The following is a 57,671-nucleotide window of genomic DNA, read 5'->3' as shown; positions in this document are numbered from 1 at the left end:
TTCGCTTGATAAGTCATTCAGCACTTGAGCTTCTTCGGAAACTCTCTGCACAGTGTTAAGTTGCGATGCAGACGTTTCGGCTACTGCTCTCGTATTATCTCTCGAAGTTACCGAGAAATCTTCCATATCCTTAACAGCCGAAGTTACTTCTTCCATACCCGCTGCCATTTCTTCAATCGTTGCAGATAGTTCTTGAATTTGCCCAGTAACATGATGAATGGAAGTTAAAATTTGACTAAACGATTGTTCAGAATCATTAATCATCATTAAACCATTGTCCACTTCTTCCACAGCTAGTCTCATAACATTTACAGATTCATTTGTATCGTGTTGGATATGGGAGATAAGCGTGGAAATTTCACGAGCTGACGCCTCTGATTGCTCAGCAAGCTTGCGAACTTCATCTGCTACAACAGCGAAGCCACTTCCAGCTTCTCCAGCACGAGCAGCTTCTATTGCTGCATTCAATGCTAGTAAATTCGTTTGGGAAGCGATACCTGTAATAATACCGACGATTTCTTCAATTTTACCTGAATGCTCACCAAGCATTTTTACAGATGCTGCTGATTGATTGACAGCTTTACTAATGACATTCATTTGGGCAACAGATTTATTAGTAGATTCATTGCCTTTTTCAGCTTCTTCTGAAGTAAGGATAGAGGACTCTGAAATTTGATTTGATGTCATGGCAAGTCGTTGAATACCAATGCTCATTTCTTCAATTGTAATGGCGCTTTCTTTTGCCTTTTGTACTTGTAAATCAGCGCCCCCAGCGATCTCTTGCATGGATGAAGCTATACTATTGTAAGAATCTGTTGCTTCCAGCATATTGGTCGATAAAACATTGGCAGAATTTGAAACGTGTGTAGAGACATTTGTGGCACTTTTATTAACGGTTTTTAAATTCTCAATCATGGAATTAAAGTTTTTCGTTAGGAGGCCAATTTCATCTGTTGATGATACAGGTAAAGGCTCAAGCTCTAAATTACCTTCTGCTACCTTTTTAGATTGTAGAGAAAGTTGTTGGATAGGTGTTAATTTTCTTGTTACAAGCGAGAAAACTGCAATGGAAGAACCAATTAAGAAAATAACTGTAACTACAAGAGTCCATAATACTTCTGACATTGCCTTAGCAGTTACCTTTGATACATCGTAGTCCATTGCATAAGCAGCCAAGATAGATCCATCTTCATCTAAAATGGGTGTAAGTCCTGTTTTATAGCTACCATACTCATCGCTATATATTTCAGTAGCTGTAGTTTCCTTTGTTTCAAAAACCTCTTTAATCTTTGCAAGGAAATCTGAAGATAGACCCATTTCTATCATATCCTGATTATATTCAGCTCCTTCATTAAGTACACTAGATGAAAGAACCGGTGCATTTATTTTTTCTCCATCTACTGTAATGAGAAAAAGATTCGTAATAAGATCTGATTGATTGTTTACAGCATCCATTTCTTTTGTCAAACGAAGGACATCTGGGTTACTAGCATTGGGTTCCTGCAATACAGATTGCAATGTTTTTAAATCTATAGTCTTTGATAGAATCATTCCTTGATCATGAAGGGCTAGGTCCATATTTTTTAAATTGCTGCCTTTCACTATATAATAGGAAAGACCTAAAGTAACTAATCCATATAGTAATAAGATATTTAACGTTATAGCCGTTAATTTCTTACTGATGGACATATGCTTTTGCTTGCTTGTCTTCATGCTCTTCCTCCTAAAATTATATACAAAACATATTTTAGATAAAAAAAGGGACAATCGTTGATGTGATAGTCGAATGTAACGAGAAGAGCTCGCGACAATTGACAGTTCAGATGTAATTAATCATGAAAATTTATGTTCCTTTTTACTCAAAAAATTATGAATGTAAATTAATCCATTTATACCCTGACAATAAACAACTATACTGCCAAAAAATATAGTTCACAACCCAAAGAACTTACTATTCCAACTGTGAATCTTCGAAATTAAAATTAAAAATTAGGTTTTTAGTCTGTAAGAATCTTTTTAGTGTGGATAATTTTACTAAAAAATAACTTTTTATTAATATAAAATGACTTGAGAGTCGTTATCTAAGTTGATTTTAAATGATTAAAATATAGGTAGAAAATTTCAAGGCTTTATTTTATGGGGGAAGGGGAAATCCTTTCGTGTAATAGATAAAAAGGCTATCCACTAGTTCGTATTTGAACGTATGGATAGCCTTTTTTGTTATAGTTATTTACCTTGGATTACCAAAGATGCCAGGTAACATATCTTGCATTCCTGGTAAGTTTAACCCTGGGAAACTAGGATATTGCCCGCCTGGATATGGCATCGGAGGGCGCGGAGGGTATGGCTGCGGTGGATATGGCATCGGAGGGCGCGAAGGATATGGTTGCGATGGATATGGCATAGAAGGTTGCGAAGGATATGGTTGTGATGGATATGGCATCGGGGGGCGCGAAGGATATGGTTGTGATGGATATGGCATCGGAGGGCGCGAAGGATATGGTTGTGATGGATATGGCATAGAAGGATGTGAAGGATATGGTTGTGATGGATATGGCATTGAAGGACGCGAAGGATATGGTTGTGATGGATATGGCATCGAAGGACGCGAAGGATATGGTTGTGATGGATATGGCATCGAAGGACGCGATGGGTATGGTTGAGACGGATATGAAGGTGGATAGGAGCTACCAGGAAGCATGCTAGGGTGATACGGAATGTTAACATCAAAATTTTCATCTTCGGGAGTTAATCTAGGATTGAACAATGAAACACACCTTTCTTCATTTTTTCTTTTCTAACATATGCTCACTATTATGATTGTCATAGGCTTTAAACTAGGCGTGAATAATCGCTAATGATATCAGTCTTTAAAATAGAAGTTGTTATAAAATATATCGATTTTAATTATAATAGAAGAAAATATCATTAAAGGATGTTTAGTGAGATGACAATTATAAAAATCAAAAAAATAAAGATACAAAATTTACGAAATGTACGACATGGTGAAATTATTTTAGCGGTAAATTTCGAGACGTTTTTTAAACCCAATGTTGTAGGTTTATATGGACAAAACGGTTCTGGGAAAACAACTATTGTTGATGCATTTGGCTTGTTAAAGGCACTGATCTCCGGCTGGATTGCTGAAATTAAATTACCATCTCAGGAAAAGAAATTAATTATGGCAGGGGAAGATATGGCAAGTATTGAGTTCGAGTTTCTAGTAGAAAATCAATTTGGCACATTTTTTCTCAATTATTATGTAGAGTTACAAGAAGATCAAAACAGACTGTACACAACGGTTGAACGTTTAGCTTACAGAGAAAACGAGAAAGGGAAGCGTTCAAAGATTCTAATTAATGTTACAGAGGAAGACATACAACTACGTAAAGCAAATCTTTCTGATATGAATGAAAAAACGCGTATCCAATTACTAGTCACTCATCAATTAGCTAAAAAACAATATATGTCCTTTATCTTTCACAAAGATTTAAAGCCATTATTACAGGACAGGTTGTCAGAGCTAGAAATGCAATTGATTCATAATTTAGCAATAGATTTTAATCGGGATTTACATGTCGTTAATAATCAAAATATCGCACCGTTATATGAAGAGCGCAGTATGCCCTTTAGTATTCATCTTGAAAAAACTCGTGGTTCTATCCCTTATAATTTGAAGGGGCCAGCGTTATTGCCTGAGGATGCATTTTACGTGTTATGTGAAGTAATAGAGCAAAGTAATCAAGTATTATCAGCGATTATTCCTGGTCTGTCTATAAAGATTAATGTGCTTACAAAACAAACTATGGATAACGGGGAAAAAGGAATCCGTTTTGAATTTTTATCGCAGCGAGGGGAACGCGAATTACCACTACGGACAGAGTCAGAGGGAATTTTGAAAATTATTTCTGTACTCAGTGTACTCATTGCCGTTTATAACAACCCAAATGCTTGTGTAGTAATTGATGAATTAGATTCTGGTGTTTTTGAATATTTGTTAGGCGAGTTGTTAACAGTGATTGATGAGGACGGAAAAGGACAGCTTATTTTTACGTCTCATAATTTACGTGTGTTAGAGGTGCTTGCTATTAAAAACTTATGGTTTACGACAACGAATGAGGATCGTCGTTATGTGCAGCTAAAAGGTATCAAAGAGGTCAATAATGCTCGAGATGTTTATTTACGTGCAATTCAGTTGGGCGGACAGGATGAGGAGATTTATAAGGAAACGAAGATATTTAAAATCAAGCGTGCTTTTCGAAAAGCAGGTGTCCAGCATGACTAAAAAGGTTCTATTAATAATTGTAGAAGGGCAGACGGAGCAAATTGTTTTGGAGGATTTTCTGGATGAACATTTTGCAAATTCCACGATTCGTTTCGATGTACAACGGGAGGATATTTTAACGAAGTGGGATACTCATAAACGAATACCTAATATTAAAAATAGTGTTGCACGAGTGATTCAGAACTATTTGGAAAAGTATAAGTTTTTAGCGAAAGATTTAACCGCTGTCGTTCATATTACAGATGCAGATGGTTGCTTTATCGCCCCTGAATTTGTCAAGGTGAAGGAAGATATTGAGGGGAAGTTACATTACACAGAAGATGCAATATTGGTGAAATCTGAGAAGCGTAAGGAGCAAATCGAGCAACGTAATGAAATGAAGGCGAATAATGCCAAAATCCTTGTAGCGAATGATCATTTTAGCATTCAACGATTAAAAATACCGTATCAGCTATTTTATTTTTCTACAAACTTGGAGCATGTACTATGGGATGAGCGCAATGAAGTAGCAACGGAAAAGGTGCAAAAAGCTGATGAATTTATGGAAAGTTTATCGAGTTCCATAGAAGAATATTTAACAGAATTTCTTCCAGTTAACGCAGAGCTTCCGTATAAAGAAAAAATGAAAATGAGCTGGTCTTTTTTAATGGAGGGCTGTAATTCATTACAACGCGGAACGAATGTGCCGTTATTATTTGAAATGATTAAATCAGATGTACAATGAAAAACAAAATGGCTAAGGTAATCTATGTGAATGATGATTTCCGTTCCAGGCTACTCGCTTTCCTGTGGGCGAGCGTCGAGCCGCTTCCTCCGCTTAAGGAACGAAGGCTAAGTGCGTCACGTCCTGTGACAATGCCTTCGTGACCAACATCGTGTTGGCCTCAGGGTCTCGCCTGTCTCGCTTTCCCACGGGAGTCGAGTAGCCTTCCACTACAATCAGCAATAGTGTAGAACTTTTATAAAATCTATGCATTTCAAAAGTGAACAAATGGTTGCTCTTCATAATAGACTTATAACAGTTAGGGCGATTGTATATCTGTTTTTGCTGCGCTTCGTTTTGCCGAAGAGCTATACTATGACACCTTAATAAATCACCTTTATGTTAAAGAACCACAACATTCACAAAGATCTTCCTGACCAGTTTGTTTTCAACACTATAAATGCCCTCCAATATTTAAATGGAGGGCATTGCAATTTTAACAACAGGTGACGAAAATCATCTAGCGACCGTTTCCTGTTTTTGTGCACATGAGGCTTTAGCGCATTTGCTCGTAGCTACGAATATGTCCTAAAATAGCTGGATCTTTAATTTTTGTATCCTCACTTAACAGTAAAAGCTTTGACATAATCTCGGCTGTACGCGGATCGTCATCCACCATTGGTAAGAAAATTCGTCCGCGGTGCTGAGATGGTACGGCGATTATTGGAATCATTGAACCGCCCACTTGATGGACAACGCCACTGCCTAAGTGCAATGAATAGCTAGCAAGTTTGCCTTCAATAAGTGCATGCTGCTTTTTCACTTCGACATTTGTTAGCTTTAATAGCTTCGCTAATTCTTCTACAATGACACTACGCATATCAATTGTAGAATGGCTCGCTTCAGGATCCACACCACCGACATGTGCAACACTTACAACGAGGTCAATATCTCGCATTACTTCTGAGAATATCGTTGCAGGAATGTCATCTAATACTAGGTCTTTACCAGTTAAACGATTGTAGAAATAGACACCTTCAATAGCCGGTGCTTCGATTTCTGCTGGTGTAAACCAATCTGCCTGCGCATACAAGGAGGCAACGATGTTTTCTTTGTAATACACTTTTCGTGGTCCTTCATCATAACTAATTTGCCAGCCTCGTGTTTTTAGGAGTGCAACCGTTTGAGAAGGATTTACTTGATGTCCCGCATAACGCAATGATCTTTTTTGTCCTTTTTCATCTGCATTTATTACATACAGCTCACGGAATATTTGCTTAAATGGCTGTTTTATTTCGTGTTCGAACATTTTAGCTTGCCATTGTCGCCATTGTCCGCTTTGCAGTAGGTGATACGGATGGGCGATTGTTAATATAGCTGTAGGAGCAAGCGATACTATGTCGTCTGTTAGTAGCTTTAGACCATCCTTAGTTAGCCATCCTACATGCTCTTCTTTTTTAAAGATGAGCTTTTGTAGAAGTGGAGCTAAAATCGGGTGCTCTAATAAATTGATCAGCTCTTCGGCAAAGAATTTAGTTTCAAGCTCCATTGCCTGTTCGAGTGATGGGCGTGCTCGTTTATATTGCTCCTGTAATTCTTTTCTTGCCTCCTGCAATTCTACAACTTGCGCATGTTTTTTCAGTGCAGCAGGAATGTTTTTTAGTTGCTTCCCATCCTTTTCAACGATCATCGTAACATTTGCATCCTCATCAATTTGTAGCTGTGCAGTAATATGTTCGATTTGTTGTGCATCGAATAAATGCTTGATATCGGTATAGGCTGCTAGCTCCATGCGCCATGTGAAGCGTGTTGTTTCGCCGTCTCCTGCATTTCGTGCTAAATTTTCGAGCGCAATGCTGGCTGCACGCGCTTCACTAGCACGACGCTGTGCACCAAATTGTTTGCTTTCCTTTAAAAACTGTTGGATGAATTGATAGCGTGTTAGCGCATCCTGTTGATCCGATTTTTTTAGTGGAATAAGTCCGAGTGCACGTAGTTTATCTTTATTGCGTTTATCGCGAATTTCTTCCATTAACGGTTCTGGACTAAGCTTGCCTATTGCTGTATCAGCATAAAGCTGTGCTCGACGGTGGTTAGCTCCCTCCGATGCATATTTTGCTGCATCATATACAATCTTGAAATTTTTGGCGCCTATTGTTTGATACGCACTTTGGAACCAAGCTAAATCAAATGCACCGTCACGGAAGTCATCAGCAGTAATGCTTGAGAAAAGAGCAATCTGATCTTTAGCAAAGTCCGATAAATGGTCGGTTGTATGGGCGATAAAGTACCATGCTGATTCTTTTAATCCTTCCCAATCAATCAATTCACTAACAAGGTCGACCCAATGTTGGTTATACATCATCGCTTCAATTAAGCGTTCTTTTGAAATATCTGTTTTTTCCCACGCATCTTTTAATTGCTGCGCAGTTTCTTCCTTTTTAGGATAGCAGCTTGCAAGTAGGCGAGAAAAAACATCCTTTTTCGTTTCCGCTTGCCAAATATAGCCACGAGCAAGCTTTTCACCATCTAATGCTTGTAAAATCTTTAAGAAATAATCAATACCCTCTATATAAGAAATTCTACTAGCGAGTTGCGTTACTGCTGTAGGAATATCACCACGCATAAGCTCGATCTCTAAAATGCGATCAATGGCCTGCTCACGAACAGCAAAGAGATTCGATAAGTCTTCAAATGACTGATGATAACGCTCCGTTAATTTACTTGGTGCACCAAGTATTTCGGAGGCTAATGTATCTGTGAAGATGGTTTCAAATAAATGATCCGTAGTGAACAAGCCTGCTTTACAAGCATCTAAATATTGGAATAGGTTTAGATTGTATATAGTTGGGCTATATTGCTCTATCTGCTTCCTCTTTGTTAACTCTTCGTTAATGGCAAGCATTTTGACATATTCACCGTAAGTCGTATAGTCAGAGAAGCAACGATGAACAAAAGTACCAATAACATCTAAAGCTACTATAGTTGAAGTAGAGCTATAATAATAGTCCCTCTCTCGTACCTCAAGCTTCCACTGCTCGGCCGATATTTGTGTTAAAAGCTGAAGCATAATACCGATTGCTTGTTCAAAAGCATTAAACTCAGGTGCATGCTGTGTTAGTAATGCGACAGCCTCTTTATGAAGCGCCTGCTCTCCAGAGACATTATCTAAATCTTGGGAAAGTACAGTGAAAATTCGTTCCACTGTTCGCTGATATTTGAAGTTGTTAAACTTAGCAACAAATTCTTTTATTTCTGCATAATTAAAGAATGGAGCGATTAAGGTTTGTGCTGCTTCACTCAGTTCATGTACCGCAGGATGTTCAGATAGATTGTTATAAAAGTTAAAATAAGCTAAATCCTCTGTACTGAATTTGGACGTCTTTATCCACTGGAGAATTTCATCTGGTATCGGATATACATCGAGACTTGCGTTTCGATTGTTTTTTGTTTTCGCAGCAACGATGTTAAATGTTTGCCCTAATGTTGTTGTAATCGGCGTATCATTCCATTGATATGTCTCGTACTCATAGTGGGCATTAGCATCTAATAGTTGAATAAGTTGTTCAAGCTTTAACAACAGCTTCTCTATATCATAATTAAAGAATTTTTCCAGCGGCATTGATTCCTGCATATATAAAGGAACAAGCTGCTTCCATGCTTCCACACCGTTCATCTTTATATCAATATTAGTGATGTTGTCGTATTGAATAGGAGGGTGTGGCGTATATAAACCAAAGCCATTGTCCTCATTATATTCTGGAACATCACTTGTTAACAATTGATCTAACATCACTTGTTCTGTCTTCGTTACTTTCGGAAGCAGGTCACAGAATGCGGCTATTTGCTCACTAGCTAAGTGATATTCTTTAGAAGCTTCCAACAACAACTCAAGCCCACCAAGTCGCTTCAACTGCTTCTTGTCCTGTATGAGTCGTTCGGCACTTTGCAATATTTTCTCCTGCGACTGAAGCTTTAAGAGTGAAATGGCTTCTTTACGAAGTGAGCCTGATTTATTCGCTAAAAGGTCCTCAATTTTTAAAACTTCATCGTCTGTAGGTGTTAGTGATTGTATTTTGTTCAACGCAAGGGAACGATTGATGGAGCTGCGATCTCGTAAAGTGCTAAATAGAAAATCACGCTTTCCTTGCGTAGTATCGTCAAGACAATAAATATTCAGAAGGCCGATTCTACTTGTAGGAGAGTAAGAATCTGCATCCGCAATAATACGTTGAAATAGCTCTTCATCTTGTAAATGGTGGGCTAAGATGATTTGTGTTGAAATTAAATCTTCTAACGACAAGTGTGCATAGACGAATGCTAAAGGTTTTCCTGTAATTGTTATACCATCTTTCGTGACTTCGCTCTTTGCCCATTCAAGCTGTTCAAATAGAGAGTATTCAATACCTTGTAGCTGAGTATTGTCTTGCATGAACTTTTGTAAATCTTTAACCCAATCGTTATCTCTAGCATATTCACTATTAATATAGTTATTTGCATATAGGAAATTGCCCCAAGCAAATGTAAATAGCTCAATATCCGTCGTTGTTAAAATAAGATCCTTGACATACTGTGCAGTGAAGGAAGTTTTCCCTAGATTTTTTAAAAATGCAAGTGTTGTCAGCTGGATATGCTTTTCGCGGTTTAACAACTCTGGCAAAATAGTATCGAGTTTCGTGTAATCCTTTGTAGAAATTGTCCAAAGTGCCACGTAAATATCGATCGTTCGCTCGCTTCTTAGTAGCTCAACGGCGAACTGGTCGTCTTCAATTGCTTGAATCGCTAACGATAATACTTCCTCTGTTACTTTTTGATTTTCGAAGCTAGTATAGCCAAGTCCCATCCATGTATCGACAGCGCGAATCACGGAGGAGAAGCGAGTGAGCTGATGCTCCTGAATAAGCTTCATAATTGTCAGCTGCGCATCGAGAGTACCATGATCAATATTTTCTACAATGGCTTGACGTAGTCCCTCTTGCCGTGCAGCAGCAACTAATAGTTTACCAAGTGCCTCATGCATACGAGTATTGGTTGATTTGAAAATACCTCTTATCAGTGGGTATCCAAAAAAGGTACCCTGATGTTCGTCAAATAATATATTTTCAACCGCTTCTTCAATAACAGAGTTTTCTAAGGACAGTTCTTCAGCAAGCATTTGTTCAAAAACATTAAAGGGCATTACCTTTGTATTCTCATTTTTAATGACAAAGGAGCTATAGTTAGGGTAAGAACCATGTTCAAATTGATTGTGATTTATCAGTAATTCCTGCAGATTCATTTCTTCAAATGTCAGCATTTCTTCAATTAATTGTAAGCATTGAGAAAGGTGGTCCTGTACGGGTTGTGCAGAACGAAATGATCTACGCATAATGCCGGTCTGAAACATTGCTGTATCGTAACGTAATGCCAGTTTCTTAATAGTTTGTGCACGCTCTTGTGAAGAAAAGAGTGTAAGAACATCGAATAGTGGCCCAGCAAATAGCTCCTCAAGTGTTGTGACATTTAATTCAGCAACTTGTCGCTCAATACCATGATCACGAGTATCCATATAGTTAAGCAACGCCGTGGCTAGTGGCTGAATAGCTATTGGTGCAGTATCTATTTTGTTTTGCAATTGTACATTTTGTTCATGTGTAAGTGTCATGAAAATCGCTCCTTACCAAATGCGTCCTGCTAGCATTGTTAGTTTAATAAATGTAAAAGCATCGTCTTCTTGTATTGTTAATGGTGTAGTAAGTGAATTCAATTGTTCCTCATTATGGAGTACTAAGAAAAGCTCATCTTCAAAGGCTTGAAGCACTGTCGATATAGCTTGGTCTATAGACTGTACAGAGGCATTTTTTTTCTCACCAAAATGTACTTTGCCATGCTGTACTGCCTCCTCTAGCTGCTGATCAGTAATATAAATATGGAGCGGAGTATCCAGTGCTTTTTCGTTATAATTCTGAACTTCTTGTGTTACAAGTTGCGTAAGTAAATCTTTCAAAGTATAGACAGGCCCTTCAATAGTAAATGGGATTTTTTGAAGTTTACGTGATTTTTTGCCGATTGTTTTTTGTTGGTAAAATAAACGCAATCTAACACCTCCTTACAGTAACTTCATTATACAAGAGAATAAATGGCGAAAAGAATGAGGCATTTTACGTTAGTTGTATAAAAAAATTTGGGAAAAGTGTAACAAATAAATTGTTGCGACGACATATTTGTGAGTGTAGAAAGTGGGGTGAAGTTTTGCATAAGGATATACCAAAAATAGAACATTTGTACGATTATTATTATCGTGATGTGTATCATTTTGCGCTTTATTATACAAATAGCAAGCAAGAGGCAGAGGATATTACGCAAGAAACGTTTTTTTAAGTGATGAAGCAGTTAGATCATTTAAAGGATCAAGATAAAGTAAAAACTTGGATCATATCAATAGCACGAAATACAGCAGTAGACATACATCGAAGGCAGAAAATAAAACGTCTATTAATAGAAAAACTTAGCTGGCAGCCTGTTTTAAAGGAAGTTCCTGAGCCTCTAGAAATGGTAGAACTACATGAACAATGGAAAACAGTACAAGAGGCACTAATGACGTTAAAATCACATGATCGAACAATCATTATTTGCCGAATGTTAAAAGACTACACTATTCAGGAAACAGCAGCAATTTTGGGTATCTCGGAAGTCAAAGTGCGCGTTGATTTTCACCGAGCCCTGGCAAGACTTCGAAAAAAGGTAGGGAGGGATGATTGATGGACGAACGTGATTACGAGTTATTTGACGCATTAAAAAAACGCCCTGATAAAGATCCGGATGTAGATTTCTCCAATCAATTGCGTAGAGAGCTACAAAAGAGTCATATAAAGAAAACAAAACGATTACCTGTTGCAACGATCCTAACCGTTCCTGTAACATTAGCCGTTCTTCTATTTGTCTTCATGATTGGTGCAGGGCAATCGTTCGAACTGAAAAATGCAGCACAGTTAACCATCAATCAGGAGAAAAACTTTACACATCTAGTAGTCATTTTTCTATTGCTTGCGCTCTCGTTGTTTATTTTGTTCGTTTATTATAAAGGACTTACGAGGGGAAAACTTGTCTACATGACGTTCGCATTGTCTTTCTTGGCATGGATTGGGAACCTAGTATATGCAGAGAAACAAAACATAGATGAACCTATTGTGCAACCAAGTTATAGTGAGTCCTATGATAGTAAGCAAGATCATATAGATGAAATTCAACAGGATAACTATTGGATGAAAACAACAGAGGGAGGCATAAAATAATGAAAAAGCCTTACGAACATTTATTTAACGGTGTGTGCTGTGTTTTTATAGATTTAAGTTTTTTTGGCTTACCAGATATCTATCCAGATTTTATTGGCTATCTATTTTTTGCATATGGTATCCACTTACTGCCATCACTTCATAATTTAAAGCGTTGGTCGAAAAACTTCGCCATTATTTTAGCCGTATTATCATTTTTTGTGGAGCTAGATCAATGGTTAGGTTATAAGATGCTAGGGGAAATTGGGGTACAGTTTATACAATTTTTATTCATCGTCTTTATGTTCGTTGTTTTCCAATTATTATTGCACATTCATAAAAATAAACCTTTAGAAGCTAAAACATTTAAAACATATCAAAAGTTTATAGCATTTATGCTCTGTGGCTTTGTCATACAGTCATTTTCAATAAATATTGATGCAAGTATGCGAGAAAATGTTCATTTTATAGGTTATGTACCACAGTTACTTGCTTATTTCTTTTTTCTATTCTATTTTCGAGCGTGTCATAAATACTATAAAGAAATCAATGAAAACAAGGTCCCTTCGCTGAAATAAGCGAAATCTAAGCATTCGATGCGTCTATATGCAACGAATGCTTTTTTGTTTCTCAATTTTATTAGGGGCAAATAACCGAATAAAGCTATTTCCGTTGTCATAAGATTAATTGGTATTGTCTGGTTCATTGCAAAAGATGTTTATTTTCTAAATACTCGGGTAAATGTAATTTAAGTATGACTGTAATGAATCGGCAGTTTAATCATTTCAAAAGGAGGCACTGACATTCAAATACATGTTGTACGAGCAGGGGATTCTGTCTGGGGGATTGCACAGGCTTATGGGACAACAGTTCAGAAAATTGTAGATGCCAATCAAATTCCTGAACCCAATCGATTAGTTGTAGGGCAAGCTCTTGTGATTCCAATTGTCGGGAGCTTTTATTATGTGCAGCCAGGGGATAGTCTTTGGACCATCGGCCAACGCTTTGGCATCAATTATTTAACCCTTGCACAAGTAAACGGTATTAATCCGAATCAACCTTTATCAGTGGGTATGAGACTCTATATTCCACCCCAACCAAAAACAAGAGCTGAAACATTGGCGTATTTAGAGCCGAGAGGGACATCTGTTAGTGAACCATTATTGAATCAGGCAAGAGAAGCGGGTCCATTTTTAACTTATCTTGCTTTGTTTAGCTATGAGGCAAGACGAGATGGGACGCTTAAGAGACCGCCAAGTCAAGGTGTACCGCAAATTGCTAATGATACAGGAGCTTCTCTAGCAATGGTTGTCTCAAATTTGGAGGATTTTACTTTTAGCGGTGAGTTAGCAAGAGATATTTTTCAAAGTACAGCAGTACAGGATTTGCTCTTTGATAATATTCTTGAAGAGGCAAAGCGATTAGGAAACGTTAAAGATATTCATTTCGATTTTGAGCATTTGCCGGGTGATCAACGCGAGGCGTATAACAATTTTTTAAGGAGAGCTGTGAACCGATTCCATCCACAGGGCTATACAGTATCGACAGCGCTCGCTCCAAAAACAAGTGCTAGTGAGCGAGGTCCGTGGACTGAGGCACATGATTATAAGGCACATGGCGAAATAGTCGATTTTGTTATGCTAATGACTTATGAATGGGGGTATTCTGCCGGGCCTCCTATGGCAGTGTCACCACTTCCAGAAGTTGAGGAAGTTGTAAAATATGCAGTAAGTGAAATACCTCCGAACAAAATATTACTTGGACAGAATTTATATGGCTATGACTGGACACTACCTTTTGTACAGGGGGGGCCATATGCGGAAGCAGTTAGTCCGCAAAGAGCAATCGAGATTGCTAAGAAATATAATGCCGCTATTCAGTATGATTTGAGATCTCAGGCACCTTTCTTTGAATACTATGATGAGCAAGGTAAAGCACATATCGTGTGGTTCGAGGATGCAAGATCCATTCAGGCAAAGTTCAATTTAATCAAACAGTACAAACTTCGAGGAGTAGGCTATTGGAAGTTGGGTCTACCATTCCCGCAAAATTGGTTATTAATTGGATCGAATTTTGATGTGGTGAAGAAATGAGAAGCTTTAGGAGATATAGAAATCGCGAGTTGCCCAATCTATTTTCTTCAAAGTGGAAAAAATCTGTAAATATCATTTCTATTTTTGGTAATGTATAGTATAATTATGGTAAATAGTATTTTAGGAGGGATATTTTGGGTAAGTTTAAAAAATTAGGTATTATACTAACGTCTACAGCATTTTCCGTCGGTGTACTTTCACCAATGGCACAGGCTTCTGCTAATGTAAAGGAATCTCCAGAAAGAGTTGCAATTCAGGTAGATTCAAAAGAAACTAAAGTAACAAAAAGTATGCTTGTTAAGCAAGTGCAGACACTGTTTGGAGATAAATTTAATTTTGTCACAGAGAATGATTTCAATATGGGACAAGGGCATTACTATAATGATGATAAAACGGTACGCTATGAATTATTCTTCCATAAAACAATCGACGGCAAAGATATTTACGGTGGTTTTACGTTTAAAGGCGACGATTTAGAATTAGAAAACTTCCACTATCAGCCTGCCAATGTAGCGGATGCAATTTATCCTGCTAAATATTCAAAGGCTGAGGCAAAAAAAGTTGCTGAAGACTTCCTGAAAAAAATGCCTAATACTGCCAATTACAAGCTTCGTGAAGATTTAATGTATGATGATTTTGGTTTCAGTAGACCGATTTCTGAACCAATTTCGTATTCATTCACTTATTCGCCAACTCACAATGGTGTACCATTTAGTGATGAGAGTATGCATATTGAAGTTCTAGCAAATGGTGAAATTGTGGGTATGTATCGTAATACTGAGTCAACTAGTAAAGCAACATTTGACAGCTTAGAACAGAAAAAGAGTGAGGCAGACATACTTGCACAGATTCGCGAAAACTTATCAGTAGAGTTACGTTATTATATTGACTATAGCTACGGAACAGATGAAGCAATCGCTAAGCTTGTGTACGTGCCAACTAACTTCATGGGTGTAAATGCATTAAATGGGCAGTGGCAAACGATGAATGGTTTCACTTCACAGGTGCCAAAGACAAAAGGTGTGGAAAAACTTTCAGCACAACCACTTGAGCCTAGAAAGAAAAATATAACATTAGCTGAAGTTGAAGAGTTAGCACAGTCTCTCTTAAAAGTTGATTCGGACAAAGTAAAGCTGCGAATTGAATCGATTGATGAAATAGAAAATGAAAATGGCGAGACAATTTATTCAGTAAATTACTCGTACGATTATGGGAATCGTGGCGTAGGCGCATCATTCGAAGTGAACAAAGCAACAGGTGAACTTATAAACTTCTGGAATATAAGTGATGAAGCCTTAGAGAAGGATGATAAAGTAGAGCCAATCTCAAAAGATGCTGCGTTAGAAAAGGCATTAGGCTACGTAAAAGAGTGGGCTCCTTCATATATTCATAATTATTCAAAACCAATTGAAGAGCCAATATATGATAAGAATAGTAAGCAATATTACTTCTCGTTCCCACGTATTGTCAATGGCATTGCTGTAGTAGGGGATGAAATTTCTGTTAATATCGGTGCAGATGGGAAACTACAAGGTTTAAATGTTAGTAATCACAAGGTTGATAATTGGCCGTCTGTAAACAAGGCTGTTTCTGCTGATAAAGTAAAAGCAATGTATAGTGATGATGCAAAATTGAATCTACAGTATGCAAAACAGGATGGAGAGGGTAATAGCCACTATAATTTAGTATACTCTCCAGTTTATAATGGAAGCTTGTTCAATGTTGTTGATGCAACAACTGGTGAATGGCTTCATAAAATTGACGATTCTAAAGAACTACCTGCCATTTCACATCCAACAGCAGGAGGAGAATTAACTTATTTACTACGTCAAAATGTGTTAGACGTTAAAGACCCAGCAAACTTTAATGCTGATACAGCTGTAACAAAGGGAGAAGCTTTGAAAATTTTAGTTAAATCATTATCATGGGGACATGATTATGGTAGAGGAAACGATAAGCAATCCTTCAAAAATATTGACAAAAAGCATCCTTTATATGGAACTGTTGAACAAGCTGTAAGCATGGGCATGTTACAACCGGCGGATCAATTTGCAGAAGATGCAACATTGACTCGTCAAGAGCTTGCAGAATGGTTAGTACGTGTACTAGATTTAGAAAAAGTAGCTAAACATAGTGACATTTATAAGTTAAACTTCACTGATGCAGGCTCGATTGATCCAGCGTATGCAGGCTACGTTGCTTTAGTAAGCGCAATGGGATTGATGGATGCACAGCAAAATAAATTTAATGCTACTGAGAAAGTGACATATGCAGATTTAGCTGTCTCAACAGTTCGATTAGCAAAAGCTGTTAATGAAAATAACAGCAGTCGTAATTACTGGTAATCAAAAATCAAAAGGGTATCTCCCATTAGTTGGGGATACTCTTTTTTGTTTGTTTGTAGGCGATTATGGAAATAATATTTGAAGAAAGGAGTGTCAAGATGAGAATAAAATTAGCATTAGTTGTTTCGTTAATGACAGTCATACTTTATGGTTGTACCAAGGAAAAAGTTCAAGACGTCCCTGCCAATGCTCCAACTAAACAAAATGCAGGACAGCAGGTGAGCGATACTGCTACTGAACAAATAACGTTTAATTTTTTGGAACTTTCATTGGATGTTGATTATTCTGCAACGGAGTCTTATGAGGTGGAATATGAAAATAAAAAATCCGGTATAGAGGCGAGATTAAAGGATGAACGTAAGAATGAAAAGCTTCAAGGTGATGCTGCTTATACGAAATTAGAGCCATTGTTCAAGCAACTGACATTTGATTCTACTACACCTAATGATGAGGTAATAGACCAAGTAATCTCAGTATTTCATATTGCTGAAGACTTCCAATCGATTGAGGTTGAAGTGGAGTTTGCTGATGGTAATGAAAAGGAATTTAAACGAATTAAATAACAAAACTTCGTTGCATTTACAATATGAAGAGCTAGTTAACACTATAATTACTGGCTCTTTTAATTTCGCTTGGATTATCGTCTCCCATGTAAGGGCACGAATAAATGAGCCAACATTGTACACTAGGAGATTACAGCAATACAAAAGAATTGCTGTTAAGAAGTCTATATGATATTATTATCTCGAATTAAAGATAATTGATTTGATAAGCTCGAACAAAAAGGCTTTGTGTCTCGACATGCTTACCCGAAAGATCGTCGTGTCACATATGATTTATTAACATATGAAGGAAATACATTAACGAGATTTTTAAAGTATTAGATCAACCAGAGATGGAAACAATGATTCTGTCTTTGAAAAAGGTTGGCTTTGCAATTAAATAATAAAAAATTTTTACGTAAATATCTCGAATTCGAGATAAATAGGAGGAATATAGAATGAACCATTTAAAAGGAATTCATCACGTTACTGCTATTACAAGTAGTGCAGAAGAGAATTATAAATTTTTTACTCATGTATTAGGAATGCGATTAGTGAAAAAAACGGTTAATCAGGATGATATCCAAACATATCATTTATTCTTTGCAGATGATAAAGGAAGTGCTGGCACAGATATGACTTTCTTTGACTTCCCGAACATTCAAAAAGGTGTACATGGAACAAACGAAATTTCAAAAACATCATTCCGAGTTCCAACAGATGTTGCATTGGACTATTGGTTAAAACGATTTGATCGATTAAATATTAAACATACAGGTATTAAAGAACAGTTTGGTAAGAAAACTTTATCTTTCGTCGATTTTGACGATCAGCAATATCAACTGATCTCTGATGAAAATAATACAGGTGTTGCGTCAGGTACACCATGGCAAGATGGGCCGATACCACTTGAATATGCGATTACAGGCTTAGGTCCGGTTTTTGTTAGAGTGGCTAACTTTAAACATTTCAAAGAGGTACTAGAGAAGGTAATGCTCTTTACAGAAATTGCGGAGGAAGGAGATTTCCATCTATTTGAGGTTGGTGAAGGCGGAAATGGCGCACAAATGGTTGTAGAATTTAACGCAGTTTTACCAGTAGCTCGACAAGGCTTCGGTACAGTGCACCATGCAGCATTCCGCGTAGAGAATCGGGCTGTATTAGATGAATGGACTGAACGATTTGAAAGCTTTGGCTTCCATACTTCTGGTTATGTAAATCGACACTTCTTTGAATCACTTTATGCACGAGTAGCACCACAAATTTTATTCGAGTTAGCTACTGATGGCCCAGGATTTATGGGAGATGAGCCGTATGAAACTTTAGGTGAAAAATTATCGTTACCACCATTTTTAGAGCCAAAGCGTGCGCAAATCGAAGAGCTTGTTCGCCCTATTGACACTGTAAGAAGTGCTATTACGTTCGATAAAGAATATGAGTAATACTTTTAATCCCATTCAGTAGAGAAACATAAGTCTCTACTGAATGAAAATTACATACTCTTAGGAGGTCAGCTGGATGGAATTTGCAAAGCTAATAGATAAGCGCCGATCAGCAAATAATTTTATAGAGGGCATCAAGATGAGTGAAGAAGATATACGTCCCATTTTGGAGGATGTAAAGCTTGCTCCATCCGCCTTTAATTTACAACATGCCAATTATATCGTTGTACTAGATGAAGAAAAAAAAGAAAAAGTACGAGAAGCAGCATACGGGCAATATAAAGTGCATTCAGCCTCAGCAGTTATACTTGTATTAGGAGATAAAGAAGCCTATAAAAATACGGCTAACCTTAATCAAGGAATGGTTGACTTAGGCATTATTAATGCTTGTGAATTAGAAAATATCGTTAATGAAAACGCTAAATTTTATGAAGAACGTGGCGAGGAATTTATGAAGGAGGAAGCCATTCGTAACGCTTCACTTTCAGCTATGTTATTTATGCTAGCAGCCAAAAATCGCGGATGGGATACATGTCCAATGATCGGCTTTGATCAGCAACAAATGAGAGCTCTTTTTAATGTCCCAGAAACACATGAAATTGCACTAATGATGACAATAGGTAAGGAAAAGGAAAGCAGTCGCCGCCTACGTGGTTATCGAAAACCGGTTGAGGAATTTGCAACCTATTATTAGGTCGGTATACAATGAAATTGATTTACAAATAAAGAATTTTTTTCACATTGGGGAGGAAACGTCTTGAAAGTAGTTGCAATCGTAGGCAGTATCCGTAAAGAATCTTATAATATGCAATTAGCAAAATTTATTGAAAAGCGTTATGCAGAGAAATTTGATCTTGAAGTATTAAGCTTGAAGGATTTACCTATGTATAACCAAGATATCGAAAATGAGGCACCACAAACAGTACTTGATTTTAAAGCACGAGTAAAAACGGCTGATGCAGTTCTTTGGGTGACACCAGAATATAATGGAACTGTGCCGGGTGTAATGGTTAACGCAATCGATTGGCTATCCCGTGTGGACAGAGTAATGATTGGCAAGCCATCATTCATGATGGGGGCATCAATGGGTAACTTAGGTACTGTTAAAGCACAATTACATTTACGAGATATTTTATTCTCACCTGGTGTTAATTCACCATTACTTAGCGGTAATGATGTTTATATTGGTGCAGTACACACTAAATTTGATGGAGAAGGTAATTTAACAGATGAGGGTACTGTCAAATTCCTTGATGTAGTTATGGATAACTTCTTAAACTGGATGAAAAATTACATTTAAAGAAAAGAAGAGGCTAGGACATAACTGGTCAAAACCTTAAAAAGCGTGAGAAATCAATTTTAGAAAAGTTGATTTCTCGCGCTTTTCTGATGAGAAGGTTTTTAATTTTGTTTTGAAAATATACTTATGTCCCCTGCCTCATAGAAATGGTCAAGGTAATTTTTGTGAATGTTGTGGCGCTTTACATGAGGGTGATTTCCGTTCTAAGCTACTCGTTTTCCTGTAGGTGAGCGTCGGGCTGCTTCTTCCGCTTATGTTGTTGCTGACATTATGCTTTCGCACAGATACACATTTTGCTGAAGTTTGGTTTTATCACTATGAATTAGAGTGATATGCCAGAAGATGCATGCTGTGTGAAGCGGTTGATTGGAGTGGAGGCTGGGCGACTCCTTGGGGATTAGCGAAAGAGGAACGAAGGCTAAGAGCATCACGTCCTGTGATAACGCCTTCGTGACCTACATCGTGTAGGCCCGAGACCCTGGAGGGAGCAACGCGAGTGAAGCGGTTCATCGGACGCCCCCAGGAAGCTCTGCTCTGCGCGAAAGCGAAGCGTCAGCGGCAAAGCGCCCAGCCGGAACGGAAATCAACCTCTCGTTTTATAAGATTTATTTCTGCATGAAATCTTCACACTTTAACGTTATACTTTTATGAAATCCTAAATTGGTGGTTAGAGGATGAAAAAACTTTCACTTAAGCTAGGAATAATCTTTTTTATCACATTATTTTGTATTGAAACATTTATGATGTTATTTTTACATGCTTCTTTAACCAATTCTAGAGTTGAAGAGGAATTAACGAGCTTGCAGGCAAGGGGAAATTCGCATCGAACAATATTAGAGAAAAATTTCGATGAGGAAACATTAGCTCACGTAGTATTAATGGAATCAAAAGAAAATACGGATGTTGTTATTACAGATAAGACTGGGAAAATATTAGCTGCTTCACATCCACATCCTGAAATACAAGCTTATATTAAAAATTCCGAAGATAATGTTCCTTATAATGGTAAGGTTTTGCAGGGTAATTGGCAGGAGGAAAACTATATTGCCACAATTAGCCCAATCCAAAAACAGCAAACGACAATTGGATATGTTTTTATGTTTCAAAATACAGATTCCATCCATGCATTAATGGAACGATTAAATAGACATTTTCTAATTGTTGGTATTATTTCAGGAGTGGTGACCATTGCAGTCATTATTGTTCTGTCTAGAAAGCTTGCCTTTCCATTAGTTCAGATGAAAGAAGCGACTTTGAAAATGAGTAAAGGGGATTTTACAGTGGCCCTTTCTACGAATGGTAAAGATGAACTAAGTGATCTTTCTAATGCAATACAGCTTTTATCAGATGATTTACATCATTTAAGAGAGGAAAGAAAGGAATTTTTATCAAGTATTGCCCATGAGCTTAGAACACCATTAACATTTATAAAAGGCTATACAGATATTCTCTATAAACGTGATTTAACGGAGCGGGATCGCCAAAAGTATTTAGGTATTATTATAGAAGAAACCAATCGACTTTCGCGTTTAATAAAAGACTTATTTGATCTAGCAAAAATGGATGAAAACTCTTTTGTTATTGACAAAGAAAGTCTTCATTTGGATAAGTTTTTAGCCAATATTGAGACAAAGCTGAGCCCTGCTTTTCAGGAAAAACAAATACACTTTTTTGTTCAATGTGAAGAGGGATTAACATTAATGGCTGATTCGGCAAGACTTGAACAAATTATTTTAAATCTTTTAAATAACGCATTAACTTATTGTTCCTCAGGAGATTCAACTTCCATAATTGTAAAAAGACACAGTCGCTTTTTACAAATTAGCATAAAGGATACTGGAAAAGGGATTCCGAAGAAGGATTTACCTTATATTTTTGAACGCTTTTATAGGGTAGAAAAATCTCGTACGCGTGCTCTTGGAGGTTCAGGTTTAGGCCTCGCTATTGTTAAAGAGCTTGTACATGCCCATGGAGGAGAAGTAACCGTTTTTAGTGAGGAAAATAAAGGGACTACTTTTGAATTATTGTTTAAGGAGTAGGAACGAATGAAAACAATATTATTAATTGACGATGAACCTAGGATGTTAGATTTACTAATTCTTTACTTAGAGTCTGCGTTTCATTGTAAAGCAATGTCATCAGCTAAAGATGCTCTAGTTTATTTAGAGGAAAATCATGTAGACTTAGTGCTGTTAGATATCATGATGCCAGAGATGGATGGCTGGCAAGCTTGTCAGGAAATAAGGAAGTTTTGGGATGTACCAGTGATAATGCTAACAGCAAAAGGGGAGCAGGCTGATATTATAAATGGGTTAAATATTGGGGCAGACGACTATATTTTAAAGCCCTTCGATGAGGAAGAGTTACTGGCCCGTATAAATGCGGTATTAAGAAGAACGAAAGTTGAAGAAAAAGTTATTTTCTTTGAAGGGCTACGTTTAAATAAAGAATCCTTTGAATTATATTTTCAACAAGAGGCTATTTCTTTAACGCCGAAAGAATTTGCGATGTTAGCGTTATTTCTTGATTATCAAAATAAAGTATTTTCAAGGGAGCATCTCATCAGTATGGTTTGGGGTTATCATGTTTCAATCGAAGATAGAACAATCGACTCACACGTCCGTAATTTACGAGAAAAATTAAGGAAAAGTGGTTTCCCTGCGGATGAATATTTACAGACTGTTTGGGGGATCGGATACAAATGGCACAGGTCAGTTAATAGAAAATAGAAGCTAGAAAAAACCAATCTCTGACGATTCCCGCAAAGGTTGGTTTTTTGTTATGAAGGAAACTATAGATTTTTTTTACCTGTTTAGAGCATAGTCGTCTAGGCTAAAGCGCTACATCCTTGAGGTTGCTTCAATCCCACGGACAAAAGTGGTGGAGCGTTTACTTTTGCTTCGGGCTCTCCAGCGTATTAGTTCTTATTTTGCTTCTAGCTCTTCTTCCGTAACCCATTTATGATTTTTTACGGCCTCGCCATTTGTTGTAGACGTATAATCAATCATATAAACTGTCGTTTGTATTGCCTCATCGATATGGACAGTCGCATTTTCCATGCCTTTCATATGAGATGCATCGGTTTTGACTACCGTACCCGGAGCTAATGGAGCCTCACCTTGATTTATCAATTCCTCATGAATAACCCACTTATGATTTTCTACGCGATTTTCACCTGTAGTTGGCTCATAGGAGATAATGTATGCTGTCGTATCATAAGCGCCAACAATCGTTGCTTCTGCGCCTTTCATACCTGCCATGTGTCCATCCGTGATAATGGCGGTGCTTCCAACTGGAAACTTTGGCTTTTCAGCATTTTTCAAAGTTGTTGGTACTGCGCCAGAGCTTGAATGGTTCATCGTGGAATGATCCATCTCTGTGCTATGTTCAGTTTCGATGTTATTTTTTGAATCGGCTTCTGACTTAGTTGTATCGGCAGAGCAAGCCGATAATGTTAGTAAAGCTACTGCTGCCATTAAGCCAATTGACCACTTTCTTTTGAATAACATATTATATTCCTCCTCACTATTTGCTCTTAATGTAGCAAATAAATGTGCAGAAATTGTGGACAGCAATCATATAGGAGTCCCAAAATAAAAAGCCCTCTTTAGCATCAAACTAAAGAAGGGCTTACGTTATTTAACAGGAAGTATTTTTACTATTTTTTGTAGACGGTATGCAAAAATACCGGCAAATATAGCTAAAATAATATCCTTTGGTAATGGAGGCATCATCCAAAGCCATGCCATCTTATAAGAAAAAGCTTCTGGAGCACTAGCCCATAACTTGTAGGCGAAGTACATCCAATTTGTCCCAAGTAAATAATTAATGGCTGTTGCAATTAAAGCAGCAATTACATAGCTTTTTTTCGTTCCACTGCGCTCTACAATACGCCCTGCAACATATGCAGCTAATATAAAAGTAACAATAAAACCGAATGTAGGACTTAAAATTTGTCCAAAGCCCCCACTGAAACGTGCAAATACAGGTGCGCCTGCTAAACCTATACACATATAAACAGTACAAGCGAGTGCACCTTTTCTACTGCCAAGAATAAGTCCTGCTAATATAGCAAAAAATGTTTGTAGCGTGATGGGTACGCCACCAACAACCATAAAAGGTACAAAGGAAGTAATATTAGCGCCAATCATCATCAATGTTGAAAATAGTCCAATATAAGCAATATCTACTGTTCTTAATTTGTGATGCGAGTGTTCCGCTACTGTTGTCATTATTTCACCCCTAATAAGTAATGTTGATAATAATAGTGTAAAAAAATAAAGTTTTTGTGTCAACCTAATATTTTATATAGGTTAACACAAAATATTTATCCTTCTTAATTTGATAAATAATTACTAGTAATAGACTAACTATTAAAATATATGATAGAATCGTCATAATTTTAAAATATCAGATGCAAATGGTGTGACATCTTGTAAATGTGTCACTTAAAAGGGAAGTCGGTGCAAATCCGACGCTGTCCCGCAACTGTAACGAGGAGTTCTATGATGATTTAGCCACTGTTCTAGAATGGGAAGGCAATCATAGGTACATTGATTCGAAGCCAGGAGACCTGCCAATTAGCGAAAATCTGTAATGCCCACGAGGATGAAAGCGATTACGGACAATAGTAGAAGGAAATCTTTCTGACTTTGTTTAATCTAGGGTATTTCTATGCGTATTTTGCATGGAATACCCTTTTTTTATCTTCATTAAGTCTATTATTAATGATTAGGAGTTAATAAACAGATGAATAAAAAAATTATGCTACTATCAATGACTCTTCTTTTAGTACTAATCATTTCAATGACAATTGCCATAATGGTTGGATCGGTTTCTGTTACGCCAATTCACGTATGGAAGGTTATCCTTTCCAAAATACCAATTGTACAAAACTCAATCGAGCAAGATTGGAGTCGTTCACAGGAAATTATTATTTGGCAAATACGAGTTCCGCGTGTATTGCTCGCTGCTATTGTTGGAGCAGGGTTGGCAATTGCAGGAGCAGCCATTCAGGCTCTTGTCCGTAATTCAATTGCCGAACCATATATTTTAGGGATTTCTTCTGGTGCAACGGTTGGGGCCACAGCTGTCATCATTTTAGGTGCTTTTTCATTTCTTGGCGTTTATGCTCTTTCCGTATCTGCATTTATAGGCTCTCTGACAGCAATGGCGTTAGTTTTCTTTTTAGCACGTGTTGGCGGTAGAGTTTCTGTCTTTAGACTTTTACTTTCAGGGATGGCGGTGTCGTTTATTTTATCTGCTATTTCAAATTTTATATTAATGACGTCGAAGCAAGAGGGCGGAATGAAGGCAGTCATGTATTGGATGCTAGGTAGCTTAGCTGGTGCGAAGTGGAGTAATCTTTTAATTCCTACAGTTATTTTTATCGTGGTATTTGCCTTGTTATGGCTCCACTATCGAAGCTTAAATTTATTACTTCTTGGGGAAGAAGCAGCGGTTACATTAGGGGTTAACTTACAACAATTTCGAATACAGCTTATCTTATTAGTATCGTTATTAACGGGTGTGCTTGTCGCAGTAAGTGGTTCAATCGGATTTGTTGGCTTAATCATTCCGCATATTGTACGGCTGATTGTAGGTTCAAACCATAAATATGTCATACCGATTAGTGCTTTGTTTGGGGCAATTTTCTTAGTTTGGGCAGATGCACTTGCTCGAATTATAATTGCCCCTGAAGAAATGCCAATTGGAATTATCACAGCTTTTTGTGGAGGGCCATTTTTCATTTGGCTACTACGTCGTAACAATTATTCTTTCGGTGAAGGGGATTAAAGCATATGACATTAGAGACGAAACAAGTATCTTTCTCCATTTCTGATGAACGCATATTACATGAAGTAAGTGTACAAATAAAGGAAAAACAATTTGTTGGGTTAATCGGTCCTAATGGTAGTGGGAAGTCAACGCTATTAAAGAATATGTATCGTTTATTAAAACCAGAAAGTGGAACAGTTTTATTAAATGAACAGGATATTTTAAAGCAATCGAGTAAAAGTATTGCGAAAAATTTAGCAGTAGTGAGTCAAGAAACGCCGGTCGTATTCGATTTTACCGTACATGATTTAGTCAGTATGGGGAGAACACCTCATAAAAAACTATTCGAGCTTGATCAGGAACGAGATTTCCAAATAGTGAAAAATGCACTAGATCAAACAGGAATTGCTCATTTAGAGAAACGTAGCTTTAGTTCTCTTTCGGGCGGAGAAAAAAAGCGTGTGATGGTTGCCCGTGCGCTCGCTCAGCAAGCACAGATGCTTATTTTAGATGAGCCAACGAATCATCTAGATATTCAGCATCAATTGCAGCTAATGGATCTAATTCAAACCCTACATTTAACAGTTGTTGCGGCAATACATGATTTAAACATTGCAGCTATGTATTGTGATCAAATTTATGTTTTACAGCAAGGGCGAATTGTCAATTTTGGAACACCAGAAGAAGTACTTACACCAACATTATTACAAGATGTTTTTGGTGTTTACGCTGATATTCAAACACATCCACTTACAGGGAAGCCTTATTTAACGTATGTCTCAGAGCAATTTACGAAGAAAGCTTTAAAAACTACATAAATAAAGTATGGCTCTTCGGCAAAACGAGGGGTGATTTCCGTTCCGACTGAGCACAGATGTTTTTTGTGCGTAAGCGAAGCGGCAGCAACAGATGTTTTTGTGCGAAAGCGAAGCGTCAGCAACAGATGTTTTTTGTGCGTAAGCGAAGCGGCAGCAACAGATGTTTTTGTGCGAAAGCGAAGCGTCAGCAACAGATGTTTTTTGTGCGAAAGCGAATAGTTTGGAACAGAAATCACCCTTATTTAAAGCGCCACAACATTCACAAAGATTTTCTTGCCCATTTTGTATTTCAACACTAAGGGGTGTGTCTGTAATAACAGATACGCCTATTATTTATGGATAGGACCATTGTTAATAGAAGATAAGGCTTCATTAACTTCAAAAATTTTACCCCGAATATTTGTTATCCCAAAGCTTGTTAATCGAGCAGAGTGCATGGCTAAATATTTTTTAGCACTTTCCTTCGTCTCGAATAAATAAACACCACCAGCTTCTTTAGCTACCGCATCCTCAGTCCAAATTTTCCACATGATTCCTTCTTCGTCATTAATGCTATGAGCTAAATCTTTAAATCCTTCAGACATTTCATCACCAAAAGGACCGTCCATTGTAAAATCAACTTGTAATAAATAAACCATTCAGCAAAACTCCTTTTCTCTTCATTTATAAGTAATTATAAAATATAGTTTCAACGAAAAGTAAATTTCAAAATTGGTCCACAACACAAGAACAGGAGCCAAATAAATTAAGATACTGCTTTCAATCCTGCCACACCAATGATAATAGCAATGATACTAATAATCCTATTCATATTTTTAGACTCCCCGAAGAATATAATATTTACGAAAACAGCACCAACTGTACCAATTCCAACCCAGACTACATAGGCAATGCTTAACTGTAAATAGTTAAAGGATGTATACAAAAGCACAAAGGACATTCCAAAGCCGCCCGCATATATTAATAAATTACGTATAGTTTTTTCCTGACTATAAAAGCGTAAACCTACAACACCGATAATTTCTGAAATTGCAGCTAGTAAAACAAGAAACCAACCCATTATGCATTAGCTCCTTTCTTTTCAGCATGATCTTTTGAAGGGTTATCAGCTAAATTAAGACCAATAACACCCAGTACTATAATGAAAATGAAAATTCCTTTAATAGCATTAAATTCACCGTCAAAAATAAAAATGTCCATTAATGTAGTACCAATTGTACCGACCCCAGCGAAAGTCGCATAAACAGTGCCTGTAGGTAGGTTTTCACAAGCCTTCGATAAGAAATGAAAATCCAACGCAATTAAGGACACGATAATAACCCAATGCCACCAAGAATCGGCAACATTAAAACCAAATATCCAAAACAATTCAAACAAACTAGTTAATCCAACATATATCCAATCTTTTTTCATAATTAGAGATTCCTTTCACGTGATAGTTTTAATGACTGACATTCAGTCATTTTTAATGTAAAAGAGAACGCCACTTATGGGTGACGTAGGCCAAGTGCATGGTGTAAAAAGTCTAGGAGCTCGAGCTTAACAAGTTTCATCGTTTCATCTTTGCAATCATCAAACAAATAAACTTGTTCAGCTGCAGATTCGATTAAACCTATAATGAGCTTGGAAGACCGTGAAGTATCTATAGAAGCACGTATCGTTCCTTGTTGTTGAGCTTGTAATAAAAAATTATTCATCCATGCATAATAGGGAGCATAGATATTTTCCCACTCTTTCAAATGCTCAGTTTGTGCAATACCAGCATAGATGAGTGCAACGAGATCGCCATATTCTTTTGTTATAGAAAAGCCAACGTCTACAACTTCTTCAAGTTGTTGTTCAAAAGGCTTTTGAGTTGATACGCCTTCTTCGATTGCAGTAATAATTTTTTCAACCATAACTTTCGCGATAGCTGGCATTACTGAAAGCCGTGAAGGGAAATAAAGATAAAATGTTCCTTGTGCGATACCTGCAGCTTTTACGATATCTGAAACCTTAGCCTTTTCAATTCCTTTTTCACGAAAAACTTCAATAGCAGCCTGAATAATTTTCTCTTCCTTTGACATGAAATCCCTCGCTTTTGACCTGCTTATTTAAATGTTACAAAATAGCTGAAATAAAGTCAAAGAATAATGACTGAAAATCAGTCATTATTCCCGTGTATACATATTTCCTATTCGGGGAACTTTATTTCTGAAAGGAATTGATGAAAATGGAAGAGATTAAGTTGGCACAATTAGATCAGCAACAGCTTGAAAAAATTAATGAGCTAGAGAAGACAATTGGCGTGACATTAGTGGCATATGATTCCTCAGCAATGCCAGCACAGGGTTCTAGTGCCTATGAGTCAAATAATAATAACCACCCTTCATAATGAATCGAGAATACCTTGCAGCAATGTGAGGTATTTCCACTTTGTATATAATGCAATGGGAGTTGTTACAAATGATGAAAGATTTCTATGCGGATTTACATATTCATATTGGACGTACTTCTAGTGGGCGAGCTGTCAAAATTACGGGCAGTAAGATGCTAACATTAGCAAGAATTCTTGAGATTGCTAGTACAAGAAAGGGACTAGATATTATCGGGATTATTGATTGTCATTCACCAGAGATAATGGATGAAATGGTAGGGATGATTGAACAAGGGGAGCTAAAGGAGCTAGTACAGGGAGGACTTCGTTATCAAGACACAACCCTTATTCCAGGCACGGAAGTTGAGATTTATGATCAGCATTGCCTTGGACCAATCCATGTACTTGCCTATTTTCCAACACTTTCGCTTATGGGAGAATTTTCAAATTGGATGTCTCATCATATGAAAAATATCCATTTAAGCTCTCAGCGAATCTATTGTGATGGTCAAACATTGCAACAAAAGGTTTGTGAGTTAGGAGGGCTTTTTATTCCTGCTCATGTTTTTACACCATTTAAAAGCTTGTTTGGAAAAGGGGTACATCGTAGTTTAACAGAAGTATTTGATCCTCAACTTATAGATGCGATTGAGCTAGGTTTAAGTTCTGATACTGATATGGTGAGTCACATTAGAGAGCTTCAAGCATACACATTTGTCAGTAATTCTGATGCACATTCACTTGGGAAAATTGCACGCGAGTATCAAAAATTAAGACTATCTGATGCCAATTTTACAGAATTAAAAATGGCGCTTCATGAACAGCAAAATCGAGCTGTAACAGCTAATTATGGCTTAAATCCTTTGCTTGGTAAATATCATCAGACCGTCTGTGCAAAATGTGGTGAACAGCTTCGCAATATGGCAACAATCTGTACTAACTGTGAAAGTACTCAAATTATTAAAGGGGTTTCTTTACGTATTATAGAGCTATCAGAGCAGCTGACGGATCAACATGTTCGACCACCATATATTCATCAAGTACCACTGGAATTTATTCCAGGTCTAGGGCCGAAAATGATGGAAAGATTACTACAAGCATTTGATACAGAGATGAAGATCTTGCATCGAGTTTCACTAGAACAGCTTGAACAAATCGTACCACATAAGATTGCTAAGATGATCGATTTAGCAAGAACAGGACAATTAGCAATTGCAGCTGGTGGCGGGGGGACTTATGGAAAGATACAAAGTGAATAAAAACACTTGCTCATATTTACCCCATTTTCATCCTTCATCTATTAAAATAGTAATTAGTAGAAGTGGAGGGAGTAATTATGCAATTATCAAAGAAATTCAGATTTTTAGCGGCTGGTGTACTGGTGTCGCAATTAGCGATGCCAGTAGGAGCAAACGCTGTGGAGCAGAGAGATTACATAGCGCCAAGTTGGGTGGCTCAGGCGGATTACGTAGCACTTGGTGATTCCTTGGCACATGGTATGAATGAGGTTGGCATAATTGGTTTAGGTTACGCAGATTTTGTGGCACAAGCTTTACAGCAAGATGGTTTCATCACTTCTTATAATAAGGGGTTTGCTTTTTCAGGCTATACAACAAAAAATGTATTGGAAGATATACAAAACGATGTGGAAAAGCCTGTAACAGGATTCGGTTATCAAAGTGACAAGGTAAAGCTTCGTACGTCTATTAAAGAGGCTGAAATTATTACTTTGACAGCTGGCGCCAATGATTTAATACCTATTTTAAAAGAGTCTCAGACAACTGGTATTAATGCAGCAGCAATGTTAAAGGCATCACAAGGAGCAATAAAAAATATTGCAGCCATTTTAGAAGAAATTAAGAAAATAAACCCGAACGCTCAAGTATATGTTATGGGGTACTATAATTCTTTCCCGTACTATAGTGAGGATTTACAGAAACAATTTAAAATGCTATTAACAGTTATGAATACAACGATTAAAACAACTGTTGAAAAAGCAGGAGCTATCTTTGTACCAACATACGATATTATAGCGAAAGATGTTCCAAGCTATTTACCAAACCCAGAAAATATTCATTTAAGTGAAGCTGGTTATTTAGCAGTAGCGAACGAGGCTTTTTTACCAGCGATTAAAGAAAGTACTTTATGGGATGTATCAAAGGCTATCCAAGTAAACATAAAAGATAGTACAACTGTAAAACTAAGCTGGCAAGAAGCGAAGGATAATGTAGGTATCACTAATTACAACGTATATGTAAATGGTAAGCTAGCATTTACACAAAATGCTGATACAACAGCTATAACGCTGGATCATTTAAAAGAGAATACTGTATACACGGTAAATGTTAAAGCAGTAGATGCAGCTGGCAATGAAAGTGTTCAAAGTCCAACAGTTACTTTTACTACAGAAAGGGCTTTAAGCTTTACTGATATAGAAAATCATTGGGCGAAGGAGTTTATTCTGAAGGCCGCAGAAGAAGGTATTATGAAAGGCTATGCAGATGGTACGTTTAGACCTGAACAAAATGTAACCCGTGCACAGGCTGCCAGTATACTTGTTAGAAGTCTAGGTTTAACGACGAAAGAACAGGCACCATTTACAGATATCTCAAGCTATGATGTCGGCACTCAGTCAGAAATTGCAGCAGCTTACGCATATGGGCTAGTTAAGGGAACGGGTGAGAAGTTTAACCCAGGACAGCCGGTTACTCGTGCTCAATTAGCATTAATGATTAATCGTGCATATGAACATCAGCTAAAACACTCTTATGCTGTGAAAGGAAAAGCACCATTTTCTGATATTGCTTCTTACAATGAAGAAACAAAACGTGCAATAACAATGTTATATGAACAAGGTATTGTTATAGGTAGTGAAGGGGAATTTTCACCAGAGGCTCCGACAAAACGTAGCCATGCAGCAAAAATATTTGTGAATTTTAGTAGTCTATTAAAAAATACTGAAGTCAAATGATAATAAAACAAAGCAGTTCACTAAATCTAATTTAAGATTTAGTGAACTGCTATTATTTTTCTTATTTACGATAGTCTAGCAATAATACCTTCCTCATCGTCTAGGACGAGTGCGATACCAGTTGAAAATGGATCAAGATGTAGGACATCTTTAATCCATACACGTAATGCGCCAATCATGGCTGCGGTATTAAATATCTCGATTTGCCCATTAACTTCAACTTCTGCACCAAAGCCTGTGTCATCATCGTATGTTAGTTCTACAAACACATCTTCAGGGCGAATGTTTTTATAATAGGCTTGTGATAAGCAAATTGCATTAATAATATCTTGCTCATTAATTACTTGTGCCATTGTGCTTCCTCTTTACGTTTTTTATCTTTAAACATATTAATAACTTTCATAACTAGCATTACGATAATAGCGATAGCTGCAACGTTAACTAGTAAGCCTAAAATGTTACCAAGCATACCCATTCCGCTGAAAAGACCTCCGAATAATAAGCCCGCTAAGCCACCAAGCATTAAACCTTTCATAAGGCCACCTGAGAAGAAGCCACCTTTCTTAGCTGTTGAATCCGTTTTGTTCGTGTTTTTATTTGTTGTTACATTATTTTGATCTTTAGAATGATCCTGAGATTTTTGGATATTTGAGCTGTTGTTATTATTGTTTGAATATCCTTTTTTACCTGACTTATAGGATTTAGCTTCTGCAGTTGGTGTATCAGAAATGAACAATGTTGCACCAACAGTCGAAAACATAAGTGTAGCTGCAAAAAGAGCGGCAAGAATTTTTTTCATTACTTATATTCCTCCAATATAATATTTAGATTCGTCATAAACTAGTTCTTAATAGTAATCTTACATGAACAATCACGAAAAATAAAATAATCGCTTTCATTAAATTAGGTATATCAATAAATTTGAACAAGAAGTGTCAATAGGGAATAAGTGTAAAAATGGTATAAAAAGAAAGGAGTGAGGCGGTGAATACAACAATAGTATTAGCAATTGCAATTTTTTTATTGTTATATATTACGGAAAAAAGACGATTCTTCAATGCAGTAGTGCTAGGTTTTTTAGGTTTGTATATTTTGAGCACAATAATTAGTCATTATCCTTTATTGCTACCAAATGAACAGGGGATTATGTCAAAAATGGAGATCGTCATTATACTTGGCAGTTTCCCGAGTATGATGTTTATATTATCGATTGCTACATTTTTTAATAGTAAAGTTTTACTTGAAAAAGAAGGACGTAAAGTTCGTAATTTATTGTTAGCTGTTTTTGGCTTAGTTTTTTTTATCATGATGATTTGGTATGTATTTGTTATTTTTACGAATATCGAACATGAGATTTGGCATATTCTTTTCTTCTATGCGTTTTTGATTTTTGGTTATACAATGTTTTTATATACAAGTGTGATGGCTTATGCGACTATATACCTTTTTACACCCATTTTCTATGAGCCTAACTATATTATTGCGCTAGGATCAGGGCTAATTGGTGATAAAGTACCGCCACTTTTAGCTAGTCGTTTAGACGAGGCGGTAAAGCAATATAAAAAATATGGTGAACGACCTTACATTATTGTCTCAGGTGGTCAGGGAAGTGATGAAAAAGTATCAGAAGCATATGCGATGAAAGAATATGTAGTTGACGTACATCAAATACCAACTCAAAAAATATTAATGGAAGATCAATCGACAAATACTGAACAGAATTTGGCATTCTCTAAAGAAATTATGGATAAACATGCCCAAGGAAAAAAATATCGATCTTTATTTGTGACGAATAATTTTCATGTTTTTCGAGCAAGTATTTATGCCAAAAAGGCTAGGCTAGATGCACAAGGTGTTGGTTCAAAGACAGCCCTTTACTATTTACCAAATGCCTTTACTCGTGAATTTATCGGTTTATTAGAAATGTATAAATGGATTCATGTTACTATCTTTTTATTCATCACATTCTTTATTGGATTAATATTGAGATCATATGTGTAACCAATTTAGAACTATCTTCCATATAATATTGGTAAGGCAGTTTTTATATTCATTCAGCAGATTTTTTTCTACGCGAAAGCGAAGTGTTAACGGAGGGTCAGCTAAAATGTTTTCTGTAGCGACAGCTACAAATGTTTTCTGTAGCGAAAGTAAAGCGACAGCTACAAGTAGGCCAAGGTGAAATTGATACTGTGCAAGGGGGGAAACTAATGTATGGACAATTTTTAGCAAAACAAAATAACGAGCGAATTGAATCCCTGCAAAAGCTCACGCAAACACAAGATACGTGGTTTGCACAAAAGATTAATTTGATAACGGTTGAAGAAGTGAAATTAACAGTCTTGCACAAAATATTGTATCAAGTTGTGCGAGGACTTTTGAAAAAAAATCAACAAAGACATTTACAAATTATACATCCAGAGCAGACACAGTCAGTACAGGAGAATGTGTTAACGCTTTTAGCTGAATATGATGATTTACTGCGTGAAGCCATACCACTCCCTATTTATATATTCATTTGGCAAATTTCTTCGTTGGAGAAGTTAGCGAATCGCGTTGAAGTTGTTGATGATGTACTTGATGTATTGGAATGGTATTTTATTCACCAAGATGATCAGGTAATGGCGTTTGATGAAGAAGATTTGGATCATGAGATAATTATTGACTTATACAAAGATGCCATTGAGGAACAGGATGCAGATGCTCAATTTCAGCTTGGAGAATATTATAGTGCAATTGACGATACACATTTCCAGCCTGAAAAATCGATAAAGTGGTTTGAGTTAGCGGCAGCACAGGGCAATGCTGACGCACAATATGCACTTGGTAATTTTTATTTTGAAGGTATAGGTGTGCAAGAAAACTATAATCAGGCTTTTATATTGTATGAGGCTGCGGCAAAACAAGGGCATCCAGACGCAGCAAATAACTTAGCCGATATGTACTTTAACGGTGAAGGTGTACAAGAAAATATGGTACTTGCGAAAAAATGGTTCGACTTCGCCGCAAAAAAAGGCGCTGCAGAGGCAATGTTTACGCTCGGAATTATTTACGAGCAGGGACTAGGCGTTGACATTGATGATGAGCAAGCATTTATCTACTATAAAAAATCTGCTGAAACAGGCTATATTGAAGCACAATATAGGCTGGGAGGAATCTATTTAGAGGGGCGTTTAGGCCAACCTAGAGATGCGAACAATGGGCTATATTGGTATGAAAGAGCTGCGGAGCGATATCATGTGGACGCTTTTTACGATTTAGGATTTATTTGGAGCAAAGGATTAACAGGTATTCGCAATATAGAAAAGGGAATACATTGGTTTAAACAGGCTGCTCTTCAAGGCGATTCTCAAGCTAAATTACAACTAGGGCATATTTATAATAAAGGGGACGGAATAGCTAGAAATATTCAAGAGGCGATCAAGTGGTATGGACTTGCGGCAGATGCAGGTAATGAGGAGGCAGCTATTTTACTTCAAGAATTAAAAGGAATATAAATTTTTTGTTAAAAATTCACGGGTATTTCGATTCAATTATTCCGTTTCGGCACTTGGTTCGAAGGTCTTTGTTTGCGGTTTTATCATAGGTATATATCGTTAGTTTTTACTTATTGTATAAATACTAATATAATGACGAGATAATTTCGACAAACAAAAACAAGAAGAAATAAGCATGAATAACAAAAGATGATATAAAATGGCTACCAAATAGTATATTGGTAGCTTTTTTACGTTTCTGAGTAATTAGTTTGATGATAAGGACTTTTTATGCAATTTATGTTAAAAAAATGAGCATAAGAAATTGACAGTTATTTATAAAATGTATAAGGTATATTGAGTGATTTTGAAACAGCGGTTAATAATTTTGGCTCATTTGGTGTTATTTCGTTATATTAATCTGTTGTATATGATCGAAAATAAGAGCGTGTTTTCTAATATTTTTGTAAATTCCTCAGCCTTGCAAAAGTTCACGTTATGAAAGAAGGAAAATGTGTGATTTTTCAAAAACAGAGAAAGACAACGGCGCTAGATTTGCAACAATACATTGTAAAAATGGATGTACCAAATCGCCAGTCAATGGTAAAGCAAATTGAAATGCTAAATTTAACAAAGCAGGATTTACAATATTTAAAAGCCTTTCAACCATTTGTTATGGATAATATTGATGGAATTGTTGACAGGTTTTACTCAATGATTGTAACTGAACGTGACTTAGTAGATATTATTAATAGACATAGTTCTGTAGAAAAATTGAAGGTTACACTACGTCGGCATATTATCGAAATGTTTAATGGGATCATTGATGAAGAGTTTTATCTTAGACGAATTAAAATTGCAAAGGTACATGTACATATAGGTCTAAGAACACAATGGTATATTTGTGCTTTTCAAGATTTGACGGTATCATTTATTGATTTAGTTGAGCAGTATATAACTCATCCAAAGGACCAGTTCAGTACAATTCGAGCTATTTCGAAGATTTCTAATTTTGAGCAACAATTGGTTCTAGAAGCATTTGAGAACACTGTTGAGCAGCATAAGGAAACGATGGAACGAAAAAAAGAAGTGGTGGAGAAGAAAATAGTAGAATCTTCAGAAGGTCTTGCCACAATATCTCAGGAAACAAATAACTCATTTCAGCGCTTAAGTAAACAATCAGATGAAATTAAACGACTAGCCAAAAAATCACTTCAAGTGTCGGCGATGGCTGAGAATCAGGCATTAGAAGGTCGGGAACAATTAAAAAGTCAATCACAAAATATGAATAATATTATTCATTCTCTTAATGATATAACGGAAAATACTGAACAGTTGACTGAGATGTCAAAGGAAATGGAATCGATCATGAGTGTTGTCACGAATATTGCGAACCAAACAAATTTGTTAGCTTTAAACGCAGCTATTGAAGCGGCTCGTGCTGGAGAAGCAGGTAAAGGCTTTAGTGTTGTTGCGGATGAGGTTCGAAAATTATCGATTCAAACAAAAGAATCTGTTACTTCTGTAGCGATGTTATTACACAAAACGAATGATCGGATTGATAAACTTGTTCATTCCCTTAGTAATATACAAGAAGAGGTCGAATCTGGGGAAGAAAATATGGTACAAACAGAAGGACAATTTACCAAAATATTAGATTCTATGACTGAAGCTAAAGAACAAAATGATTGTATGGAAAAAGATGTTCTAGCTATAGCAGAAATTCTCAATGAATTAGGTATTGCCTTTGAAGAGGTAACGAGTTCTGCTGAAAAATTAGCGAACGTTGCCCAAAATCTAAACTAATTAATATAAAAAACACTACACACTCTAGGATATAAAAAACACTATATCAACTATTAATATATAGAATCCAATGAGTCTAGGGTACGTTAGATGGGTGTTTTCATAAAGTTTGAAGAAATGACGCACGCAAAAGTATTTTTGATGATCTCTACATAATATATAGTAATGAAAAAAATGGAGCTATCCCAAATGCTGGGTAGCTCCATTTTTGCTAAATTTGTAAAGTGTTTTGCGTAATTTTTAGGTAAAAAAGTTTATACTGAATAAAGAACTAAAAATAGGGGCGGTTTAACATGAAAACAGTTGTTGTATTAGGTGGCGGAATTACAGGATTGTGTACAATGCATTATTTGCAACGTCAGATTCGAGAGAAAAACCTAGATGTAAAGCTTGTGCTCGTTGAAAAAAATACATATCTAGGTGGCAAGCTGCACTCAGAGTATGAACAAGGCTTTATCCTGGAAACAGGAGCAGATTCCATTGTTGCACGTCATAAAGGTGTTTTAGAGTTAGTAGAGGAACTTGATTTTAAACAGAATCTTGTTTATAACGAAACTGGTATTTCGTATATTTATACAAATAATGAGTTACATGCTATCCCAACAGACTCGACGTTCGGTATTCCAATGAGCTTACCATCTCTTGAGGAAAGTACGCTTGTATCGGAAGAAGGGAAAAAAGTAGCATTAAAGGATTTAACAATGCCAAATGAAGGGTTTACAAAGGAAAGCTCTATTGGGGAATTTTTAACGTATTATTTAGGTGAGGAGCTTGTTCAAAACCAAATAGCACCAGTACTTGCAGGTGTATATTCGGGAGATTTAAATCAACTTTCAATTGCTTCCACTTTACCGTATTTAATCGATTATAAAAATGATTACGGTAGTATTATTAAAGGTTTCGATGCAAACAGAGAGCAATTTGTGAAAGCTGCTAATAAAAAATTTATTTCATTTAAAAATGGTTTATCGTCACTAATTGAACGACTTGAAGAAACTTTAACAGATGTAGAAATTGTGAAAGGAATTGCTACGACTAGTGTTAAAAAGCAGGAGAATCAATATATCGTTACTTTAGCAAACGATAGAATGATTGAAGCAGATCATGTTGTTTTGGCACTTCCTAACGACTCGGTACAAAACTTATTGCAAGATGAATCATTGAACCGCTATTTTGGACAATTCAATACTGCATCAGCCATTACGATTTACTTAGGATTTGACGTACCCGATCATAGATTACCAGCAGATGGAACAGGCTATATTGTGTCACATAATTCCGATGTTATATGTAATGCAGCAACGTGGACAAGTCGCAAGTGGAAGCACACCTCTGCAGAAGGGAAATTACTTGTACGACTTTTTTATAAGAGCATTAACCCTGCGTATGAGAGATTGCGTATGATGACAGATGAAGAATTAGCAGTTGTTGCCTTAGAGGATGTAAGAAAAAGCTTGGGGATTGAGGAAAAACCAACTGTTGTCGATGTGACAAAATGGATTGATCAAATGCCGAAGTATGACTTGGCACATCGTGAGGCGTTGCAAGGTCTAGTGCAAGAGCTTGAGAACAACTATCCCAATTTATTAATAGCAGGATGCTCTTATTTTGGAGTAGGCATAGGTGCTTGTATTCAAAACGGGAAAAAAATTGGTGAAGAACTTGCTGAAAAACTATTGTAATTGTTTCATAAAAATCAAAATATAATATTTTTTTCGTATAAAATATCTTTTGTTCAGTGAAATAGTCTTGACTCTATCGTTCGTAAACGATATGATTCTTTTAATTATTTAAAAAATTCATACTACATTCTTATCAAGAGAAGCTGAGGGACTGGCCCTATGAAGCTTCAGCAACCAACTTTTTGTCAGGTGCTAAATCCAGAAGACCAATGTGTCGAAGATGAGAAGGAAAAACAATTACGAAACGTAAAAGCCTTCTTTTTTTGAGAAGGCTTTTTTATTTTATAGATAAGGGAAGAGAGGCTAGTTTTATGGGATTGCTTGAAAAGTTAAAAACGAATGTTCTTACGGCAGATGGTGCAATTGGTACGCTTTTATATGGCTATGGCTTGGAGTACTGCCATGAGGAAATGAATGTTCAGAGACCAGAATTAATTGAAAAGATTCATAGAGAGTATATAGCAGCTGGAGCCGACATTATTCAAACAAACACTTATGGAGCTAATGCCATAAAATTAGTTCGCTATGGATTAGAATCACGTGTGCAGCAGTTTAATGAAGCTGCTATTACGATTGCCAAACGAGCGGCGGCAGATGGTGGACAATTTGTCTTGGGTACTATTGGAGGAATCCGTGGTATTCGAAAGAGTGATGCAACGTTGGAGGAAATTCTAGCAACGGTTGAAGAGCAAACAACTGTTTTACTTGCGGGAAATCCAGATGGTCTTTTGCTTGAAACCTATTATGATTTTGAAGAGCTGACAGCAACTTTAACAATGCTACGGGCTAAAACAAAATTACCGATTATTGCGCAAGTTTCTATGCACGAACCAGGCATTTTGCAAAATGGAATGAGTTTAAACGCCGCTTTACATAAACTTGAAGCGCTAGGTGCTGATATCGTAGGTGTTAACTGTCGCTTAGGCCCACACCATACTATTCAAGCATTTGAAGGTGTAGAGCTTCCTGAAAAGGCATTTATGTCAGCGTATCCGAATGCATCTCTTCTTGATTTGGAGGATGGCCGTGTCGTTTATGAATCTGAGGCAGATTATTTTGGGCGAGCAGCTGTAGCACTTCGTGATCAGGGAGTGCGTTTAATAGGTGGTTGCTGTGGTACGACACCCAAACATATTGCCGCAGTGAAAAAGTATTTAGAGGCGCTATCTCCAGTTGAGGAAAAGCACGCAAAGCCAGAAAAAATCGCAGTTTTACGTGAGGCAGAGCCGCCAAGTTATGAGCCATTACATGTAAAAGTAAAACGAGAACGCTCAGTTATCGTGGAGTTAGATACTCCTAGACATTTAGAAATTGAAGGCTTTATTGAAGGTGCCGAAAAATTGTATAAAGCTGGCGCAGATGTAGTCATGATGGCTGATAATTCACTGGCATCGCCAAGGATTAGTAATATTGCGATGGGTGCCTTATTAAAAGAAGTACATGGGGTACGCCCATTGACACATATAACATGCCGAGATCGTAATTTAATTGGTCTTCAATCACATTTAATGGGATTAAATGCACTTGGGATTCATGATATTTTAGCGGTTACTGGAGATCCGACAAAGGTAGGTGATTTCCCAGGGGCGACTAGCGTTTATGACGTATCTTCAATGGAACTAATCCAATTAATAAAACAGTTAAATGAAGGTGTATCGTTCTCAGGGAAACCACTTCGTAAAAAGGCAAATTTCTCTGTAGCGGCAGCGTTTAATCCTAATGTACGTGTACTGGATCGTGCTGTGTCTCGATTAGAAAAGAAAATTGAACATGGGGCAGATTATTTTATTTCACAGCCTGTTTATACAAAGGAAAAAATCGTGGAAATTTACGAGGCGATAAAGCATTTAGAAACACCAATATATATAGGTATTATGCCAGTAACGAGCTATAAAAGTGCGGAGTTTTTACATCATGAAGTACCAGGCATCAAACTATCAGATGATGCGTTAACGCGTATGAAGGCTTGTGGTGATGATAAGGAACGCGCAACACTAGAAGGGATTGCAATTGCCAAGGAATTAGTAGAAGTAGCAGCGGAATATTTCAATGGTATTTATCTTATCACACCGTTTCTGCGCTATGATATGACACTTGAATTGATGAAATATATTGAGCAATTGGATGAACAGAAAAAAGGGGTAAGTATAAATGGCTAAGCACTTGATTGAAGAACAACTTGAGAAACGAATATTAATTCTTGATGGCGCAATGGGTACAATGCTACAAAATGAAAATTTATTAGCGGAGGATTTTGGCGGCGAAGAATACGATGGCTGTAATGAAAATCTTGTGCTAACTAGACCAGATGTGCTTGAAAAAGTTCATAGAAAATATTTAGAGGCTGGAGCAGATATTATTTGTACAAATACATTTGGTGGAACACCACTTGTACTAAACGAATATGATCTTGGCGAGAAGGCAGAAGAAATCAATAAACGTGCTGTGGAAATTGCGCGCAAAGTAGTAGATGAATTTTCAACATCCGATTGGCCACGTTTTGTAGCGGGGGCTATGGGGCCAACTACAAAAACCTTGTCGGTAACAGGTGGTATTTCATTTGATGAGTTAGAGGAAAACTTTTACGTTCAGGCCAAGGCATTAATCGAAGCTGGGGCGGACGTTCTATTGCTAGAAACAAGTCAGGATATGTTGAATGTTAAGGCGGGGACTCTAGGCGTATCTCGCGCTTTTGAAGCAACTGGAAAAGAGCTCCCTGTGATGATATCGGGAACAATTGAACCGATGGGCACGACACTTGCCGGTCAAACAATCGATGCTTTCTACATTTCCATTGAGCATATTAAGCCGTTATCAGTCGGCTTAAACTGTGCGACGGGACCAGAGTTTATGACTGACCACATTCGCTCATTAGCAGAGCTTTCAACTGGCTATATTAGTTGTTATCCGAATGCGGGCTTACCTGATGAGGAAGGTTGCTACCATGAGTCGCCTGAATCGTTATCTCAGAAATTAAAAGGTTTTGCAGAAAAGGGTTGGCTGAATATTGTCGGAGGTTGCTGTGGTACAACGCCAGCACATATTGCAGCAATTCGAGAGGTGCTAAGGGACGAAAAGCCTCGCCAATTACCAGTTGCAACGCATGGTCATGTAGTATCAGGTATCGAGCCATTAGTGTACGACGATTCCATGCGTCCATTATTTATTGGGGAACGTACAAATGTAATCGGCTCTAGAAAGTTTAAAAATTTAATTATTGACGGAAAGTTTGAGGAAGCAGCTGAAATCGCTCGTGCCCAAGTGAAAAATGGAGCACATGTTATTGATATTTGTTTAGCGAATCCTGACCGCGATGAATTAGCTGATATGCAAGGTTTTATGCAAGAGGTTGTAAAAAAAGTAAAAGTACCTCTTGTTATTGACTCGACAGATGAAAAAGTAATTGAAGAAGCACTTAAGTTTTCTCAAGGGAAAGCTATCATAAATTCTATTAACTTAGAAGATGGCGAGGAGCGTTTTGATGCAGTTTTACCGTTAGTGAAAAAATATGGTGCCTCTTTAGTTGTGGGTACAATTGATGAGCAAGGCATGGCGGTTGATCGACACCGCAAGCTAGAGATTGCTGAGCGATCCTATAATTTGTTAACAGAAAAGTGGGGCATTGCACCTGAGGATATCATTTTTGACCCATTAATGTTCCCTGTAGGTACGGGAGATGAGCAGTATATTGGCTCAGCACTTGAAACAGTTGAAGGAATTCGCCTTATTAAAGAAAAAATGCCACGTACATTAACAGTGCTTGGTGTAAGTAATATTTCATTCGGATTACCACCTGTAGGTCGGGAAGTATTAAATGCTGTGTATTTATATCACTGTACACAGGCTGGTTTAGATTATGCAATTGTTAATACCGAAAAGCTGGAACGTTATGCATCTATCCCTGAAGCGGAAATTAAGCTAGCCAATGAATTACTCTTTAATACAAATGACGAAACATTAGCAGTCTTCACGGATTTCTATCGTGATAAAAAGAAGGAAAAAACGGAGGAAGATATTCCGAAAACGGTAGAAGGTCGTTTGGCTTACTATATTTTAGAAGGTACAAAGGAAGGTCTTATTGAGGATTTAGATGCTGCTCGTGAAATTTTCGAAATGCCACTAGATATTATTAATGGACCATTAATGAATGGAATGGCTGAGGTTGGTCGCTTATTTAATGATAATCAGCTAATCGTAGCGGAAGTATTGCAATCAGCAGGAGTTATGAAGGCAGCAGTGGCACATTTAGAACAATTTATGGAGAAAAATGAAGAGAGTACTGGTAAGGGGAAAATGGTACTTGCTACTGTAAAAGGTGATGTTCATGATATTGGGAAAAACCTAGTCGATATTATTTTAAGTAATAATGGCTATAAGGTTGTTGATCTTGGCATTAAAGTAACACCTGCCCAATTAATTGAAGCAATTCGTAAGGAAAAGCCAGATTTCATTGGGCTTTCTGGCTTACTTGTAAAATCAGCACAGCAAATGGTTATTACAGCTCAGGACTTCAAGGAAGCGGGTATTGACGTACCGATTTTAGTAGGAGGGGCTGCATTATCTCGTCGCTTTACTGAAACGAAAATCGCCGGCGAATATAATGGACCTGTCATTTATTCAAAGGATGCGATGCAAGGATTAGAGCAGGCGAATCGGTTAATGGGAACAGATACACGTGCTGACTTCTTAGTTGAAATTGAGGAATCACGGAAAAAACGCTTAGAGGCAGACGAAAAAAGAGCGGCTCGTCCTGCAAAAGAAGTAACTGTAAAGCCTGCGCGCACGGTAAAAGAAGCATCTGTCTTTCTTCCGGCTGATTTGCGACGCCATGTAAAGCGAGAATATGCTGTTTCGCATTTATATCCATATGTTAATATGCGGACATTACTTGGACATCACTTAGGTTTAAAGGGGCAAGTTCAGCAATTACTTGATGCTGGAGATGCAAGAGCAACAGAATTAAAAGACTTAGTCGATGATTATTTGCAAGGTGATCTATTGAAGCCATCAGGTATGTATCAGTTTTTCCCTGCACAAGCAGATGGGGATGATGTAGTCGTTTATGATCCAGCGGATAGTAAAACGGAAATTGAACGATTTACCTTCCCGCGTCAGCAGGTTGAACCGTTTTTATGTCTAGCAGATTACCTAAAAACAGTCGAAAGCGGTGAAATGGACTATATTGCCTTAATGGTCGTAACGGCAGGACAAGGTGTCATGGCAAAGGCTCGTCAGCTAAAAGAAGAAGGTAAATTCCTCGAAAGTCATGCATTACAATCTACAGCGCTTGAGCTTGCGGAAGGCTTTGCGGAGCGTATGCACCAAGAAATTCGTGACCAGTGGGGCTTCTCGGATGCGACAGATTTTACAATGCGTGATCGATTTGCGGCAAAATATCAAGGACAGCGCTTCTCATTCGGCTATCCGGCATGTCCGAACCTAGAGGATCAAGAGAAATTGTTTGGTTTATTAAAACCAGAAGATATTGGTGTTCATTTAACGGAAGGCTTTATGATGGAGCCAGAAGCTTCTGTATCAGCAATTGTCTTTGCACATCCGGATGCTCGATATTTTAATGTGTAAAGTTGAAATAAGAGGTTCATCACCGAAAGTGGGATGATATTTTGTTAAAACATATGCATAAGTTGATTGGAGTAAGATTAGATGCCCCCTAGGACAGTGCGCTTTAGGACTATTTCTATTAATGAAGGACGTGAGTATGATGATTCGATTAATGGAAGAGAAAGACTTGCCCGAGGTTTTAGCCATCTACAATGACATTATTTTAACGAGCAAAGCTGTTTATCGATATGAGACACAATCGTTAGAAGAAAAAAAGCAGTGGTTTAAGGAGCAGCAAACATCTAGCAATCCTCTCCTTATCTTTGATGAAAACGGCATAGTAGCCGGCTTTGCAACATATAGTCAGTTCCGTCCATACCCTGGTTATAAACACACTATGGAGCACTCAGTGTATGTGCATAAAGATCACTATCAAAAGGGGATTGCTACGAAGTTAATGCATGAACTTATTCGAATTGCAGAAGAGCAAGGTGTGAAGACTCTCGTAGCTGGCATTGACGGTGAAAATATGGGCAGCATTAAAGCACATGAAAAATTAGGCTTTGAATATGCAGGGACAATTAAAAATGCGGGCTTTAAATTTGGACAATGGCTAGATCTTGTGTTTTATCAGCTACATTTAACTGGACCAAAAGCATAAAAAGGGTATGACAAATGTCATATCCTTTTTATGATGTTTGCATCTGTTGCTAGTTTACACTCATGTTTTATGATGAGGTCATAAGAAAAAGGAAACGAGGGAGTAAAACGATGGCAACAGATAAAGAAAAAACAAAAAAACTGCGCCAGGATGTAGCACCATTTGCGAAATCTGATACAGCTAAAAGTATTTTTCAAATGGTCAATACGATTGTACCGTTAATCGCTCTATGGGTAGCTGCATATATGTTGGTGGATATTTCACCATGGTTAACAGTTGGTTTAAGTGTAATTTCTGCTGGCTTTGTCGTAAGAACATTTATTATTTTCCATGATTGTACACACGGTTCATTTTTCAAAAGTAAAAAAGCAAACGACTGGGTTGGTTTTGTAACTGGAGTGTTAACATCATTCCCATATGAAAAATGGAAGCGCGAGCATACAATTCACCACGCAACTAGCTCGAACTTAGACAAGCGTGGTATTGGTGATATTGATATGATGACAGTGGAAGAGTTTTTACAAGCATCTAAAGGACAACGTTTATGGTATCGTTTTTACCGTAATCCATTCGTAATGTTTGGCTTAGGACCACTGTTTATGGTGTTAATTTTAAACCGTCGAAATCGTAATGACGCTAAACAGAAAGAACGTTTTAACACTTATTTAACAAATATAGTCATTACGGGGATTTGTGTTGCGTTAATTTACTTTATGGGATGGCAAGCATTCGTATTGGTGCACGTTGTAACATTGTATGTTGCTGCTTCTCTGGGCATTTGGTTATTTTTTATCCAACATACGTATGAAGATTCTTATTTTGAGCATGAATCAGAGTGGGATTATGTAAAGGCTGCTGTTGAAGGTAGCTCGTATTATAAATTACCGAAGCTATTACAATGGTTGACAGGCAATATTGGTTTCCACCATGTACATCATTTAGCTCCACGTGTGCCGAACTATAATCTTGAACAAGCGCATAATGAAATACCGCCATTACACACTGCAACGACTATTACATTACGTAAAAGCTTAGAATCATTACGCTTCAAGTTATATGATGAAGATCAAAGCAAGTTTGTATCCTTTAAAGACGTTAATGAAATAATCAAAAGAAAAGCAAGAGGCAGTCTTGCTGCTTAGTAAAAATTTTTTTCAGCCATCTCTATTAAGGGATGGCTGTTTTACATAAATGAGTTGTCTATTGCAATATGGCTCATACACTGATAACCATGTACAGGCATAAAATTAATTTTCTTGTTATAATGAGGGAAAAGTAGGAAAGAGCGTGAGATTATGATGAGGAAATGGCATAGTATTATTCCGAATAGTCCGATGCTCAGTATATATTTATGGATTATTTTCTGTTTTCTACCGTTTTTCTTCATTTTTAGAAAGTCATCTTATATTGAAATATCAATAGGGATTACATTTTTAATGCTCTATTTTATCTTCTATCGGTTTTCCATGAATTCGAAAAGCGGTCTAGTTTATATGTGGATTAGTTTTGAGATGGTCATTAATATCGTTATGACTATATTGTATGGTTATGTGTATTTATCAATTTTTACAGCTTTCTTTATAGGGAATATTCGTAGACCTGTTGGCTTCTATGTTATATATGGATTACATATTGGCTTTACGGTTATTTCGACAGGTATTGGCTTCTTTGTTGAGCTACAATTATTTTTATCACAACTACCATTTGTTGTTTTAACGATTTTAGTAGTGGTGCTTATGCCACTAACGATTTATTCAAAAAATAAACGTGAAAATTTAGAGGGTCAGCTTGAGACTGCTAATGAACGAATAGCTGAGTTAATTGTTTTTGAGGAAAGACAACGCATTGCTCGTGACTTACATGATACGCTCGGTCAAAAATTATCGATGATAGGTTTGAAAAGTGACTTAGCTTCAAGATTAATTGAACGTGATCCACAGCAGGCTCTAACTGAGATTAAGGATATTCGTCAAACGGCGAGTATCGCATTAAAAGAGGTACGTGAATTAGTATCAGATATGCGAACAGCTAGGTTTGAGGATGAGCTTATGCGTATTTCTCAAATGTTAAAGGCGGCCGAAATGGAATTCGTATTTGATGGAGATAAAGATAAACTGCAAGTTCCACCACTTGTAGAAAATGTATTATCCATGTGCTTAAAAGAGGCAGTTAATAATGTCGTTAAGCATAGTGGTGCTACAAAATGTGAAATAGCCTTCCATCAAAATTTTAAGGAAGTATATTTAGTAGTTCGTGATAATGGACATGGCATCACAAAAAAACAAGCTTGGAAAACAGGAAACGGATTGAAGGGAATGCGTGAACGCTTAGAGTTTATTAACGGTTCCTTTAAAATTGAAAGTACAGAGGGTACTACATTAACGGTGTCGATTCCAGTGGCGATTACGCATCAAAAGGTCAAAGAAAATCTGAAGAACATATAGAAAAGAGGATTGTGACATGATACGAATTGTAATTGCTGAAGATCAGGGTATGCTATTAGGCGCACTTCGTTCTTTACTTAGTATGGAGGATGATATGGAGGTCGTCGGCTTAGCAAAAAATGGTGAGGAGGCATTGGCGCTTGTAGAAGAGCATCAGCCTGATATTTGTATTATGGATATTGAAATGCCATTGAAAACAGGACTGGATGCTGCCGAGGAGCTGCATTCCTCTGGTTCCGATTGTAAAGTAATTATATTAACAACATTTGCAAGGCCAGGTTATTTTGAGCGTGCAAGAAAGGCTAGCGTTCGAGGCTACCTGTTAAAGGATAGTCCAATAGAAGAATTGGTCAGTGGTATTCGCACGATTATGGATGGCAAAAGAATTTATGCGCCTGAACTCGTTGATTTTGTCTACGAGGATGATAGTGAAAATCCTTTAACTGAACGTGAGAGTCAGGTGCTGACACTTGTTGCAGAGGGAAAAACGACAAAAGAAATTGCGGCAGAATTATTTTTATCAGCAGGGACTGTTCGTAATTACATCTCCACTATTTTAGAAAAATTAAATGTTGGGAATCGTATTGAAGCCATTGCACGCTTTAAAGAAAAAGGTTGGAATAAATAAGTAGCTTAAGAACCTATCGTGAATACCTTTATACCTAAGAGAGTGTATGGGTTAAAATTAGACAAAAGGCATTGAATTATTTTAAATTCAGTGCCTTTTGTCATTGGAAAAATATATTAGGATATTGTATTTTTAGACTACTAATGATAATATTTAGAAAACTATAAATATTTTAATAAGAAGGATGGAAATGATCATGGGAAAAATTATGAAAATTACTTCAACAGCATTATTAGCAACAACATTTGCCGTGACTAGCGCATATCCTTCAGCCGTTTTTGCTGCAAGCGATGATATGGTTGATCCAGTAGTTGAGACGGAGACATCTATCCCATTACAAAATAGTATGGACAAAGCTGTTCAGGCAGCATTAGTCGGCCCTGAAATTAAAAAACTAAATGTACTAGGTCATGAATTTAATGTAAAACCAGCTGCTATTACGAAAAAAAATGAACTAACAGTAGTAGATGGTCAGGTCTCCCATCATTTAAGTTGGCGTCCAGATGATCAGCTATACTACCATATTGAAAAAGAAAACGGAGAAGTAAAAAAAGTGGAGATCAAAATTGATCGAGGTGGATGGACAAGTTTATCAGCTCCATTTATCGCTGCGTTAGCAGAAAAAAATGATATCCCGATTACGCTAGAAATGATACAAGAGCTTGGGCAAAAACTAGGAAGCTATATTGATGGTAAATGGGAGTACGCAGCAGAAACAATTGTTTCAACTATTGCTTTACATGTTGAATAAAGTGAAACTTCAATCAGTGGGGGTTCTTCATCCCCGCTGATTATCAATCTTCACCAATCGGGCAGTTAACTTCCAGCCGACATTCATTGCTTTCACAGAATTTTGAGGAGGGAGTCTTACTGCTCTAAATTGAACACAGTGAGGAAAGCGGCTTGGTATTCGCCTATGGAAAGTAAGTATTAGAGCAACTTTAGTTAGAGGAACAAATTGTAACGAGTTATTTTCACCGTACAGCCCTTTTAAATAGCTAAAACTAAAGCCAGAAGCTTATTCGATTAAGCTTCTGGCTTCTTTATAATAAACCTTATTTCTTACGTTTTGTTAAACGTCCAAGAACGAATGCACCTGCTGCTACAGCAAGGACTGTATTCGTTTTTTTCGTAAATACTTGCTTTGTCACAAGATTAATGTTTTGAGGACGCTCTGCTAAACGGCGCATAAAGTAGCCATACCAATCTTCGCCGAATGGTACATATACACAGAAGTTATAGCCTTCTGTAGCAAGCTCTTTTTGCATATCTGTACGGAAGCCGTAAAGCATTTGGAACTCGAATTTATCGAGCGGAATATTATTGTCTGCTACAAATCGTTTTACGTGAGCAATAACATTATGGTCATGTGTCGCGATGGACGTAAATTTACCGTTTAGTAAATGATACTCGATTAACTCAATGAAGTTTAAATCGATATCTAATTTATCTTGGAAAGCAACTTCTACAGGTTCTTTATAAGCACCTTTTACGATACGTAGACGATAGTCTTTGAATTTTTCAATATCGTCTTTTGCACGGTAAAAGTAAGATTGGATCACAGTACCTACATTATTAAAAGTTTTGGATAGCTCTTCAACCATATCAAAGGAAGTTTGTAAACGACCGTAATCTTCCATATCAAAGTTAACAAATATATCAAATGCTGCTGCTTTTTCTACAATCTCATATAAATTGTCGTAGCAAAAATCAACATCAATATCTAAGCCTAGTTGAGAGGGCTTTAACGAAATATGTGCATTAACACTGTTTTCATGAATAGCTTCAATAACAGCAAGGATTTGTTCTTTAGCTTTCGTTGCTTCTTCTTCAGTTGAAACAAATTCCCCTAAATTATCTACTGTGCAAGAGATATTATGTGCATTAAGTTCTTTGATGCTTGCAATTGTTTCTTCAATATTTGTACCAGCTACTACATTTTGTGCTCCTAATTTTAGACCGTATTTTTTGGCAGAACTATTTAATAGTTGGTTTTCAGATAAGTGGATGAAAAAATCGCGTAATAACATGGTCATTCTCCTCACTGCATTTTCTTCTTAGTATAACATAATTTAGAAAATATATATTGATTTCACTATAACAATTATTTCATTTCAAGTAGTTGCATGCGTTCATTAAAAAGTGCAGGATAGCTTAAAAAACCTATCATTATGCTCGATAATGTCGCAGTTGTTAGAAGGGCGAAAATGATTAGTAGTTGAAATTGTACTGCTTGAATAGGGTCTGCACCACCAATTATTTGGCCGCTCATCATACCTGGCAATTGTACGAGACCAATCGTTTTTTGGCTTTCGATTGTAGGGATCATACTTGTTTTTACCGCATTAATTAGCTGTCGATGAATTGCTTGTTTTGGTGTGCCTCCAAGGGATAAAATTAACTCAATTTCATTTTGGTGACTTGTAATTTCTGCTGTAAAACGATTTAAAAATAAAATAGATAATACCATTGAGTTGCCAATCATCATACCACTAATTGGAATAATATATTGTGCAGTTGCTGGAACAATATTAAAGCCAAGCAATACACCTTGTGTAACAAATTCTATTACAATAAGAGTTAGTGCTATTTTCCAAGTAATTCCTTTAATACCCTTTCCTTTTTTGCGAGCATTTAATGTTGCCACTACGATCATTAATGCAACCATAAGAAAAATATACATATAGCTTTGGGCATCAAAAACAAATTTTAAAATATAGCCTACTGCAAGCAGTTGAATAATTGAACGTATTGTTGCAAGGATTGTATCTTTTTCAAGTCCAAGCTTTAACGTTTTGGACAGTAACAGTGGGATAAAAACAAAAATTAATGTTAGGGAAAGCGATATATAGGTCATGCATTTACCCCCTGTACAAATTCTGCGACACGTGGATCTGTAGGGGCGTTTAGTAAGGAGCTTTTACCTGTTTCAATTAGCTCACCATCCATCATGACCCAAGTATAGTGCCCGATTGTTAATGCTTGCTGTAAATTATGCGTTATCCAAATCATTGTGACATTGTATTTTTTATTGATAGAAGCAATAAGTGTCTCAATTTCCTGCACGGATTGACGGTCTAATGCAGATGTGATTTCGTCTAACAATAAAATAGAAGATTGATTAATAAGTGTTCTGGCAATAGAGACCTTTTGCCGTTGTCCGCCTGATAACCCATTTGTAGGACGTTGTAAAAAGCTCTGATCTAATCCAACATCTTGTAAATATTGAATGGCTTCTTGCTTTGTCAGTTTTTTTCCTTGTAACGAACGTGGAAGTGCAAGATTTTCAAACACTGTGCCCGCTATCATGGGTGCTGCTTGAAGAGCAATGCCTACATGTTTTCTTAAAGTAGTTGGTTCGTATGTATAAATAGATTGATTATCAATTAATATTTGACCATCTGTTGGCGTTAATAGACCATTACACAATTTGAGCAGAGTTGTTTTACCAGCACCTGAAGGACCAACTAAAGTTGTGATTTTGCCTTTAGGGAATGACCCTGTAATCGCTTTTAATATCGTTTTGTTATTTGCTGAAAAGCTGACCTGTTGAAGGTGAATAGCAGGCTCGTATAACGTATTCATATAGTTGAACTCCTTTATAATAGTAAGTAAAATAACTGTAGCATGAAATTATGGAGAGCTACAGCCGTTTTACATTTTTTGCATTTTGTAGATTTTGATGATCATTATGAATGTAAGGGGAGCAGGGGATGGATGTATTATATGTAGATACACTAACATATGCACAGGGCACTTTGTATATCGTTGCCTCAGATGAAGGTCTTGTATATATCGGAACACCAAATGTATCGTTTGACGAGGTAGAAGTGTGGGCGAAAAAGCCATTTAAAGGCTATCGCTTTGAAGAACATAAAGTAAAGTTACAACCTTATATAAAGCAATTAACAGCTTATTTTAATGGAGAGCTTACTGAATTTGATTTGCCGATACATGTCAAAGGGACTCCGTTTCAACTAGCAGTATGGGATGCCTTAAAGGAGCTACCATACGGTGCAACTGCAACGTACTCAGACATTGCACATCGCATCGGGAATCCGAAAGCGGTAAGAGCTGTGGGTAGTGCTATAGGTGCCAATCCTATATTAGCGATTATTCCGTGTCATCGTGTGATTGGAAAAAATGGTAAGCTAACAGGTTTTCGTAGTGGATTAGCGATGAAAGAATTTTTACTTGAGCTAGAGAGAGTATAAACAAGAATGTGCATAAGCTGCTTCTTATGCACATTCTTGTTCTTTATTGAGAAGGAATAAAAGCTTGCTGGACACTATACATGTTCTTCTTTGACAACGGTGTGTGTTTTACCGAAATGAGTTAAACGATGTGCAAATGTTTCTCCTCGTACGGCAGAGCCTTTGAAAATATCCTGAAATTCATAAGCTGGAGCGCCATGTTCGATGACATCTAGGCCAGAGACTTCTTCTTCAGAAGAAACACGTAATGGCACAAATGCTTTTATTATAAATAAACCAGCTGTTACTGAAACGCTAACCCAGGCAATTGTAGCAATAACGCCAATTGCTTGCACACCTAATAGGCCAAAGCCCCCTCCATAAAATAACCCTCGACCACCAATATCAAACAAGCCAACTGCTAGGGTACCCCAAGCACCACAGATACCGTGTACAGCAATTGCCCCAACAGGATCATCAACTTTTAATTTCCATTCAATAAAGCGGACACCCTCAACTAATAATGGAGCAGCAATCAAGCCGATCATGATTGAACCGATAATACTAACATTAGCAGCCCCGGCAGTAATAGCTACGAGCCCTGCTAAAGCACCGTTTAATGTTAGTGAGCCATCAATATGACCATATCGAAACTGCGTATAAAAGGCAGTTGCGACAACTCCAGCAGCCGCTGCGAAAAATGTATTTGCGATTACAATAGGAACAAGTTTAGGATCAGCGGCTAGTGTAGAAGCACCATTGAAGCCGAACCAACCAAACCAAAGTAAAAATACACCTAGAGCTCCTAATGGGATACTATGTCCTGTAATAACGTTAACACGACCATTTTCATATTTTCCAAGACGGGGACCAACCATGACTGCTGCTACAAGTGCCGCAACTGCACCTGTTAAGTGAACAGCGGTAGATCCTGCGAAGTCAACAAAGCCAAGATCTGTTAACCAACCTTGATCACTCCATACCCAATGGCCAACAACAGGATAAACAAGTGATGACATGAGAATAATAACGCCGATATAAGCAAAGATATTAGTACGCTCCGCCACTGCTCCAGATAAAATTGTTGCTCCAGTTGCTGCAAACATCGTTTGGAAGATAAAGAAGGAAAGATCATCTACACCATTTAAAGCAAAGCCACTTGTACCGAAGAAACCGCCAGCTGAATCACCAAACATAATAGCGTACCCACATAGAAAATAGACAATACCGCCAAGTGAAATAGTAAGGAAGTTTTTCATAATAATATTGACTGCGTTTTTTGAACGCGTAAAGCCAGCCTCAACCATCGCAAAACCAGCGTGCATAAAGAATACTAAAATTGTACCGAGCATTACCCAAACTAAATTTACAGATAATATTACTTCATCCATATATGTGCCCCCCTTATTCTACAGCAATCGATCCGACTTCTTTTGTGCGGATACGAATTGCTTGTTCTACTGGATAAATAAAGATTTTTCCGTCTCCAACCTTGCCAGTTGCTGCATCACGTAATAAAACTTCTACAATAGGATCTACTTTTTCATCATCAACAATCATTTCTAATTTCAACTTCGGCAAAAATTCAATTTCATAGGTATTTCCACGAAATAACCCAGTCCGACCTAATTGCTTTCCGCAGCCAGCTATTTCAGAAACACTTAGTCCTGCAATTCCTTCCTGTGCCAGTCCGTCCCTAACAGCGCCGAAAACTTCGGGACGAATGATTGCTTCTATTTTTTTCATCACTACCAGCTCCTTGTCGTAATTTTAATTTACATGTTAAAACGGCATAAAAAACAGTGCAATGGTTTTTTTATAATGCGTGTTATGTTTTGTTACATAGTATATTTCGGATTTCGTACTAGTTTAGGAAAAAGGTTTTTATAAGGGGAATGAAAGCGGTACTAAAAAATGTGTCTAAATTGTGTATGATTCAAAATTTTCTGATTTTAATGTAAGGAAACCTCACATTAAAATAGAGGAATGTAAAACGCAAGAATTTGGGTATATAGTGTATACTAGGACTAATTATCAAAGCGGAAGAAGGGGTTTCTTGTGAGATCAAACTATGCAGATGATAGCTTAGCGCTACACACGGACTTGTACCAAATCAATATGGCAGAATCGTATTGGGCTGATGGTATACATAATAGAAAAGCAGTTTTTGAACTATATTTTAGAAAATTACCTTTTGGCAATGGTTATGCAATTTTTGCGGGATTAGAGAGAATTCTTGAGTATTTACGTGATTTTCGCTTTAGTGATTCGGACATAGCATATTTGCGTGAAGAGGTTGGTTATAAAGAGGATTTTATCGAGTATTTAAAAAATATTCGTTTTACTGGAGATATGTATTCTATGGTGGAAGGAGAAACTGTTTTCGCTAATGAACCAATTATCCGCATTGAAGCGCCGTTAGTGGAGGCGCAACTAATTGAAACCGCATTACTTAACATTGTGAATTACCAAACCTTAATTGCAACAAAGGCTAGTCGTATTAAACAAATTATAAAAAATGAAGTGGCGATGGAGTTCGGTACACGACGCGCTCAGGAGATGGACGCAGCAATTTGGGGAACGCGTGCGGCGTTTATTGGTGGTTTTGCTTCAACTAGTAATGTGCGAGCAGGTAAACTCTTTAATATACCAGTATCAGGTACACATGCACATGCACTTGTACAGGCCTATAAAAATGATTATGATGCATTTCACTCCTATGCAAAACGTCATCGTGATTGCGTATTCCTTGTAGATACTTATAATACGTTAAAATCGGGTGTGCCAACAGCGATCCAAGTGGCTAAAGAGCTTGGAGACAAAATTAATTTTATTGGAATTCGATTAGACAGTGGGGATATAGCTTTCTTGTCAAAAGAAGCACGACGTATGTTAGATGAGGCGGGCTTCCAAAACGCTAAAATTATCGTATCAAATGACTTAGATGAATACACGATCTTAAACTTAAAGGCTCAAGGTGCAAAAGTTGATGTGTGGGGAATTGGTACAAAGCTTATTACTGCATATGATCAACCAGCTTTAGGGGCTGTTTATAAAATGGTCGCTATTGAAAATGACGATGGGCAATTAGAAGATACGATTAAAATTTCTGCGAATGCTGAAAAGGTAACGACGCCAGGTCTTAAACACGTATATCGCATTATTGATCGAAAGAATGGCAAGGCAGAGGGAGATTACATCACGATGCAAGATGAAAATCCTCAATCAGAGGAAAGAATTAAAATGTTCCACCCTGTTCATACATTCGTATCAAAATTTGTAACGAACTTTGAAGCTAAGAATTTACATCATCATGTAATTAAAAATGGTGAAATACATTATCAAAATCCTACTTTGGAAGAAATGCGCGATTATGCAGCTAATAATTTAGAGTTGTTATGGGATGAATATAAACGCGCCATGAATCCTGAGAAATACCCAGTCGATTTAAGCCAAAAATGCTGGAATAATAAAATGCGTAATATTGAAGAAGTAAGTGAAATGGTCAATCGATTGTAAAGCGTAAGGAGTGAAGGACAAAATGACATTACAGCAAGAAATCATTAAGGAATTACGTGTATTACCTACTATTGATGAGCAGGAAGAGATTCGCAAATCCATCGATTTTTTAAAGGAATATGCTCGTCGCTATAGCTTTGTAAAGGGATTTGTTCTCGGGATATCAGGTGGTCAAGACTCCACATTAACGGGAAAAATAACACAGCTTGCAGTTGATGAGTTAAATGCCGAGGTCGGGGAAGCAAAGTATTCATTTTGGGCTGTCCGCTTACCATATGGTGTGCAGGCTGATGAAAAGGACTGTCAGGATGCCATTGATTATATTAAACCTACGAAAACCTTCACAGTAAATATTAAAAATGCCGTCGATGCTAGTATGGAATCATTAGCTAATGCAGGTATTGAGGTCAGTGATTTTGTAAAAGGGAATGAAAAGGCACGTGAGCGAATGAAGGTGCAATATTCTATTGCTGCTATGAATAATGCTGTTGTGCTTGGGACAGATCATGCTGCAGAAGCAATTACAGGTTTTTACACTAAGTTTGGAGATGGTGGTGCGGATTTAATGCCAATCTTCCGTCTCAACAAGCGTCAGGGGAAACAAATATTAACTGTGCTTAATTGTCCAGAGCATCTTTATTTAAAGGTACCAACTGCAGATTTAGAGGAAAATCGCCCTTCTTTACCAGACGAAGCAGCACTTGGTCTGACATATGACCAGATTGATGATTATTTAGAAGGGAAGGAGATCCCTGAAGAAGCTCGTAAAACATTAGAAGGGCATTATTTACGTTCTCAACATAAACGTCATATGCCGATTACAATATTTGATGATTTTTGGAAGTAATATATAGGCTATCACCACCAGTCTCTACTCCAATCAACCTATATCAATTTCGCCTTGGCGTAATTGCGTCCGGATTTTGAATTGTGCTCAGGCCTGCACGATGCAGGTCAGTTAGCCGTTTTCGCAGGATGCGAAGATTTTAGGCTAACATCCTTAAATTCATTCCTTTGAAAATCCGTGACATCCGCCGGAGGCTTTATCTTCATTCAGTAGGGGGGATGGAGCCTATTGATAGGGAACCACATCCGTATTTATCTCACTACCTTCAGAGGTAGGAGTCTTCTACTGAATGAAGATAAAAGGCATGCGCTTTAACAAATGTCATTCTCAACTTCTATGATAAGCCAATAAATATTTGGGAAAAGAGTTATAAGAAAAAGTGATTATTACTTTTTCAGATAGCCCTTTTCTCCTTTTTTTTAAAGATTTGGTTCTACACCGTTAATTTTTCGCATATAATGTCGATATAAATACCTATAGAGCTGATAAAAAGTAAAGGAGGGTAATTATTTATGAGGACTTCTAGAGTAAGTGCGACGACAAGTAGTATATTTCGGAACGAGCAACAGTATTTACATGCAGGGGATATAAGCCACAATTTTGGACAAAATCCGAAACAACAGTTTAAAAAGAGTATGCAAAAAAATAAAGATAAGAAGAGTACGGACAACACTAAACAACTTCAACAACGCTCAAATAAAATAGAGGCTAGTTATTTGGACGGCGCATATGATTTACAAATACGCAATGAATTAAATGAAACTGCCGTTAAGCTAAGTCTTGTCAGCAAGCAAAAGAAGCTTCTCAATAGTTACCGCTCTTCTGTATAACATCATAAATCGAACTCTCTGCATCATTTTGGATGTAGAGAGTTTTTTATGTGCGCCCGGCATGCGCATGAACTATAGGGTGTAAGTCCCGACCCCCGGAGACAGAAGTAGGGGATAGCCAAGAGCAAGGGTGTCCG

General features: G+C 37.2%; 53 protein-coding genes and 2 riboswitches (1 of these 55 running past the window's edge). Of the genes, 37 read left to right on the top strand and 16 right to left on the bottom strand.

The window, feature by feature from the left end; genetic code table 11:
• Positions 1-1,713, bottom strand: partial view of a methyl-accepting chemotaxis protein gene (locus ACVWXS_RS18695; RefSeq protein WP_456959610.1) — the 5' portion only. 36 nt of this gene lie to the left of the window's left edge; only the first 1,713 of its 1,749 coding nucleotides appear in the window; it begins with the start codon at positions 1,711-1,713; its stop codon lies beyond the left edge, outside the window.
• An 825-nt stretch (positions 1,714-2,538) separates the two neighbouring features.
• On the opposite strand from ACVWXS_RS18695, the gene ACVWXS_RS18690 reads away from it, so the two are divergent.
• The 3 genes from ACVWXS_RS18690 (at position 2,539) to ACVWXS_RS18680 (ending at position 5,009) form a co-directional block, all read left to right on the top strand.
• The gene (locus ACVWXS_RS18690; protein ID WP_456959609.1) at positions 2,539-2,706 is read left to right on the top strand and encodes a hypothetical protein; all 168 of its coding nucleotides are present in this window, start codon (positions 2,539-2,541) and stop codon (positions 2,704-2,706) included.
• 241 nt (positions 2,707-2,947) lie between these two features.
• Positions 2,948-4,285 carry an AAA family ATPase gene (locus tag ACVWXS_RS18685; protein ID WP_427522129.1) on the top strand — a complete coding sequence of 446 codons (1,338 nt, stop codon included), beginning with the start codon at positions 2,948-2,950 and terminating at the stop codon, positions 4,283-4,285.
• Positions 4,278-5,009 (top strand): hypothetical protein, encoded by a 732-nt coding sequence (locus tag ACVWXS_RS18680; RefSeq protein WP_456959607.1) that lies wholly within the window; start codon positions 4,278-4,280, stop codon positions 5,007-5,009. The genes ACVWXS_RS18685 and ACVWXS_RS18680 overlap by 8 nt, the downstream gene beginning before the upstream one ends.
• 535 nt (positions 5,010-5,544) lie before the next feature.
• Here the strand turns inward: ACVWXS_RS18680 and ACVWXS_RS18675 are convergent.
• Positions 5,545-10,632, bottom strand: a complete 5,088-nt coding sequence (locus ACVWXS_RS18675) for a DUF5724 domain-containing protein (RefSeq protein WP_456959605.1) — start codon at positions 10,630-10,632, stop codon at positions 5,545-5,547.
• A 12-nt stretch (positions 10,633-10,644) separates the two neighbouring features.
• The gene (locus ACVWXS_RS18670) at positions 10,645-11,064 is read right to left on the bottom strand and encodes a hypothetical protein (protein WP_456959604.1); all 420 of its coding nucleotides are present in this window, start codon (positions 11,062-11,064) and stop codon (positions 10,645-10,647) included.
• 155 nt (positions 11,065-11,219) lie between these two features.
• Here ACVWXS_RS18670 and ACVWXS_RS18665 point away from each other — a divergent pair, with 155 nt between their 5' ends.
• The 13 genes from ACVWXS_RS18665 to ACVWXS_RS18605 all read left to right on the top strand — a co-directional run bounded on the left by ACVWXS_RS18665 (position 11,220) and on the right by ACVWXS_RS18605 (position 22,692).
• Positions 11,220-11,348, top strand: coding sequence for an RNA polymerase sigma factor (locus tag ACVWXS_RS18665; protein ID WP_456959602.1), 129 nt, complete (start codon positions 11,220-11,222; stop codon positions 11,346-11,348).
• Positions 11,349-11,351: 3 nt separating this feature from the next.
• Complete coding sequence (locus ACVWXS_RS18660) at positions 11,352-11,729, top strand: RNA polymerase sigma factor (RefSeq protein ID WP_456959600.1); 378 nt, start codon at positions 11,352-11,354, stop codon at positions 11,727-11,729.
• Complete coding sequence (locus tag ACVWXS_RS18655) at positions 11,729-12,262, top strand: hypothetical protein (protein ID WP_456959599.1); 534 nt, start codon at positions 11,729-11,731, stop codon at positions 12,260-12,262. Before ACVWXS_RS18660 ends, ACVWXS_RS18655 begins: the two co-directional genes overlap by 1 nt.
• Positions 12,262-12,819, top strand: a complete 558-nt coding sequence (locus ACVWXS_RS18650; protein ID WP_456959598.1) for a hypothetical protein — start codon at positions 12,262-12,264, stop codon at positions 12,817-12,819. Before ACVWXS_RS18655 ends, ACVWXS_RS18650 begins: the two co-directional genes overlap by 1 nt.
• A gap of 225 nt (positions 12,820-13,044) precedes the next feature.
• Positions 13,045-14,334 carry a LysM peptidoglycan-binding domain-containing protein gene (locus ACVWXS_RS18645; protein WP_456959613.1) on the top strand — a complete coding sequence of 430 codons (1,290 nt, stop codon included), beginning with the start codon at positions 13,045-13,047 and terminating at the stop codon, positions 14,332-14,334.
• A gap of 134 nt (positions 14,335-14,468) precedes the next feature.
• Positions 14,469-16,679: a YcdB/YcdC domain-containing protein gene (locus tag ACVWXS_RS18640; RefSeq protein ID WP_456959596.1), complete on the top strand. Its 2,211-nt coding sequence runs from the start codon at positions 14,469-14,471 to the stop codon at positions 16,677-16,679.
• A gap of 98 nt (positions 16,680-16,777) precedes the next feature.
• Complete coding sequence (locus tag ACVWXS_RS18635) at positions 16,778-17,242, top strand: YusW family protein (RefSeq protein WP_456959595.1); 465 nt, start codon at positions 16,778-16,780, stop codon at positions 17,240-17,242.
• A 437-nt stretch (positions 17,243-17,679) separates the two neighbouring features.
• Positions 17,680-18,663, top strand: coding sequence for a ring-cleaving dioxygenase (locus tag ACVWXS_RS18630; RefSeq protein ID WP_456959594.1), 984 nt, complete (start codon positions 17,680-17,682; stop codon positions 18,661-18,663).
• A gap of 76 nt (positions 18,664-18,739) precedes the next feature.
• Positions 18,740-19,357, top strand: coding sequence for a nitroreductase family protein (locus tag ACVWXS_RS18625; RefSeq protein WP_456959593.1), 618 nt, complete (start codon positions 18,740-18,742; stop codon positions 19,355-19,357).
• Positions 19,358-19,420: 63 nt separating this feature from the next.
• On the top strand, positions 19,421-19,963 hold the full coding sequence (locus tag ACVWXS_RS18620) for an NADPH-dependent FMN reductase (RefSeq protein ID WP_456959592.1): 543 nt from the start codon (positions 19,421-19,423) through the stop codon (positions 19,961-19,963).
• Positions 19,964-20,459: 496 nt separating this feature from the next.
• Entirely contained in the window at positions 20,460-20,582 is a 123-nt protein-coding gene (locus tag ACVWXS_RS18615) for a hypothetical protein (RefSeq protein ID WP_456959590.1), read from the top strand.
• 55 nt (positions 20,583-20,637) lie between these two features.
• Positions 20,638-22,002, top strand: a complete 1,365-nt coding sequence (locus tag ACVWXS_RS18610) for a sensor histidine kinase (RefSeq protein WP_456959589.1) — start codon at positions 20,638-20,640, stop codon at positions 22,000-22,002.
• Positions 22,003-22,008: 6 nt separating this feature from the next.
• On the top strand, positions 22,009-22,692 hold the full coding sequence (locus ACVWXS_RS18605; RefSeq protein ID WP_456959587.1) for a response regulator transcription factor: 684 nt from the start codon (positions 22,009-22,011) through the stop codon (positions 22,690-22,692).
• A 195-nt stretch (positions 22,693-22,887) separates the two neighbouring features.
• On the opposite strand, the gene ACVWXS_RS18600 is transcribed toward ACVWXS_RS18605, so the two are convergent.
• Together ACVWXS_RS18600 and ACVWXS_RS18595 are read right to left on the bottom strand one after the other, a co-directional pair.
• Complete coding sequence (locus tag ACVWXS_RS18600; protein ID WP_456959585.1) at positions 22,888-23,472, bottom strand: YdhK family protein; 585 nt, start codon at positions 23,470-23,472, stop codon at positions 22,888-22,890.
• A gap of 126 nt (positions 23,473-23,598) precedes the next feature.
• On the bottom strand, positions 23,599-24,195 hold the full coding sequence (locus ACVWXS_RS18595; RefSeq protein WP_456959583.1) for a biotin transporter BioY: 597 nt from the start codon (positions 24,193-24,195) through the stop codon (positions 23,599-23,601).
• 172 nt (positions 24,196-24,367) lie between these two features.
• A riboswitch (cobalamin riboswitch) is annotated at positions 24,368-24,558 on the top strand.
• Positions 24,559-24,712: 154 nt separating this feature from the next.
• Here ACVWXS_RS18595 and ACVWXS_RS18590 point away from each other — a divergent pair.
• The 3 genes from ACVWXS_RS18590 (at position 24,713) to ACVWXS_RS18580 (ending at position 26,778) form a co-directional block, all read left to right on the top strand.
• Entirely contained in the window at positions 24,713-25,759 is a 1,047-nt protein-coding gene (locus ACVWXS_RS18590) for a FecCD family ABC transporter permease (protein ID WP_368638123.1), read from the top strand.
• Between the two features lie 5 nt (positions 25,760-25,764).
• Positions 25,765-26,559, top strand: a complete 795-nt coding sequence (locus tag ACVWXS_RS18585) for an ABC transporter ATP-binding protein (RefSeq protein WP_456959582.1) — start codon at positions 25,765-25,767, stop codon at positions 26,557-26,559.
• A 63-nt stretch (positions 26,560-26,622) separates the two neighbouring features.
• Positions 26,623-26,778 (top strand): hypothetical protein, encoded by a 156-nt coding sequence (locus tag ACVWXS_RS18580; protein WP_456959581.1) that lies wholly within the window; start codon positions 26,623-26,625, stop codon positions 26,776-26,778.
• A gap of 110 nt (positions 26,779-26,888) precedes the next feature.
• On the opposite strand, the gene ACVWXS_RS18575 is transcribed toward ACVWXS_RS18580, so the two are convergent.
• From ACVWXS_RS18575 to ACVWXS_RS18560, 4 genes are all read right to left on the bottom strand, one after another.
• The gene (locus ACVWXS_RS18575; RefSeq protein ID WP_368638125.1) at positions 26,889-27,197 is read right to left on the bottom strand and encodes a monooxygenase; all 309 of its coding nucleotides are present in this window, start codon (positions 27,195-27,197) and stop codon (positions 26,889-26,891) included.
• Positions 27,198-27,304: 107 nt separating this feature from the next.
• The gene (locus ACVWXS_RS18570; protein ID WP_456959579.1) at positions 27,305-27,619 is read right to left on the bottom strand and encodes a DMT family transporter; all 315 of its coding nucleotides are present in this window, start codon (positions 27,617-27,619) and stop codon (positions 27,305-27,307) included.
• Positions 27,619-27,972, bottom strand: a complete 354-nt coding sequence (locus tag ACVWXS_RS18565) for a DMT family transporter (RefSeq protein ID WP_427421416.1) — start codon at positions 27,970-27,972, stop codon at positions 27,619-27,621. The genes ACVWXS_RS18570 and ACVWXS_RS18565 overlap by 1 nt, the downstream gene beginning before the upstream one ends.
• A 74-nt stretch (positions 27,973-28,046) precedes the next feature.
• Positions 28,047-28,625, bottom strand: a complete 579-nt coding sequence (locus ACVWXS_RS18560; RefSeq protein WP_402989892.1) for a TetR family transcriptional regulator — start codon at positions 28,623-28,625, stop codon at positions 28,047-28,049.
• 146 nt (positions 28,626-28,771) lie between these two features.
• On the opposite strand from ACVWXS_RS18560, the gene ACVWXS_RS18555 reads away from it, so the two are divergent.
• The 3 genes from ACVWXS_RS18555 (at position 28,772) to ACVWXS_RS18545 (ending at position 31,886) form a co-directional block, all read left to right on the top strand.
• Positions 28,772-28,933 (top strand): hypothetical protein, encoded by a 162-nt coding sequence (locus ACVWXS_RS18555; RefSeq protein WP_456959578.1) that lies wholly within the window; start codon positions 28,772-28,774, stop codon positions 28,931-28,933.
• 74 nt (positions 28,934-29,007) lie between these two features.
• Positions 29,008-30,174 (top strand): endonuclease Q family protein, encoded by a 1,167-nt coding sequence (locus tag ACVWXS_RS18550; protein WP_456959611.1) that lies wholly within the window; start codon positions 29,008-29,010, stop codon positions 30,172-30,174.
• A 77-nt stretch (positions 30,175-30,251) separates the two neighbouring features.
• Positions 30,252-31,886 (top strand): S-layer homology domain-containing protein, encoded by a 1,635-nt coding sequence (locus ACVWXS_RS18545; protein WP_456959576.1) that lies wholly within the window; start codon positions 30,252-30,254, stop codon positions 31,884-31,886.
• A 65-nt stretch (positions 31,887-31,951) separates the two neighbouring features.
• Here the strand turns inward: ACVWXS_RS18545 and ACVWXS_RS18540 are convergent, their stop codons facing one another.
• Positions 31,952-32,239 carry a DUF2653 family protein gene (locus tag ACVWXS_RS18540; RefSeq protein ID WP_456959574.1) on the bottom strand — a complete coding sequence of 96 codons (288 nt, stop codon included), beginning with the start codon at positions 32,237-32,239 and terminating at the stop codon, positions 31,952-31,954.
• Complete coding sequence (locus tag ACVWXS_RS18535) at positions 32,227-32,685, bottom strand: hypothetical protein (protein WP_456959572.1); 459 nt, start codon at positions 32,683-32,685, stop codon at positions 32,227-32,229. Before ACVWXS_RS18535 ends, ACVWXS_RS18540 begins: the two co-directional genes overlap by 13 nt.
• A 185-nt stretch (positions 32,686-32,870) precedes the next feature.
• Here ACVWXS_RS18535 and ACVWXS_RS18530 point away from each other — a divergent pair, with 185 nt between their 5' ends.
• The 11 genes from ACVWXS_RS18530 (at position 32,871) to ACVWXS_RS18480 (ending at position 48,896) form a co-directional block, all read left to right on the top strand.
• Positions 32,871-33,887 carry a YdcF family protein gene (locus tag ACVWXS_RS18530; RefSeq protein WP_456959570.1) on the top strand — a complete coding sequence of 339 codons (1,017 nt, stop codon included), beginning with the start codon at positions 32,871-32,873 and terminating at the stop codon, positions 33,885-33,887.
• 131 nt (positions 33,888-34,018) lie between these two features.
• A complete protein-coding gene (locus tag ACVWXS_RS18525) occupies positions 34,019-35,383 on the top strand; it encodes an SEL1-like repeat protein (protein WP_456959568.1) in 1,365 nt (454 codons plus the stop codon).
• Between the two features lie 495 nt (positions 35,384-35,878).
• On the top strand, positions 35,879-37,168 hold the full coding sequence (locus ACVWXS_RS18520) for a protoglobin domain-containing protein (protein ID WP_456959567.1): 1,290 nt from the start codon (positions 35,879-35,881) through the stop codon (positions 37,166-37,168).
• A gap of 293 nt (positions 37,169-37,461) precedes the next feature.
• Entirely contained in the window at positions 37,462-38,850 is a 1,389-nt protein-coding gene (locus tag ACVWXS_RS18515; RefSeq protein WP_456959566.1) for a protoporphyrinogen oxidase, read from the top strand.
• 127 nt (positions 38,851-38,977) lie between these two features.
• A riboswitch (SAM riboswitch) is annotated at positions 38,978-39,077 on the top strand.
• Positions 39,078-39,161: 84 nt separating this feature from the next.
• Positions 39,162-41,009 carry a bifunctional homocysteine S-methyltransferase/methylenetetrahydrofolate reductase gene (locus tag ACVWXS_RS18510; protein ID WP_456959565.1) on the top strand — a complete coding sequence of 616 codons (1,848 nt, stop codon included), beginning with the start codon at positions 39,162-39,164 and terminating at the stop codon, positions 41,007-41,009.
• On the top strand, positions 41,002-44,433 hold the full coding sequence (gene metH, locus ACVWXS_RS18505; protein WP_456959564.1) for a methionine synthase: 3,432 nt from the start codon (positions 41,002-41,004) through the stop codon (positions 44,431-44,433). Before ACVWXS_RS18510 ends, metH begins: the two co-directional genes overlap by 8 nt.
• Positions 44,434-44,572: 139 nt before the next feature.
• Positions 44,573-45,073 (top strand): GNAT family N-acetyltransferase, encoded by a 501-nt coding sequence (locus tag ACVWXS_RS18500; protein WP_368638166.1) that lies wholly within the window; start codon positions 44,573-44,575, stop codon positions 45,071-45,073.
• A gap of 110 nt (positions 45,074-45,183) precedes the next feature.
• Entirely contained in the window at positions 45,184-46,215 is a 1,032-nt protein-coding gene (gene desA / locus ACVWXS_RS18495; RefSeq protein ID WP_456959563.1) for a Delta(5) desaturase DesA, read from the top strand.
• A gap of 156 nt (positions 46,216-46,371) precedes the next feature.
• Positions 46,372-47,517, top strand: a complete 1,146-nt coding sequence (locus ACVWXS_RS18490) for a sensor histidine kinase (protein ID WP_423473014.1) — start codon at positions 46,372-46,374, stop codon at positions 47,515-47,517.
• Positions 47,518-47,533: 16 nt separating this feature from the next.
• Entirely contained in the window at positions 47,534-48,145 is a 612-nt protein-coding gene (locus ACVWXS_RS18485; protein ID WP_368638141.1) for a response regulator, read from the top strand.
• A 196-nt stretch (positions 48,146-48,341) separates the two neighbouring features.
• Positions 48,342-48,896, top strand: coding sequence for a methyltransferase (locus ACVWXS_RS18480; protein ID WP_456959562.1), 555 nt, complete (start codon positions 48,342-48,344; stop codon positions 48,894-48,896).
• A 304-nt stretch (positions 48,897-49,200) separates the two neighbouring features.
• On the opposite strand, the gene ACVWXS_RS18475 is transcribed toward ACVWXS_RS18480, so the two are convergent.
• The 3 genes from ACVWXS_RS18475 to ACVWXS_RS18465 all read right to left on the bottom strand — a co-directional run bounded on the left by ACVWXS_RS18475 (position 49,201) and on the right by ACVWXS_RS18465 (position 51,730).
• Positions 49,201-50,175 carry a proline dehydrogenase family protein gene (locus ACVWXS_RS18475; RefSeq protein ID WP_368638143.1) on the bottom strand — a complete coding sequence of 325 codons (975 nt, stop codon included), beginning with the start codon at positions 50,173-50,175 and terminating at the stop codon, positions 49,201-49,203.
• A gap of 74 nt (positions 50,176-50,249) precedes the next feature.
• On the bottom strand, positions 50,250-51,002 hold the full coding sequence (locus ACVWXS_RS18470; RefSeq protein WP_456959561.1) for an ABC transporter permease: 753 nt from the start codon (positions 51,000-51,002) through the stop codon (positions 50,250-50,252).
• Positions 50,999-51,730: an ABC transporter ATP-binding protein gene (locus tag ACVWXS_RS18465; protein WP_456959560.1), complete on the bottom strand. Its 732-nt coding sequence runs from the start codon at positions 51,728-51,730 to the stop codon at positions 50,999-51,001. The genes ACVWXS_RS18470 and ACVWXS_RS18465 overlap by 4 nt, the downstream gene beginning before the upstream one ends.
• Before the next feature lie 128 nt (positions 51,731-51,858).
• Between ACVWXS_RS18465 and ACVWXS_RS18460 the strand changes: the two genes are divergently transcribed.
• Positions 51,859-52,359 (top strand): methylated-DNA--[protein]-cysteine S-methyltransferase, encoded by a 501-nt coding sequence (locus ACVWXS_RS18460; RefSeq protein ID WP_368638145.1) that lies wholly within the window; start codon positions 51,859-51,861, stop codon positions 52,357-52,359.
• Between the two features lie 74 nt (positions 52,360-52,433).
• Here ACVWXS_RS18460 and ACVWXS_RS18455 read toward each other — a convergent pair whose 3' ends face one another.
• Both ACVWXS_RS18455 and ACVWXS_RS18450 read right to left on the bottom strand, forming a co-directional pair.
• Positions 52,434-53,729: an ammonium transporter gene (locus ACVWXS_RS18455; RefSeq protein WP_368638146.1), complete on the bottom strand. Its 1,296-nt coding sequence runs from the start codon at positions 53,727-53,729 to the stop codon at positions 52,434-52,436.
• Positions 53,730-53,742: 13 nt separating this feature from the next.
• Positions 53,743-54,084 carry a P-II family nitrogen regulator gene (locus ACVWXS_RS18450; RefSeq protein WP_068986411.1) on the bottom strand — a complete coding sequence of 114 codons (342 nt, stop codon included), beginning with the start codon at positions 54,082-54,084 and terminating at the stop codon, positions 53,743-53,745.
• 312 nt (positions 54,085-54,396) lie between these two features.
• On the opposite strand from ACVWXS_RS18450, the gene ACVWXS_RS18445 reads away from it, so the two are divergent.
• The 3 genes from ACVWXS_RS18445 (at position 54,397) to ACVWXS_RS18435 (ending at position 57,534) form a co-directional block, all read left to right on the top strand.
• Positions 54,397-55,857 carry a nicotinate phosphoribosyltransferase gene (locus ACVWXS_RS18445; protein ID WP_456959558.1) on the top strand — a complete coding sequence of 487 codons (1,461 nt, stop codon included), beginning with the start codon at positions 54,397-54,399 and terminating at the stop codon, positions 55,855-55,857.
• A gap of 22 nt (positions 55,858-55,879) precedes the next feature.
• Positions 55,880-56,704, top strand: a complete 825-nt coding sequence (gene nadE / locus ACVWXS_RS18440) for an ammonia-dependent NAD(+) synthetase (protein WP_427421450.1) — start codon at positions 55,880-55,882, stop codon at positions 56,702-56,704.
• A gap of 512 nt (positions 56,705-57,216) precedes the next feature.
• Positions 57,217-57,534, top strand: coding sequence for an NAD synthetase (locus ACVWXS_RS18435; RefSeq protein ID WP_423492074.1), 318 nt, complete (start codon positions 57,217-57,219; stop codon positions 57,532-57,534).
• Positions 57,535-57,671 lie beyond the last annotated feature (137 nt).

This window comes from Lysinibacillus sp. TE18511, assembly GCF_054062295.1.
The sequence above is the reverse complement of the archived record's forward strand: the minus strand, read 5'-3'. Positions and strand labels throughout refer to the sequence as shown.

What these genes read in the sequence shown, in the direction of transcription:
- ACVWXS_RS18535 (WP_456959572.1), bottom strand. Translation starts at nt 32,685, where the DNA reads ATGAAAAAAATTCTTGCCGCTCTTTTTGCAGCTACACTTATGTTTTCG.
- ACVWXS_RS18485 (WP_368638141.1), top strand. Translation starts at nt 47,534, where the DNA reads ATGATACGAATTGTAATTGCTGAAGATCAGGGTATGCTATTAGGCGCA.
- metH (WP_456959564.1), top strand. Translation starts at nt 41,002, where the DNA reads ATGGCTAAGCACTTGATTGAAGAACAACTTGAGAAACGAATATTAATT.
- ACVWXS_RS18450 (WP_068986411.1), bottom strand. Translation starts at nt 54,084, where the DNA reads ATGAAAAAAATAGAAGCAATCATTCGTCCCGAAGTTTTCGGCGCTGTT.
- ACVWXS_RS18635 (WP_456959595.1), top strand. Translation starts at nt 16,778, where the DNA reads ATGAGAATAAAATTAGCATTAGTTGTTTCGTTAATGACAGTCATACTT.
- ACVWXS_RS18690 (WP_456959609.1), top strand. Translation starts at nt 2,539, where the DNA reads ATGGTTGTGATGGATATGGCATTGAAGGACGCGAAGGATATGGTTGTG.
- ACVWXS_RS18625 (WP_456959593.1), top strand. Translation starts at nt 18,740, where the DNA reads ATGGAATTTGCAAAGCTAATAGATAAGCGCCGATCAGCAAATAATTTT.
- ACVWXS_RS18540 (WP_456959574.1), bottom strand. Translation starts at nt 32,239, where the DNA reads ATGGCACAAGTAATTAATGAGCAAGATATTATTAATGCAATTTGCTTA.
- ACVWXS_RS18570 (WP_456959579.1), bottom strand. Translation starts at nt 27,619, where the DNA reads ATGGGTTGGTTTCTTGTTTTACTAGCTGCAATTTCAGAAATTATCGGT.
- ACVWXS_RS18660 (WP_456959600.1), top strand. Translation starts at nt 11,352, where the DNA reads ATGAAGCAGTTAGATCATTTAAAGGATCAAGATAAAGTAAAAACTTGG.
- ACVWXS_RS18630 (WP_456959594.1), top strand. Translation starts at nt 17,680, where the DNA reads ATGAACCATTTAAAAGGAATTCATCACGTTACTGCTATTACAAGTAGT.
- ACVWXS_RS18500 (WP_368638166.1), top strand. Translation starts at nt 44,573, where the DNA reads ATGATTCGATTAATGGAAGAGAAAGACTTGCCCGAGGTTTTAGCCATC.
- ACVWXS_RS18515 (WP_456959566.1), top strand. Translation starts at nt 37,462, where the DNA reads ATGAAAACAGTTGTTGTATTAGGTGGCGGAATTACAGGATTGTGTACA.
- ACVWXS_RS18555 (WP_456959578.1), top strand. Translation starts at nt 28,772, where the DNA reads ATGGAAGAGATTAAGTTGGCACAATTAGATCAGCAACAGCTTGAAAAA.
- ACVWXS_RS18685 (WP_427522129.1), top strand. Translation starts at nt 2,948, where the DNA reads ATGACAATTATAAAAATCAAAAAAATAAAGATACAAAATTTACGAAAT.
- ACVWXS_RS18575 (WP_368638125.1), bottom strand. Translation starts at nt 27,197, where the DNA reads ATGGTTTATTTATTACAAGTTGATTTTACAATGGACGGTCCTTTTGGT.
- ACVWXS_RS18600 (WP_456959585.1), bottom strand. Translation starts at nt 23,472, where the DNA reads ATGTTATTCAAAAGAAAGTGGTCAATTGGCTTAATGGCAGCAGTAGCT.
- nadE (WP_427421450.1), top strand. Translation starts at nt 55,880, where the DNA reads ATGACATTACAGCAAGAAATCATTAAGGAATTACGTGTATTACCTACT.
- ACVWXS_RS18655 (WP_456959599.1), top strand. Translation starts at nt 11,729, where the DNA reads ATGGACGAACGTGATTACGAGTTATTTGACGCATTAAAAAAACGCCCT.
- ACVWXS_RS18470 (WP_456959561.1), bottom strand. Translation starts at nt 51,002, where the DNA reads ATGACCTATATATCGCTTTCCCTAACATTAATTTTTGTTTTTATCCCA.
- ACVWXS_RS18545 (WP_456959576.1), top strand. Translation starts at nt 30,252, where the DNA reads ATGCAATTATCAAAGAAATTCAGATTTTTAGCGGCTGGTGTACTGGTG.
- ACVWXS_RS18435 (WP_423492074.1), top strand. Translation starts at nt 57,217, where the DNA reads ATGAGGACTTCTAGAGTAAGTGCGACGACAAGTAGTATATTTCGGAAC.
- ACVWXS_RS18605 (WP_456959587.1), top strand. Translation starts at nt 22,009, where the DNA reads ATGAAAACAATATTATTAATTGACGATGAACCTAGGATGTTAGATTTA.
- ACVWXS_RS18585 (WP_456959582.1), top strand. Translation starts at nt 25,765, where the DNA reads ATGACATTAGAGACGAAACAAGTATCTTTCTCCATTTCTGATGAACGC.
- ACVWXS_RS18475 (WP_368638143.1), bottom strand. Translation starts at nt 50,175, where the DNA reads ATGTTATTACGCGATTTTTTCATCCACTTATCTGAAAACCAACTATTA.
- ACVWXS_RS18465 (WP_456959560.1), bottom strand. Translation starts at nt 51,730, where the DNA reads ATGAATACGTTATACGAGCCTGCTATTCACCTTCAACAGGTCAGCTTT.
- ACVWXS_RS18460 (WP_368638145.1), top strand. Translation starts at nt 51,859, where the DNA reads ATGGATGTATTATATGTAGATACACTAACATATGCACAGGGCACTTTG.
- ACVWXS_RS18590 (WP_368638123.1), top strand. Translation starts at nt 24,713, where the DNA reads ATGAATAAAAAAATTATGCTACTATCAATGACTCTTCTTTTAGTACTA.
- ACVWXS_RS18510 (WP_456959565.1), top strand. Translation starts at nt 39,162, where the DNA reads ATGGGATTGCTTGAAAAGTTAAAAACGAATGTTCTTACGGCAGATGGT.
- ACVWXS_RS18550 (WP_456959611.1), top strand. Translation starts at nt 29,008, where the DNA reads ATGAAAGATTTCTATGCGGATTTACATATTCATATTGGACGTACTTCT.
- ACVWXS_RS18455 (WP_368638146.1), bottom strand. Translation starts at nt 53,729, where the DNA reads ATGGATGAAGTAATATTATCTGTAAATTTAGTTTGGGTAATGCTCGGT.
- ACVWXS_RS18650 (WP_456959598.1), top strand. Translation starts at nt 12,262, where the DNA reads ATGAAAAAGCCTTACGAACATTTATTTAACGGTGTGTGCTGTGTTTTT.
- desA (WP_456959563.1), top strand. Translation starts at nt 45,184, where the DNA reads ATGGCAACAGATAAAGAAAAAACAAAAAAACTGCGCCAGGATGTAGCA.
- ACVWXS_RS18595 (WP_456959583.1), bottom strand. Translation starts at nt 24,195, where the DNA reads ATGACAACAGTAGCGGAACACTCGCATCACAAATTAAGAACAGTAGAT.
- ACVWXS_RS18680 (WP_456959607.1), top strand. Translation starts at nt 4,278, where the DNA reads ATGACTAAAAAGGTTCTATTAATAATTGTAGAAGGGCAGACGGAGCAA.
- ACVWXS_RS18525 (WP_456959568.1), top strand. Translation starts at nt 34,019, where the DNA reads ATGTTTTCTGTAGCGAAAGTAAAGCGACAGCTACAAGTAGGCCAAGGT.
- ACVWXS_RS18490 (WP_423473014.1), top strand. Translation starts at nt 46,372, where the DNA reads ATGAGGAAATGGCATAGTATTATTCCGAATAGTCCGATGCTCAGTATA.
- ACVWXS_RS18610 (WP_456959589.1), top strand. Translation starts at nt 20,638, where the DNA reads ATGAAAAAACTTTCACTTAAGCTAGGAATAATCTTTTTTATCACATTA.
- ACVWXS_RS18675 (WP_456959605.1), bottom strand. Translation starts at nt 10,632, where the DNA reads ATGACACTTACACATGAACAAAATGTACAATTGCAAAACAAAATAGAT.
- ACVWXS_RS18565 (WP_427421416.1), bottom strand. Translation starts at nt 27,972, where the DNA reads ATGAAAAAAGATTGGATATATGTTGGATTAACTAGTTTGTTTGAATTG.
- ACVWXS_RS18480 (WP_456959562.1), top strand. Translation starts at nt 48,342, where the DNA reads ATGGGAAAAATTATGAAAATTACTTCAACAGCATTATTAGCAACAACA.
- ACVWXS_RS18560 (WP_402989892.1), bottom strand. Translation starts at nt 28,625, where the DNA reads ATGTCAAAGGAAGAGAAAATTATTCAGGCTGCTATTGAAGTTTTTCGT.